The organism is Collinsella sp. AF37-9, assembly GCF_003475115.1.
GTDB lineage: Bacteria > Actinomycetota > Coriobacteriia > Coriobacteriales > Coriobacteriaceae > Collinsella.
Map to the genome: position 1 here is coordinate 57,672 of NZ_QROQ01000004.1, position 47,998 is coordinate 105,669.

A 47,998-nucleotide genomic window follows, 5' to 3' on the forward strand; every position below is an offset into this window, starting at 1 on the left:
ACAACCGCGGCCAGATCGTGGGCACGGTGCTGGGCAGCCGCCCGGCCAACCGCGATGTGCGCGGCCTCAAGCCCGACGACCGCCGTCGCCGCGCCGCCATCGCCCGTATTGAGCTGTTTGAGCCCGTGGGCAAGGGCGACCTGCTGGAGCTTCGCCACGATAACGAGTTTGACCAGTTCCTGACCACCATTGCCGCCGATGATGCCGCAGCCGGTGAAGTCATCGAATGTCGCGTACCCCGCAGCATGCCCGAGGGCTGCCGCGTCCGCGTGATTCGCAGTCAGCGTGCCATCGACGCCGCCGGCGCCGCGCTCAAGCGCGATGTGCTGCGCCGCCGAGCTGTTGATGTGTCCGTCGTGGCGCGCCTGGGCGAGCCGTTTACCGTCACACTCACCTGCTGTGACAACCCCACGCTCACCGCCGCCGCCACGGGCTTCACCGTCGAGGCCGCCAAGACCCGCGCCGTCGAGGCGGCAGACCTGGTTGAGCATGTGGGCCGCATGGGCTCCTCGCCCTTTGAGGCAGCGAGCTTTGACGTTTCGCTCGACGCCGGCTGCGGCATGGGCTTCTCCGCCGTGCACAAGGTGCGCGCCGCCGCCTGTAAAGCATTGGAGGAGGCCATTCTGGCGCCGTACGAGGAGCGCGCGAAAACACTCGAGTTGCCAGTGCTCGACAAATGTACGCGCGCCATGCCCGAGCATTACCGCGATGAGCCGCAGATTTGCGCCGCCGCCACCACGCTCGAAGCCGCCGAGGCAGCTCGCGCCGAGGGCGCCACGCGCATCTATATGACCACCGACGCGCTCGAGGCTGTCGGACTCTCCCCTGCCGATGCATTTGAGCAGGGCGTCGTGCCCGTACTCGACGAGGTCTGCCGCGCCGTCGACCACGAGCGCGTCGATCCCTGGATCAATGCCGGGGCCACCGTCGCCGTCGGCAATATCTCCGAGCTTGCCCTGGCCGCCCAGGTTGGTGCCACGGCCGAGATTCGCTCTTGCCTGCCGGTGCACAACGCGCCCTGCATGGAGGCACTCGCCGAGCGCGGAGCCGGCGCGTTTTGGCTCTCGCCCGAGATCACGCTCGACGAGATTGTCTCGCTCGGCACCGCCGCGCCCGCGGCTCTGGGCATCACCGTCTTTGGCCGCCCGCGCGTCATGACAAGCGAGCATTGCATTCTGCAGGTTGCCAACGGCTGCATCCACGATTGTGCCAACTGCCGCCTGCGTGCCCGCAAGCTCTCGCTCAAGAATATCGACGGCAAGGTCATGCCGGTGCGTACCGACATCCACGGCCGCTCACGCCTGTACGACGCCTACCCCATCGACCTTACGCCGCAGGTACCACAGCTGCTCGACGCCGGCGTCCGTCGTCTCATGGTGGACGGAACGCTGCTCGAGGCCGATGAGATTGGCCGTGCCGTCGCTCGCGTCCGTCGCGCTGTCGAGGCGGCTCGAGCCGGCCGCAAGCCGGCCGCCCGCCTGCGCGGGGCGACCTCGGGCTGCATGTTTGTGGGAATTAGCTAACCGAAAGGCTTACACGTGAACGAAGAACCTCAAGTCCTCTACTGCGACGCCTGGCTCATGGCCATCGACAAGCCTGCCGGCATGATCGTCCACGGCGATGGCACCGGCGAGCGTACGCTCACCGACTACGCCAGCGACCTGCTGCTGGCGATGGGCGACGGCTTTGCCGCGACCGACATGCAGCCGCTCAACCGCTTGGACCGTGACACCACCGGCGTGGTGCTGTTCTCACTCGACAAGCAGACGCAGCCCGCCTTTGACCAGATGATCATCGACCACGCGTTCGAAAAGCACTACCTGGCGCTCGCCGAGGGCAAGATCGACTGGAACGAAAAGCTCATCGACAAGCCCATCGCCCGCGACCGTCACGACAGCCGCAAGATGCGCGTCGGCGCCAGCGGCAAGCCGTCTCAAACGCGCGTGAAGGTGCTCAAACGTCTTAAGAGCCGTCGTGGCCTGCCCACGCGCTCGTATATCGATGTCGAGTTGCTCACCGGCCGCAAGCACCAGATCCGCGTGCACCTGGCAAGCGAGCATCATCCCCTGGTTGGCGACGACCTGTACGGAACGCCGCGCCCCTGCGGCCTCATGCTCCACGCCCACAGCGTGTCCTTCACGCATCCCGTAACCGGCGAGCACATCCACATCGAAGCCCCCTGCCCCTGGGAGCCCTAAAACCTGCCGAAAAGGGACAGGTTTATTTTGGCAGGTTTTATCTGGGCAAACGTCAAAACCACCACAAAGGTTCCTGCCCCTTCGCGGTGGTTTTGTCCCTTAGCCGGTCCCCTGTTGCTAGACCGTGACGACGTTGTCCATTGCCCGGTACTTGGCGGGGACCTCGCCTGCGGTAATAATCGTTGCATCGCGGAAGTCCGCGAACTTGACGGGCGCCACCATGCCAAATTTGCTGGCGTCCGAGATTACGAAGCGCTTGGCCGTATGGCGCATCGAGATACGCTTTACTTGCGCCTCCTCGATATCGGGCGCCGTGAAGCCCTGCTCGGCGGCAATGCCGTTAGAGCCCCAAAAGCCGCAGTTGAAGTTGTAACGGTCTAAGGTTGCCAAGGCATCGGGGCCAACGAGCGCCTCGGTCTCGGGTTTGAGCTCGCCGCCCAGCACCACGGTACGCATGCCGCGCAAAGCGAGATGCTGAGCATGGAGCACGGAATCAGTCACATAGGTGACACCTTCAAGGTGTGGAAGATGCTCGATGAGCCTGAGCGTCGTCGAGCCCGAGTCGATGTATACAAAGCTCTCAGGCTCCACCAGCGCCGCCGCACGGGCGCAGATACGTTCCTTGTCGTCGTTATGGAGATCGCTGCGCTCATTAAGCGTTAGGTCGCGCGTCACGTGCGCGCGCTCAAGGCTCGTCGCCCCACCGTGCACCTTGGCGATACGGTGTGCGCGATTGAGCGTCTGCAGGTCGCGCCGAATGGTAGACGCCGTCACGCCCAGGGCCTCAGCAAGCTCCGGTACGGTAACCGAGCCCGTCTGCTGCACCATCGACACGATTGCGTTGAGCCTATCTTCCGCAAGCATCGCTTACTCCTCCTCGGGGTACACGACTCCCCAATCGGCGCGAAGCTTGGTCATAAGCTCCATAACATCAGAAGCATAATCCAGAAGCTCGCGCTTGGAGTCGTCGCCGGCAACGGCCTTCTCAAGATCGGCCATCTCATAACACAGGGCGTAAGCCTCGGTGCCTGCGTGGACCTCCTCGCGGTGGCCGTCCGCAGTCCACACGATGGTCGCGTGATCGGCACGCGGATATTCGTTGACCTCGATGTAGCACTTGTCAAAGCTGATGACCGAGCGCTTGGGCTGCTTGGAGTGAAGCGTAAGGCTCACGACGCCCAGCTGCTGCTCGGCATTGCGGCAGACGATGCCGCCCGCAACATCGACTCCAGTCTCGCAGGTGTTGCCTAGAGACACGACCTCGGCGGGCTGGCTCGCCATAAACAGGCACATGACGGACAGGGCATACACACCAATATCGAGCATGGCACCGCCGGCAAGGTTGCGATTGTAGAAACGGTTGGTCAGGTCGCCGTACTCCTTGTAGCTACCAAAGTTGAGCTGAGCGAGGTTCATGCGGCCGAACTCGCCGGCATCCATGCGGCGACGCAGCTCTTGATACAAGGGCATGTGGAGCACCGTGGTAGCGTCCATAAGGACCACGTTGTGCTCGGCGGCAATGGCACGGGCCTCATCGAGTTCAGCGGAATTGAGGGTAATGGCCTTCTCGCAGAGCACGTGCTTGCCGGCTGCCAGGGCAGCGCGCAGATAGGTGATATGAGTGTTGTGCGGGGTAGTGATGTAGACGGCGTCGATGCCAGGATCGGCGTAGAGGTCCTCAACCGTGTCGTAGACCTTCTCGATGCCATACTGCTCGGCAAAAGCCTGAGCCTTGGACGGCGTACGGTTGGCGACGCCCGCAAGCTTGCGACCGGCAAGAGCAAGGGACTGAGCCATCTGGTTGGCGATAACGCCGCAACCGATGACGGCCCAATGGAGCTCGGGAGCCGTAAAAATATCGTCGGGGAACGGCTTGTCCTGGACCGAAGCGAACGCTGCTTTGGCGGCTGCCGCGGCGTCGAGCGGAGCCTGCTTGGAATCTGCCATTATGTGCCTCCTGTGTCATAGAACGCCTTGCTTTCTGACAGCTCTATATTCGCACAAACACGCGCTTCTGTGCGCGTTTTTGCGTATCTCACCGCTAAACGGTCATTTTTATCCCGTAAACGGCGCATCTATACGCATATTCACGCAATCCCACGCACGTAAATGCGCACAAATGCGAACCGGTCATTGCTCAGAGACAGGGGCTTATGCTTAGAACTCAAAAGACAGGATGATCCGCTTCGCCTCGTCGCTCATGGCGCGCTGCAGCTCTAAGGACCGTCCCAAACTGCCGACAGAAAAGGAACGTTCCAAACTGCAGACAGAAAAAGAACGTCCCCAGGCGCCGGCATTTCAAGAGCACTCATTTAAGTCTGTCCCCAATGAGTGGGAGTAATCAGAGACCCTTTGTGAGGGAGGCCGGACGTGGCCTTCCTCGTTTTTATTCATGGACTTTAGTCCGTGCCGCGCGGCACGCGCGGCATAGAAAGCCACCCGCTCAGCGGGTGGAGGCCAATTTCCGCTACGCGACAAAAACCTTCCCCCTAGCATGAGGATTGTTCAGGTCATCATACTAGGGGGAAGGTGATTGCTGTGGCCCAGAAAGCCAACAGCTTCGCGCACACGAAATGGCTGTGCAAGTACCGCATCGCACCGAGGCCAAGCTCATCGCCGCCATCGTCGAGAAGCACCCCGAGGTGCGCTTTGCCGCGAGCCGCACCTCGGCCCACGCCGACCTCTACGACCGCATGGAGCAGGCCCTGTGCGAGCGCGTGGCCAACGCGGTGGATGTCGTCCGCTCCGACATCAGCCCCGCGCTTCTTGTCCACACCGGTCCAAACCTCGTGGGTGTGGCGGTCCAGGGACTCTAGTGGAGGCGGGGCGTCCTGCCCCAAAAACAAATGCAAAAGACGAGCACTTCTTGCCGCTCAATTGGCAAGAAGCGCTCGTCTTTTCTTAACGCGTTGTATGGCGGAGAGAGCGCAAGTTACGCGAGCGCCCTTCTTGCCAGCTCGGCCGCGCCGAGGATTCCTTGGTCGCCGCCGCAGCCCGGGGCGCAGATGTAGCTCTCCATGTCCTTAAGCTCGGCGGTCTGGATGTAGCCACCCAGATATTCGAGGGTCTTCTTGCGGACGATGCCGTAGAGCTGCTCCTGGTGCATCACGCCGCCGCCGAGGACGATGCGGCAAGGCGAGTACATGAGCACGAGGTTCGCGCACATCTGCCCCAGATAATCCCCCTCGAGCGCCCACACCTCATCGTTGCCCGCGAGCTCGGCCGCGGGCTTTCCCCAGCGCGCGGCGATGGCGGGGCCGGAGGCGAGCCCCTCGAGACAGCTCGCGTGGCTCGGGCAGACGCAGCGTCCCTCCTCGGTGGGACGGGTCCTTACCAGCATGTGACCGGCCTCGGGGTGCAGCATGCCGTGAAGGAGTCTGCCCGCGCACATGACGCCCGCGCCCACGCCGGTGCCGATGGTCACGTAGACGGCGTCCTCGAGCCCCTTGCAGCAGCCGAAGACCACTTCGCCGAGGCAGGCAACGTTCACGTCCGTGTCGTAGGCCACCGGAATCCCGAGGGCGTCGGCGAACGCGGCGCGAAGACCATGGCCTCGCCACGCGAGCTTGGGCGTCTGGAGGATGGAGCCGTAGCGCTCGTCGTTGGGGTTGACGCAGGTCGGGCCGAAGGCGCCGATGCCCAACGCGTCCACATCGCGGGCGGTGAACCACTCGATCATCTGCGGGACGGTCTCGGCGGGCGTAAGCGTCGGGGTCTCCATACGGTCGAGGACCTCGCCGTCGCCGGACACCACGGCACAGACCATCTTGGTCCCGCCGGCTTCGAGGGCGCCGAGCCTCATTTGCTTTTCGCTCATGTGATCCTCCTTACAAAGGGACGCCCGCAGTCATGGTCAACCGCGGGCGCCCATAACGTTGGCTTGTTTCGAGGCGACCCTACCTGGGCACGCGGTCCTGCCTCGCGGCAAACGGGGCGAGCACGGCGTGCGGCTCGCTTTGGTACCAGTAGGCGACGGTGGAGATGTCGTCCTCGCGCTCGTAGAGCTTGATGTCGTCGTTGCCGAGGTCCTGGAACGTCACGCGCAGGTCCTCCTTGAACGAGATCGGGTCGGGAAGGTGCCACCTGTAGAGGCCGTGCCTGGGCAGCGCGTCGTCGTTAGTCGCGAGCATCGGATTCGGGTTCGGCTTGCCCGCGCTGAAGCGGTCGCGCGTGGCGTCGCGCGTCGAGCGGTACGGGTAGCCGGCGAACAGCGTGTTGAAGCACTGCGCCTCGGGCAGCGCGTGGGGCGGCCTGTCGAGGAAGGCCCAGGCACCGCCGAAGTAGTCCTCGGCTCCCGTCGAGGTGACCGTGGGGAACTCCTCGTCGCCGTCGAGGAAGAACTTCATCTCGCCCTCGCCCCACCAATAGCGCTCCAGGGCGCACAGGGCCATGTAGGTACCGACGTAGTAGCCCTTGCCGCGCACGCCGTCGAGCACGGTGTAGTCGACGCCCCTGCGGGTGCTGCGCTCGCGGTTAAAGCGGGCGTGGAAGTACATGGCGTCGTCCGGCACGTCGGTGAGCGCGTAGTTGAACGTGTAGAAGATGTACTTAATGAACCCGGGATGCTCGCTCGTAAGCGTGACCTTGGCGTGCTTCCTGAAGGGCATCTCGAAGTAGCAGTTCATGCCGCCCGTCGGGTTCACGCAGATGGGCATCGAGTTGACGATGGCGCGCTCACCGAAGCCGTTGCAGAAGAAGTCGCCGACAGGGCACTCGACCGAGGGGGTCTCCTCGTCGTCCCAGTAGAAGCGCAGCACGAGGTCACGCATGACGAAGCTGCCGGCGGCGGTCTTGTCGGGGACGGTCATCCAGATGTGGCGGATGATGCCGGGGCCCTCGATGTCCGCGAGCGTGATGGTCTCGCCGGACTCAAGGGGCACGCAGCACGAGCCCTTGCGGCCGACGCCGAGGTGGCTGGCCGACATGGCGGCGCGGCCCTTCTCGCCCGTGATGTTCTCGGGGGTGATGGCGCGGCTTTCCTCACCGCCGTGCATCCACACGTCCTTAAGGAACTCTCTCATCGTCGACCTCCTCTATTCGTCGTCGTCGCACTCGGCGGAACTGGCACCGTTCACGTAGATGATCTGCTGGCGCGCCTCGTTGACGAGGGCGTCGAAGTCGAGTTTCTCGTCGGGGCGCGCGAGCGCGACCGTCATGGCGAGCGGGAGGTTGACACCCGCGATCACGTGGATCCGGTCGGAGGCGAAGCGGGAAAAGCGCTGGTTCACGCTGCCGCCGTACGCGTCGGTGAGGACGACGACCTCGTCAGTGCCCGAAAGAGCCGCCTCGACCGCCGCGTCGAGCCCCTCGCCGTTGTCGTTCACGTAGGCGCACACGGCGTTGACGGCGTCGCCCTTACCCGTAAGGAACTCGAGGGTGTCCTTGAAGCCCTGGGCGAGAAGGGAATGGCTCGCCACAACTATCTTTCTCATTGATTCACCAATCTCTTGGGTCGAAGCTAGGCGAGGATGCCGGCGGCGGAGGCGACCATCGCGAGGACGATCACCACGAGGATGAGGGCCGTCATGCTCGCGTTCTTCTTGGTAAGAAGGTAATACGCGCTTCCCGTGATGGCGGCGGGGATCATGGCAGGCAGGATCTTGTCGAGCAGCGGCTGAATCTCCATCGCGACGTCGCCGAAGCTGAAGCTAATCGGGCAGGTGACGCCAATGACCGAGGCGATGAGGCAGCCGACCACGGTGAGGCCGAGCACGGAGGCGGCGGCAGTGAGGTTGGGAAGCTTCTCGCTGAAGTCGGTGACGAGCTTCACGCCCTGCTTGTAGCCGAACTCGAGGGCGTGCATGCGGACCCAGAAGATGGCCAGGATGAGCGCGAACCAGATGCCGGCTCCCACGGGGTTGCCCTCGATGGCCATGTAGGCGGCGATGGAGCCCATGATGGTCGGGATCATGGTCATGAGCAGGGAGTCGCCGACGCCGGCGAGCGGTCCCATGGTGCCGATCTTCAGGTCTTGGACGGCGTCCGCCGCCGCTAGGCCGTCGCGCTCCTCCATGGCCACGCAGGCGCCAAGGATGATGGCGGCGAGCCAAGGCTGGGTGTTGTAGTAGCGGAAGTGGTTGTTGAGCGCTTGCTTATAGTCCTCGTCGTTCGTGTAGATCTTCCTCAGGACCGGCGAGAGGGCGTAGGCGACTGAGGCGCCCTGCTGGGTCTGGTAGTTGAAGGTGCACACGCTCATGAGCCAGCGCCAGTTCGCGTTGCGCAGGTCCTTCTTGGTGACCTTGTAGCCGGAGGGCTTGCCCTCGGCGACGGCGGTGATGTTCTCGTTTTCCATGGTTACTCATCCTCTCCGATGAAGGCGTCTGCGGAAGCGTGGGCGGCGAGCTCGGTGTCCCTCTCGGCACGCTGGTAGAACGCAATCGCGAGGGCAACGCCGACGATGGCGGCGCCGATGATGGGCACGTTCAGGAAGGCCGAGAGGAAGAAGCCGGCGAGCAGGTACTGGAAGTACTTGGCGGTTGGCATGTAGCGGAGCAGCATGGCGATACCGACGGCCGGGAGCATCTTGCCGGCGAGGGTGAGGCCGGAGAGGAACCACTGGGGCATGACCTCGAGGAGCCAGTTGACGGCGGGCTGGCCGAGCGTCACGGAGACAAAGACGGGCAGGGCGGCGCACAGGCCGAAGAGCGCGGGGCAGACCCACAGGATGGCGTTCATCTGATTGAACTTACCCTCGTTGCAGAACTTCTGGGACTTCTCGACGACAAAGCCGTTGAGGATCTTGGCGACGACGTCGAGCTGGATGCCGAGCATGCCGACCGGCAGGCCGATGGCGAGGCCCGTGTCGGAGCCCAGGGTCACGCCGTAGGCGGTGGCGATGATGGCCATCGTGCCGTAGTCGGGAATGGAGGAGCCGCCGAAGCCCGCGACGCCGAGCTGCATGAGCTGAATGGTGCCGCCGATGACAAGGCCGGTCTTCCAGTCGCCCATGACGACTCCGGTGATGAGGCCCCAGAAAACGGCGTAATTGACGAAGATCATCGGGATGCCGTAGTAGTCCACGTGCTTGATGAAGGCCAGCAGGGTCAAAAGGACGACCTGCAGGATAGTGAAGTTGACCATATTTCCCCCTTAGATGAGGTCTGCGACGGAGACGGGCTTGTCGGCGGGCACGAACTGGGCCGTCACCTTGACGCCACGGGCGATGAGCGCCTTGTAGCTCTGGACGTTCTCGGCGGAGGCGTAGGCGCGCTGGGTGAGCTGGATGCCGTCCTCCTTGACGAGCGAGCCGCCGACGACCAGCGACGGGAGCTCGACGCCCGACTCGACCAGGCGAAGCATCGTCTCGGGCTCCTTGGCGATGACGAAGACCTTCTCGCGGTCGTACTTGCCCGCGGCGAAGTTCTTGAGCGCGGTCTGCTCGGAGATGATCGAAACGGCCATGCCCGCGGGGCGCGCCATCCTCATGGTGGACTTCAGGACCTCGTCGCCGGCGACCTTGTCGTCGATGACCATGACTCGGGTCGCGCCCGACACCGGGGCCCACTGCGTCACGATGATGCCGTGAAGCAGGCGATTGTCGATTCGTGCCATAACAACACTCATGTTTGCTCCTATCAAATGAAGTTTTGCGTTCGGTACTGCCTCGGCGCTATCCGGATTCGCGCCGGGCAAGGGGTTATCGGATTATTGAGGACGCGCGGTCAGCTTGCGGCGGCGTGGGGAAGGTCACTCGTCGAGCAGGAGGTCCGAGGAGCCGAGGCGCTCTTCTCGCGCCGGGGCGGCGCTCACGCTTATGTAGTCGAAGACATATGCGATCTCGCTTACGGGAACCTCTACGCGATAGCGCGTCGAGATGCTCGAGAAGCTCTGCCTGAAGGACTCGATGAAATCGGCGCGTTCCTCCTCGAAGCGGTCCTGGCCAACGTAGGTCTCAATGGGGTTTCTGGTAACAAGGCGCTCGACGAGACAGCAGAGGTGAACGTAGAGCCCAATGATGGCGTTGCTGCCGATCTTCTCGCCTGTCCTGCGCTGAAGCTCGTGCACGGCGCTCTCGATCTCATGGAATAGCCGCTCCGGGTCGAGGATGGTGATGGAGCGGATGACGTTCTGCAGCGTCATGTTCGAGAGCAGCTTCTCGTGGAAAGAAGAGAGCTCGGAAGCGTCAAGCCACCTGCCGAACACGGCATCAACCTTAGAGGCGGACGCCGTCGACATGATGTCCTCGAGGGCGACGAAGGGGACGGAGGCGACCCCGGGGTCTCCCGTGCCGATGACGGCGCAGACGCGGTGCTCGGAGAAAACGGCGTCGTTCGACCCGTTCGCGACGAGCTGCTTGAAGGGCCTCGTGAGCAGGCGCGCGCCTATGGTGCGCGGGAGGCTCTGCGAGACGAGCTGGCGTATCCTCTCCGCGGCGTCGACCCCGGACTCGGAGCAGAAGACGATGGCGTCCTCACGGTTGACGCGCTCGATCACCTTGCAGTGCGTCACGCACGCGGCGGTCGCATCGCCAAGAACCTCGGCGATGGACTTGCCGCCGAGCAGCGCGACCCCGATCTCGAGCGCAAGACCGGTAGAGACGTTGTTCACCACGCCGATAGTGGAGTCGGTAACGTTCTCGAGGGCCTTATAGGCCTCCTCCAAGGAGCCCATGTCGACGAGGAACACGACCCCGGTGCAGTAGGAATGGCGGTCGACGAGGCGCTGGAGCGGACCGACGATGTCCTTCAGCTGCTGGTCGTAGGGCATGTCGACAGCCTCGTACACATGCATGCCGAGCATACGGTTCGCCGCGTCGGCGATGCTCGTCGCCGTTGAGTAGCCGTGGGACAAGATGACGCAGAGCGTCCGAAGGGCCTTCGCATCGCGAGACTCCGATGCGACGCACAGCGTCAGAAGCGTCTTCGTGAAGTGATCGAGCGAGATTCCCAGCGCCCCTTCCACGTCTGCGGCGACCTGATCGGAGACACTCGAGGCAAACGGCAATTCGGAGGTCACGGCACCGAGGAGATGGGAGATTTGCTCCGCACAGGCAGACTTTCGCTTAGCCAGGCCGATACCCGGCCACAACTGCAGGCAAATCTCCTGGGCCAGTAGAAAAGCGACCTTCCTCGAAAGCTCGATGCCATAAGAAGAGCCTGCGTCGGCAAGGACCGCGCCCACGACGCGCTCGAAGGCGCGCGACCTCGAGGAGGCGACGCCGTGGTCGAAGATCAAGTGATCCTCAACGCCGCGCACAGCGGAGACAGCTTGCGAGACAAGCTCGGAGACAGAGAGCTCCCCGGCGCAGAATCGCTCATCGAGGGAGCACAGGGCATCGAGCGCCTGCTCGACCGGCCCTGTGCTCTCGGCGGCATCCAGAGACGCGTCGATCAGAACGCCATCGTCGGGCTGTTGATCGATCTGCGCGGAGGAGAGGAGCCCGCTGGGAAGAAGATACGGGCGAACGACGACGTAGTCGCCCTCGCGATTGAGGAACGCTTTGGCACAGCAGTTCGTCACGCAGGCGCGCAAGCCGGCGATGTTATCGGAAAAGTCCGCGTTCACGAGGCAACGGTATGCGCCGCGGCTGATCTTCACATCAGAACCGATTCGGCACCCCTCGCTGCGCAGGAAGCTCAAGATGAGATCCTCGCGCTCCTCGGGGGTCCGCTCCTTGAGTGAGGGGACGCGGGCACAGATGGGCATTTTGCTGTAGGCCGAGGAAACCTTCAGGTCATCGGCGGAAAGCGTCGTCGAAAGAACGAGGCGAGCGCGCGGCGCATCCTGGGAGGCATCGAGCCCGAGGGCCGTCGCAAGGCAGTGCTCCATCGCAGAGGGAGAGAGTGCCTCGATGCCGTTGACAAAGACCACACCCCCGCGCGCTTTCGCGATCGACTCGTCAAGAAGCCCGTTGAACGAGGCGGCGTCCGGGACCCCGGCGCAGTCGATGCGCACATAGGAGGAGTCGCGGGACAGCAAGCCCTGGTTCTTGCCGTACTCGTACACAAGGCGAGAAAGGAAAGACTTACCGACACCCATGCCGCCGCTCAAGAGGATGGGCAGGCCAAACGGAGGGTACTGAACCGCAGCCTTGCACTGCTCGACAACGGAGCTGAGGCTCATGTCGAAGCCCACGGCACGCGCGAAGTCACGGTGATCGGCGATTCCCGTCGCCTGGATGAGGTCGGCGAGCGAGGCGTACTCGCTTGCAGAGAGCTTTACCTGAAAACGCTTCTGGAACGCGCGGCGATGAAAATAACGGACAGGCCTGCCCGCCACCTTAACCACAAGACCGGCGCGAACAAGGTCGTTGAGGTACTGGCTCGCCAGGCTCCTGGAGATGATGAGCGTCTCGGCGATGTCGGAGGTGGACAGACGGGCAAGGTCGTCGAGCGAGACGGCAGAGGTGAGGGCCTCGAGATGCTCGAGAATCCTGTCCCTCATGTCGACGGGTTTCTTTGCCAAGCTGTCCTGTGTGGTCTTGTCCATGACTTCTTACCTCCTCGTACAAGGAGTATAAGGGGAGAACAGAGAACGGAAGGGGGCGCGTGGGGGAATCAACAGCTCCGAGGAAAAGTCCACCACTTGAGGGGCAGAAAACAACGGCCATTGAACATTCGGGGCCGACGCTCAACACTTCGGCTCGACACTTCGCTTTGGAAAGGGCCCGGCGCGCCGGGGTCCCAACATAAAGAAGGGCCCCGGCGCGCAGGGCCTAAAGCTTAACCATGCGCGCGGCGATGCGGGCGCAGTCGCAGGCGGCCTTCTTCTCGAAGGTGTTGTAGTCACGACCCGGCCCTCGGCGCAGGGCTTGTCGCTGATGGCGCGCACGACGACGAGGGGCACGCCGTTGAGATAAGCGGCCTGCGCGATGGTGCAGCCCTCCATCTCGCAGCACAGGTCGCCGAAGGTCGCGAGGATTCGCTCCTTCTGTTCCGCGGGCGAGACGAACTGGTCGCCGGAGACGACGCGGCCCTTGAGGACCTTAATGTCGGGGGCGACGGCGGCCGCGGCGGCGCACGCCGCCAGCAAGGGCCGGAACGGATCGCGCAAGATCAAGGCGTCGCCCGGGAGGTCGGGCGTTACCGTCAGCCGGCGCCGCGTCTGCCGCATCATGAGGGAGAACGGCCTGGCCGGCGCATACGGCAGGAAGAGGTTCAAGGTGCACCCCGGGGCGGTCAACGAGGCCGACGTGTCGAACGTCGTCGCGCGCGGCTTCGGCGGCAGGGCGCCGTGCACCCATATATGCAGCGACTTGGTCTGCGTGCGCGTCGGGGCGTCGTGGAACTACGTCTGCCTGCTCGTCGACCTCTGCAACGGGGAGATCGTCGGCCACTCCGAAGGACCGAGGAGGGACGCGCGAGCTCCGAGCCAAGCTCTTGGATTACGTGCACTGGTACAACAACTTCAGGATCCACTCGACGCTGGGCTACATGTCGCCGGTCGAGTTCAGGGAGGCGGGGCCGTCCCTCCCGGAATCGTCCAAATATGTGTTGCCAATCCATAGCCAATCCAGCCATCATCTTCGCGAAGGCGGACGTCAGGAAAAGCTCGGCTTGAGCTCGGTCGGACGCGGTCTGTGGGGCATCATTCAGGCTCAGGGGGTCTCCTTGTCTTCTTCGGTCGCAACCTGAATGATAGGGACGGCCCCTTCTCTCTTTCCCCTTCGTTTTCGACGCGTCACCCTCTCGGCGGGCTTAAGGCCCGCGCTCGCGGGTGCAGGGGCTACGCCCAAACCCCAAAAACGTAACGCCGTGCTCGAAGCGTTTCCGGACGTCAGCGTAATCTCAAATCCCGTTCGTCAACTCATGGGCAAGCCACCTGAGACTACTCATTTCTCCTACTGGCAATGAAGACCTGCGACCTGCAGTTTTGCAAACTGCTTGAAAGCCACCTGCGTTGATTCACTTCCTATTGCAGCTGGCGGCTTGCACGCGAAAAGGCATTTAAGTTTCAAAACGGGCGTTTTCGGCGCTATCGAGCCTCCAAAGGCATCCCGCCGCGCCCTTTGGGACAAAAACAAAAACTCAAAGCCCTGAGTTCGAAAATAGTTTTTGGAGTTGTCCCGACTTTTGTCCCCGAAGCCGACGAAACGCGACAGGGTGTCACCTGGAGGCACTCGATTCGAGACGGCACCGAAAACTGGATGCAACCGGAATGACAGGACGGCAGAACCGAAGCCATCGAGTGGGGATAGAAAAAGGCCCGGGTGCCATGGCATCCGGGCCTTTGCTAGCAACTTGATGTTGCGGGCAGCTTAGAACTTGTGGCCGCACTTCTTGCAGACGCGCAGCTTGTTCTTGCCGTCCTTCTCGTGACCGACGCGGGTAACCTTACCGCACTCGGGGCAAACGAGATTGACGTTGGAGGCGTCGATGGGAGCCTCCTGCGAAACGATGCCGCCCTGCTGGTTGGCAGCGTTGGGCTTGACGGCCTTCTTGACGACCGAAACGCCCTCGACAACGACCTTGTTCTCGGCGGGGAGAGCACGCAGGACAACGCCCTGCTTGCCGCGATCCTTACCAGAGAGAACCTGGACCTTATCGCCCTTCTTGATATACATATATCTCCCCTAACTACAGGGTCTCGGGAGCGAGCGAGACGATCTTCATGTACTTCTTGTCACGAAGCTCGCGAGCGACGGGCCCGAAGATACGGGTGCCGACGGGCGAACCATCGTTGTTGATGACAACGCAGGCGTTCTCATCAAAGCGAATGTAGGAGCCATCCTTGCGGCGGATCTCCTTAACGGTGCGAACGACGACGCAACGGACAACGTCCTTCTTCTTGACGTTGGCGCCAGGGGTAGCCTCCTGGACAGCACCGATGAACACATCGCCGATGCCTGCATAACGACGCTTGGAACCGCCAAGCACCTTGATGCAGCGAATCTTGCGAGCGCCGGAGTTGTCGGCGACGTTCAGCATGGTTTGCATCTGAATCATGGTAGATGTTCCTCCGAACTAAGAACCGAAGAGAGGTGCGCAGCCTTTATACGGCCCGTGGTATGCAAGCCAGGCATACGCACATCTTCGGAAACGTACAAGTCGTAAGAGCGACTGCTTATTTAGCGCGCTCGACGACCTCGATGAGGCGCCAACGCTTCATCTTGGACATAGGACGGGTCTCCATAACGCGGACGGTATCGCCCACGCCAGCCGTGCACTCCTCGTCGTGAGCGTGCAGCTTCTTGGAGCTGGTCATCATCTTGCCGTACTTGGGGTGACGCTTGCGCTCGGTGATGGTGACAACAATGGTCTTGGCACCGGAGACGGAGGTAACGACACCCGTACGGACCTTACGCGAGTTACGCGAATCAGTCATGTTCTCTCCTTAGGTCCTACTCGGCGACAGCGGACTTCTCCGCTGCGATCTCGCGGGCGCGCTGCTCCGTGAGGACGCGAGCGATGTCCTTCTTCACGGTGTTGACGCGAGTGGTGTTGTCCAGCTGGCTGGTGGCCATCTGGAAACGAAGGTTAAAGAGCTCGGCGCGCATTTCCTTCAGCTTCTCAACGAGCTGAGCGTCCGAGAGCTCACGAATCTCTGCGGGCTTCATTAGTTCTCCTCCTTGGCGGCGGCGGCGTCCTCAGCAGCCCACTTGGCCTCGAGAGCGGCCTCCTCAGCCATCTCCTTCTCGATGCGCTGCTCAGCGTTCTTGGCAGCAACAATCTTGGTCTTGATGGGAAGCTTGTGCTGTGCAAGACGCAGAGCCTCGCGAGCGACCTCCTCGGGCACGCCCTTGACCTCGAACATGATGCGGCCGGGCTTGACGACGGCCACCCACTCCTCGGGATTACCCTTACCAGAACCCATGCGAGTCTCGGCAGGCTTCTTGGTGATGGGCTTATCGGGGAAGATCGTGATGTAGACACGACCGCCACGCTTCATGTAGCGGGTCATGGCAATACGAGCGGCCTCGATCTGACGGTTGGTGATCCAATGGGCCTCGAGAGCCTGGATACCAAACTCGCCGAAATGCAGCTCGGTATTACCCTTGGCCTGGCCCTTCATGGAGCCACGCTGCACCTTGCGGTGAAGAATACGCTTAGGGGCAAGCACTACTGACCCCTCCTCTCGGAGTTACGACGACGAGGACGGGAAGAGCCCTCGAGTGCAGGGTTGGGAACAGGCTGGCCCGGGAGCTTCTCGCCCAGGTAGATCCAGACCTTCACGCCGCAAGCGCCCATGGTGGTGCTGGCGACAGCCGTGCCGTAGTCGATCTTGGCACGGAGGGTGTGCAGAGGCACGCGACCCTCGCGGTACCACTCACGACGGCCCATCTCGGCACCGCCGAGACGACCGGAGCACTGGATACGGATGCCCTTAGCGCCGGCCTTGCGGGCAGACTGGACAGCCTTGCGCATAGCGCGACGGAAGGCAACGCGGCCCTCGAGCTGCTCGGCGATAGACTGAGCAACGAGGTTGGCGTCGAGCTCGGGGCGTTTGATCTCGACAACGTCGACGGAGAGCTGGCCCTTGGAGACGCCAGCGACCTTCTCGAGCTCGGTGCGGAGGGTATCGATCTCGGCACCCTTCTTACCGATGACAACGCCGGGGCGAGCGGTGAGGATGATGACCTTCACCTTGTCGCCAGCGCGCTCGATCTCGACGCGGGAGACAGCTGCGCGGGAAAGACGCTTCTCGAGGTACTTGCGGATCTCGAGATCGTTACCGAGGGTCTTAGCGTAATCCTTCTCTGCGAACCAGCGGGAGCGCCAGTTCTCGGTGATGCCAAGACGGAAGCCGGTGGGGTAGACTTTCTGACCCATACAGCTTTACGCCTCCTTTCGAGGAGCAACGACGACGGTGATGTGGGAAGTACGCTTCAGAATGCGAGAAGCGGAACCCTTGGCGCGGGGACGGATGCGCTTAAGCGTCGGACCCTCGTCAACATAGGCAGCGGCGACAACCAGGTTGTCGGCACGCAGACCGTTGTTGTTCTCGGCGTTCGCAACGGCGGAACGGAGAACCTTCTCGACATCCACGGCGACGGCGCGGTCGCAGAAGTGGAGGATGTCGAAGGCCTGAGCGACAGGCTTGCGGCGGATCAGATCGACCACCAGGCGGGCCTTGCTGGGGGAAACACGCACGTACTTAGCGACGGCGCGAACCTCGGTGGCCTCAGTTTCAATAGACTTAGTTGCCATTTACGGTTAACCCCCTATTTGGCCTTGTGGCCACGGAACGTACGAGTCGGCGCGAACTCGCCGAGCTTGTGACCAACCATGGACTCGGTAACATACACGGGCACATGCTTGCGGCCGTCGTGGACGGCGATGGTGTGACCAACCATCTCGGGGAAGATGGTGGACGCGCGGGACCAGGTCTTCACGACGTCCTTCTTGCCAGCCTCGTTCATCGCGGTGATACGCGAGAGAAGGCGAGTCTCCACGAACGGGCCCTTTTTGAGACTTCTGCTCATAAGTGCTTTCTCCTAAAACTCGGTATCCGAAATTACTTCTTACGGCGACGAATGATGTGCTGGTTCGAGACCTTCTTCTTCTTGCGCGTACGAAGGCCCTTCGTCGGCTTACCCCAGGGGGTAACAGAGGGACGACCAGAGGTGTGGTTCTTGCCCTCGCCACCGCCGTGCGGGTGGTCGACAGGGTTCATGACGGTACCGCGGACGGTCGGGCGCACGTTCATGTGACGCTTACGGCCGGCCTTGCCGATGACGATGTTGGCGTGATCGGCGTTGCCGACCTCACCGACGGTGGCGCGGCAGGTAACGAGGATGCGGCGCATCTCGGAGGAAGGCATACGGACGATAGCGTACTTGCCCTCCTTACCCATCAGCTGGCAGGAGTTACCGGCGGAACGGGCGATAGCAGCGCCCTTGCCCGGCTGGAACTCGACGGCGTGGATGAGCGTACCGACGGGGATGTCGGCGAGGGGCAGAGCGTTGCCCGGCTTGATGTCGGCGTCAGAACCGGACATGATGGTCTGACCGACCTCGAGGCCCTTGGGGGCCAGGATGTAGCGCTTCTCACCGTCAGCGTAGTGCAGCAGAGCGATGCGAGCGGAACGGTTCGGATCGTACTCGATCGTGGCAACCTTGGCGGGCACGCCGTCCTTGTTGCGCTTGAAGTCGATCACGCGGTAACGACGCTTCACGCCGCCGCCCTGGTGGCGGGTAGTGATGCGGCCGTTGTTGTTACGACCGGCCTTCTTGGGCAGGGGCTCGAGAAGAGACTTCTCGGGCTTGGTGCAGGTGATCTCGGAGAAGTCGGAGATCGTCTGCCAACGCCTACCAGCGGAGGTCGGCTTAAGGTGCTTTACAGCCATTACAATCCCTTTCAATAGGAATCCGTTAGCCATCGCAGACAGGGATTCGAGGTTCTGCCTCGGGTGCGATGACACCGGACGTATACACGGTTCCGGGCGTGTCCATTTTATACGCCCGAAACCTTGAGCTCTCGCCTCCCCTATTTGGGAGGCATGAGCTCACTCAACAGCAGCGAGTCTTAGGCCTGATTGCCAAAGACCTCGATGGTGTCGCCCTCGGCCAGCGTGACGATGGCCTTCTTCCAAGAACGGGTCTTGCCGGCGACATAGCGCACACGCTTGGTTTTGGGCTTGACCGTCAGGGTGTTCACGCGAACGACCTTGACGCCGAAGATCTCCTCGACAGCGTCCTTGATCTGATACTTGTTAGCATCCTTGGCGACCTCGAACGTGTACTTGTTCAGCTCCATGCCGGAGAAGGAACGCTCGGACACGATCGGACGGATGATGATCTCGTGGGCGGTCATTTATGCAAGCACCTCCCCGAAGTGAGCGGCGATGTCGGCGGGCATCAGCACAGCGTTGTTGTTGACGAGATCGTAGGTGTTGGCCTCGTCAGCGGTGATGATGAACGTCTTGGGAATGTTGCGGAACGACAGGTAGGCGTTGACGTCCTCATCGCGAACGATGATGGTCAGACGCTTGCCCTCAAGGCCGAGAGCCTTGAGCATGGCGACAGCAGCCTTGGTGGAAGGCTTCTCGAAGCCGTAGTCGTCGACGAGCACGAGCTCGCCATCGGCCAGCTTGGCGGACAGCGCGGAGCGCATAGCCAACTTGACCTCCTTGTTGTTCATACGCTTAGCGTAGGAACGGGGCTTGGGGGCGAAGACAACGCCACCGTGACGCCACTGGGCAGCACGGATGGAACCCTGGCGGGCACGGCCGGTGCCCTTCTGACGCCAAGGCTTCTTGCCGCCACCGGAAACCTCAGAGCGACCCTTAGCAGACTGGGTGCCCTGACGCCAAGAGGCCATCTGGCACTTGACGATGTGGTGCATAACGTGGATGTTCGGCTCGATGCCGTACACCTCAGCGGCGAGCTCGGCCTCGGCGACCTTCTTGCCCTCGCTGTTCTTTACTTCAAACTTTGCCATTTAAGTGTTCTCCTTGGTATGACGCTGGGCTAAATGGGCTGGGCCCTTAGGCCATACGGATGGCGACGAGACCATTCTTGGCACCCGGGACAGCGCCCTTGACCAAGATGAGGTTCTGCTCGGCATCGATGCGGACAACGGAAAGGTTCTTGACGGTAACGCGCTCGTTACCCATGTGACCGGCCATCTTGACGCCCTTGAGGACGCGCGCAGGATAGGCGCACTGACCGATAGAACCGGGGTGACGCTGGAAGTGAGAACCATGCGTCATAGGACCGCGGCGCTGACCCCAGCGCTTGATGCGACCCTGGAAGCCCTTACCCTTGGAGGTACCGATGACGTCGACCTTCTCGACATCAGCGAAATCAGCGACGGTGACGACCTCGCCGACCTTGTGCTCCTCGCCGTTCTCGACGCGGACCTCACGAAGGAAGCGGACAGGCTCGACGCCAGCCTTGGCGAAGTGACCAGCCATGGGCTTGTTCACGTTCTTGGCCTTGATGTCGCCGAAACCGATCTGGACGGCGTCATAGCCGTCGGTTGCCTGAGTTTTAACCTGCGAGACAGCGCAGGGGCCAGCCTGGATGACCGTGACGGGAACGACGTTATCGTCCTCGTCCCAAACCTGGGTCATGCCAATCTTGCGGCCGAGAATCATGCTGATCAAGATATGATCCCAACTCTCGCGTGGTCTTGGGACAATGCGTACACCACCGAGCGTACGCCCCTAGAGGACCACTACTTACACGACGTGCTCCCCAGCCTTGTATTTCGCCCGGACTACCTGACAACCCTATTAAGCAGGCATTTTGTCCAGCCAGAATACTCCCCTGGTTTCACACAGCTGTTTAGTATACACGGCTGCGGGCGTATCCATCGAGATTCATATTTCACTCACATTGTTTACGCAGGTAAAGTGCGTGGATGGCTCCCGAGCACGGCGGAGGGCCGGAGAAATATATTAAGGTCATCGCGAGTTCCGCACGCAAAGGAGAGCACTTAATGTGCTCTCCGTCTTGCGCAGGACTGTAGAGCAGGGACCTTAATATATTTCTCCGGCCCTCCGCCGTGCTCGGGAGACGACACGTTGATGTCTGCTTAACTCTGCTCGCTCAGCTAATTACTTTGTTGGGGGTCCACTATTTGCTGGAGGGTGAACTTGCATTGCATTGGCTCGCCTTCTGCTTGTGGCTTTTCCTCGTCAAAAACGAAGATCATGATGGCGCAGTTGGGGAGTTTTGCTGGGAGCTCGAAGCCCTCTGGGGCTGCGGCCTTGATAAATTGGCGGCTGGCGCTGCCGTGGCTTACTGCTAGGAGGGTTTCGATACCATCGGCGCCCATGAGATTGGTGAGGGTGCCTACCATGCGTTCTTGCAACGCGTGGCTTCCTTCTCCTCCGAAGGGGACCAGATCCTCGCCGGGGTCCCAGACGTCGGTAGGCAGCGCGTCGTGGGGGCCTTCCTCAAAGGTGCCGTAGCTGCGCTCGATGATGCCTTCGCAGGACTCGACTGCTGCATCCGGGCCGAGGAGTTCGGTTGCGACGAGACTTGCTGTGTTCATGGCTCGGCCTAAGGGCGATGAGACCACTTTGTCGGGGACGACGCCGTGGGCTTTGAGCCACGCGGCTGCCATTCCCGCTTGTTTACGGCCCAGGTCGGTTAACGGTGAATCGCAGCGGCCCTGGACCAGCTTTTTGACGTTGAATTCTGTCTGGCCGTGGCGGAGTAGATATAGCTTCTTCATGCTCTCCCCTTCTGCATCATTTGCTTTATCGGCTCGGCCCTACTCGTGGGTATGCCCTACGTAGTCTTCGTCGATCGTGATCTTGGCAATCGACTTGGGATATTCAGATTCGACACGTTTCGCCAACGCGTGCTTTAGGTCCTCGGCGCTCATCGCCAAATCCGAGGGACGTACGCAGTCAAAGATCACGTTGGTATGCGTGGGACCCGGAACACAGCGTAGGTCGTGGATCGAGAGGCGGCTATCAATCTCCTGGGCCATGGCGTTAATGCGTAAACGCATGCTCGCCACCTTGGGATCGTCGGTCACGATGGGGTCGTAATGGAGCGTGACAATCATGCCGTCTTCGTTCCTAAACGCCTGCTCAATATTGTCGAGCGTGTCATGGCTTTTCAGCGGGCTGACCTCGGCTGCCATCTCGGCGTGAGCGCTTGCGAACTTCCTGCCCGGGCCGTAGTCGTGAACCATCAAATCGTGAACGCCCAAAACGCCGGGGTAGCTCATGATCTTGTCTCGAATGTGCTTGACCAGCTTAGGATCGGGCGTCTGGCCCAAAAGCGGGCTCACCGTATCCTGGATGAGTTCAAAACCGCTCCAGCCAATATAGGCGCCAACGGCAAGGCCGACCCATGCATCAAGATTGATATGCGTCACCTGGGAAACAATCGCGCACGCCAGCACGGCGCCCGTAGCAAGAACATCGTTCTTGGAATCCTGCGCGGTCGCACGCAGCGTCTCGGACTCAATGCGGTCACCGAGCTTTTGGTTGAGGGCCGCCATCCACAGCTTTACGACCATCGAAAGCACTAGAACTGCCACCAGGGCAAGCGAGAACTCGACAGGTTCCGGGTTGACGATACGCTCAACCGAGGACTTCACCAGTTCGATGCCAATAAGCAGCACGAGCGCCGCCACAACCAGACCCGAGAGATACTCGTAGCGGCCATGTCCGTAAGGATGCTCGGGGTCGGCCGGCTTGCTCGCCAGCCTAAAGCCCAGCACGCTCACGATATTCGAGCTGGCATCGGACAGGTTGTTCATGGCATCCGCCACGATCGAAACCGATCCCGACAGCACGCCAATTACGCCCTTCGCAGCACAAAGCGCAACATTGGCGAGAATACACACCACGCCCGTCAACGTGCCCACGCGCGCACGGTCGCCCTGCGCACGACGAACAATCCACTCAACCATCTATATCCGCCCCCACGGTACTACCTATATATCTATTGCTCAAACGGATTGTAGTGTAGCCACTTTGCCCCACAGATACAAAAAGGCCGCAACCCACACGGGCCACGACCTTGGAACATGACAAAGAAATCGCCCTTTGTCGCACGGGTTTATGCGCTTGCTTCGGCCACGCTCTTCGAGGTTTCGGGTGAATCAGCTCCGTCCCCCGTCGTCTGCCCCTTCGCCGGCACCACGCCAAAGCAGTAGCTCAGCGCCGCAGACACCGCAAATGCCACACCGCCGGCAGCACAGCACCACAGCAGGTTCGAGATGCCGCCCGTGGCAAAGCCAATGACCATGAGGACATTCGTCATGCCGATGGTATAGGCCGTAACGTGGCCCACGGCCGCAACAAGGCCTCCGACGGCACCGCCAATGGCCATGCACGTCAGACACCTGCCATATTTAAAGCCGCAACCGTACAGCGCCGGCTCGCTTACGCCGCCAAGAACACCCGAGATTGAATAGCCCAGCATGAGCGCCTTCTCGTCCTTATCCGCAACGCGAAGCGACGCGCCAAAAGGCATGCCCCAAACGGCGAACGTCGCCATCGTCGCGGCAATCAGGATGCACGAATCCGTTCCCACACTCATAAACTGCGCGTACGCAAGCGATAGGACAACGTTGCTGATACCCGCGATCTTAAGAAACTCCCAACCCGCGGCAAGCCCCATGAGCGTGAGCAGCGACACGATGCCACCGGAATTGCCAAGCATAAACATAAGCTGGCCCAACAGCATGCCCAGATAGCTGCCCGCCGGCGCTGTAATACACAGCGAAACCGGAACCATGACGAGCATGGTTGCAAACGGAACGAACGAAAATGCCACGGCCTTAGGGATAACTCGATGAAAGAAACACTCCACTCGCCATAGCACGGGCACCGAGATGAGGACCGGAATAACAGTCGTCGTGTAATCGTTGACCGGCGCGGGAAGCAGACCATACACGGAAGTCATCGATGCCCCCGCCGTCGATGCGGCATCGACGAGCTTAAGCAGATCGGGCGCAATCAATACGCCGCCCAGCATCATGCCCAGTTGTTCCGAGCAACCGAGCTGGCGGGCAGCCGCCCAACCAAGATAGATGGGCAAAAAGTAGTAACCGGCGTTATAGAGCCAACTGTAGAACAGGCGATAGATTTCGGAATCGGCAGGCCACAGGCCCAGCATGCCTTCGCCCATAATGACGGCGACGGTGCGGAACAACGCCGCGCAGACAATAAAGGGCAGCGCCGACATCATGCTTTTGGACAGATAGTCCACCACGGCCATGGCGTTTGATGAAACCGTCGTTGTAAACGAGGTGTTAGAAACTTGTGACATGGAACGCCTTTCCCAATGTGACATGCGGACTGCCCCTTTGTCACATCGTGCGGTACTGACCGATTGCGCGGTACTTTTCGTAGCGGAGGTTTGTGAGGGTCGCGTCGTCGAGCTGCCCAAGCGTATCGAAGGCATCAAATGCCGAGGACATGACGGCACCGGCGATCTCCTCATGCGACAGGCCCCTATCGTCAACAATGCCGTCGATGATGCCGAGCGCCAACAGATCGGGGGCCGTGAGCTTAAGCGCTTCGGCGGCCTCATTCGCGCGGTCGGTATCCTTCCACAGGATCGACGCACAGGCCTCGGGGCTCACGACCGAATAGGCCGAGCTCGAGAGCATCAGGATGCGGTCGGCCACGGATAGCGCCAGCGCGCCACCAGAGCCGCCCTCGCCTGTCACCACCGAGACAATCGGCGTCTTAAGGCCGCTCATCTCCATGAGATTCTGGGCAATCGCCTCGCCCTGGCCGCGTTCCTCGGCACCGATGACGCAAAACGCGCCCGAAGTATCGACCAGGCACAGAACCGGTCGACCAAACTTTTCGGCCTGGCGCATAAGGCGACGCGCTTTGCGGTAGCCCTCGGGATGTGCCATACCAAAGTTGCGACGCATGCGCTCTTTGGTCGTGGTGCCGCGTTCGATGGCGATGACCGTTACGGGGCATCCGTCTTTCCAGCCAATGCCAGCCACTACAGCAGCGTCGTCGCCAAAGTAGCGGTCGCCGTGCAGCTCCACAAATCCATCCAGGCCCAGCGAGATCACCTCGCCTGCCGTGGCGCGATCTGCCGAGCGGGTCTGCTTAACAATCTCGAGCGCGGTTTTTGGTGCGGCCGAGCGCTTGAACAAGTGTCCCAACTTTTTGCCGCGGCGACCCGTATGCACGATCTCATGCGGTGCCCCCAGGCCGGGCGCGTGCCCTTCGTGCAGCGCCAACAGCTCGCCTACCGTGAGCGCAATCTCGCCACGCGGAACAACGGCATCGCAAAAGCCGTGCTCCAGCAAAAACTCGGAGCGCTGGAATCCCTTGGGCAGGCGCTTGTGCATGTTCTGCTCGATCACGCGCGGGCCGGCAAATGCCGTCAGGGCATCCGGCTCTGCCAGGATAATGTCGCCCTCCATGGCAAAGCTCGCGGTTACGCCTCCGGTCGTGGGGTCGGTGAGCACCGTGATATACAGGCCGCCCACCTCGCTGTGGCGCCTAACTGCCGCAGAAATCTTGGCCATCTGCATAAGCGATGTCACGCCCTCTTGCATGCGCGCACCGCCCGAAACGGTAAAGCCGACAACTGGCAATCCCAGCTCGGTCGCATGCTCAAATGTGCGACAGATCTTCTCGCCCACCACGGAACCCATCGAGCCCATCATAAAGTTGGCATCCATAAAGAAGAGAGCTGTATCGCAACCGCAGATTTTGCCCCTGCCGCACACAACGGCATCGCGCTCGCCCGAACGCTCGCTCACGCTCTTGAGTTTGTCGGCATAACCGGGAAACGAGAGGAAGTCCTCCGACGCCAGATTAGCATCCCATTCCTCAAACGTGCCCTCGTCGACCGTCATGCGCATACGGTCGCGCCCGCTCACGCGAAAGTGCTTGCCGCAACGAGGGCAGACCTCGAGGTTGTCGTGCAGGCGCGCCTCATCGATCACACGGCGGCACTCCGGGCACTTGATAAACACGTGGCGCGCGGGAAACTCGGCGCACGACTCGGTCATCGGCCCCTCGAGGACGTTGACCGTCTTCGCTTTTCTATTCATCAGCATAGAGATGCCCCATCAGATCGGTGTGATACATGCCCGACAAGAACTCGTCGTTTGCCAGCACGTCGAGCTGAAGCTCGCTGTTTTCGCTCACGCCCTCGATCACGAGCTCGCCCAGGGCCGAGCGCATCTTGCGAATGGCGCCGTCACGCGTGGGCGCACACACGATGAGCTTGCCGAGCATGGAGTCGTAGTACGGCGGAACGTTCGCACCGGTAAACATGGCGGAATCCCAGCGCACGCGCGGACCACCCGGCACACGCAATGCGGTGACCGTTCCGCATGACGGCAGAAAGTCCGGCGTTTCGGCATTGATGCGGCACTCCATGGCGTGGTTGCGGACCGGTACGTCCTCCTGCTCAAAGGGCAGGGACTGGCCGGCGGCCACGCGCAGCTGCCACTTGACCAAGTCGGTATCGGTCACAAACTCCGTGACCGGATGCTCAACCTGCAGACGCGTGTTCATTTCCATGAAGTAGAAATTGCCGTCGTCCGAATACAGGAACTCGATGGTGCCGGCGCCCTCATAGCCAACGGCACGAGCCAGGTCGCGCGCGGCCTTGTGCATGCGCGCGCGAATGTCGTCGTGTCCGTCGAGGCACGGCGCGGGGCTCTCCTCGATCAGCTTTTGGTTGCGACGCTGTACCGAGCACTCGCGCTCGCCGAGCGAAAACACATGGCCCTGCTTATCGGCCATAATCTGCACCTCGACATGGTGCGCCGGCGCGACGAACTTCTCCATGTAGCACTCACCGTCGCCAAAAACGGCCTCGCCCTCGGCACGCGCTTCGATAAACGCTTTTGCCGCATCTTCCACGCGCTCGACCTTGCGAATGCCGCGACCGCCGCCACCCGCACGCGCCTTGATGAGCACGGGGCAGCCGATGCGCTCGGCCTCGGCCGTCGCCTCCTCGGGGCTTTTGAGCAAATCGCAGCCCGGTACGATGGGCACGCCCGCCGCGGCAGCCGTTCGACGCGCGGCGTCCTTGTCGCCCATGCTGTCGATCACCTCGGCCGAAGGACCGACAAACGTCAGGCCATACTTGTCGCAGTCGCGCACGAAGCTCGCCTTCTCGGAGAAAAAGCCATACCCGGGATGAATTGCCTTGGCGCCCGACTTTACGGCACAGGTGAGCACGGCATCGTCGTTGAGGTAGCTCTCGGCAAGACGCGGGCCGCCGATGCAATACGCCTCGTCGGCAAGCTGCACGTGTAGCGCGTCCGCATCGGCCGTGGAATAAACGGCGACGGTCTTGATGCCCATATCGCGGCACGCGCGGATAACACGGACCGCGACTTCGCCTCGATTGGCGATGAGCACTTTGTCGAACATGAAGCCTTCCTTAACTTTCGTGCATGAGTGCAAAAGACATATCGGCACGGCAGCAAACCTCACCGTTGACGCTCGCAGTACCCGTCGCAAAGCGGAACGGTCCGCGCGCACGCGTGATGGTGCACACCAGATCAACCGTGTCGCCCGGGCGCACCGGACGCTTAAAGCGCACCTTATCGAGACTCGTATAGAACGGCGTCGCGCCGCGTGCCTCCTCATCGCCCATCAGCAGCACGCAGCAGTTCTGGGCGAGCATCTCGCACTGAATCACGCCGGGGACGACCGGGTTTCCCGGAAAATGCCCCTGCAAAAAGTACTCGTCGCCCGTGATCGTGATCTTGCCGTGGGCCTCGTCGCCCACCAGCTCGGCCTCGTCGAGCAAAAGCATCGGTTCGCGATGCGGCAACAGTTCTTTAAGCTCTTCTTTGTTCATGGATATCACCTATCCGATCCTCATAAGGCAACTGCCGAACTCCACGAGGTCGCCGTCGGCCACGCAGATCTCGAGCACCTCGCCGTCTGCCTCGGCCGTCACCTCGTTGAGAACCTTCATGGCCTCGATGATGCAGAGGGTCTCACCGGCCTTGACCTTGGAGCCCACGTGCACAAACGGCTCGTCGCCCGGCGCCGGGGCAGCATAGAAAACGCCGACCATGGGAGCGGTCACCTCGGTGCCCTTGGGCTCCGGTGCGGCGGCAGGCGCCTGCGCGGCGGGCTCCGGTGCGGCGGCAGGCATGGCGACAGGAGCCACCGCCGGAGCAGTCACGGCACCCGGCATAGGCATGGGCACGGCAACCGGCTGCGCGGCGCTCGCGCGCTCGAGTTCGACCGCGGTGCCATCGGGCTCCTCAACGCGTACGCGCGTGAGGCCGCGGTCCTCCATAACATCGGCTATCTCGGCAAGTCTTTTGGAATCCATGCTCTAGCTCCTCGTATATCTACGCAGCGCGATGGCGGCGTTGTGCCCGCCAAAGCCCAGGTTGGTCGAAAGCGCCCAGGTAAGGTCGGCGCGAACCGCGCGATTGGGCGTGTAGTCAAGATCGCAGGCGGGATCGGGTGTGTGGTAGTTAATGGTCGGCGGCACCACGCCCTGCTCGAGCGCCATGGCGCAGGCCATGACCTCGATGGCGCCCGTAGCACCGATCATGTGACCGGTCATCGACTTGGTCGACGAGACATGTGCGGCGCGCGCCGCGTCCTCGCCGAGTGCTCGCTTGATGCCCGCCGTCTCGGACGAATCGTTGAGCTTGGTCGAGGTGCCGTGGGCATTGATGTAGAGACCCTCGGAAGGCTTGACATCGCCCTCGGCCACCGCCAGCGATATCGCGCGGGCAATGCCGGCAGCCTCGGGATCGGGGCTCGTGATGTGATAGGCATCATCGGTGTTGCCGTAGCCCACGACCTCGGCGTAAATGTGCGCACCGCGCGCCTGCGCATGTTCCATGCTCTCGAGCACGAGCACGCAGGCGCCCTCGCCCATCACAAAGCCGTCGCGGTCTGCATCGAACGGGCGGCAGGCAGTCGCGGGATCGGGGTTGGTGGTCAACGCACGGCAGGACGTAAAGCCCGCAACGGCATCGGGGATAATTGCGGCCTCGGCTCCGCCGGCGAGAATCGCATCGGCATAGCCATGCTTGATGGCGCGGAACGCCTCGCCCACGGCATGGGCCGAGGTCGCGCACGCGGTCACCACGGGCAGGGTCGGGCCTTTTGCCTTGTGGCGGATCGCGATATTGCCCGAAGCCATGTTGGGGATCATCATCGCGATCATATAGGGCGATGCACGGCTAGGCCCTCGATCGGCGATCGTGTGGACGTTGTCGACAAGTGTCTGCATGCCGCCCACGCCCGAGCCCACGTAGACGCCCAGGCGTTCGTGATCGATGGCGCCTTCGACATCAAAGCCCGCATCGTGCATGGCCTCGTCCGACGCCGCCATCGCAAACTGAACGCAGGGGTCGAGATGCTTGGCGTCACGCTTGCCAAAGTACTCGTTGCCGTCAAAGCCCTTGACCTCGGCCGCCACCTTAACGGCAAACGCATCCGTATCGAAGTGCGTGATCGGGCCGATACCGCACGTGCCGGCGCACATAGCCGCCCAGGTGGCAAGCGCCGTGTTGCCGAGCGGCGATACGGCACCGATGCCGGTGATTGCAACTCTCTGTTCCATCATGGTCTCCTCATCCAAGCCGTTCTTCGGCCCTGGTTTCTACATCGCCATTCCGCCGTCGACGCGCACGACCTCGCCCGTAATGTAGGCAGCCGCATCACTCGCTAAAAAGCGCACCACGCCGGCCACTTCCTCGGGGCGTGCCATGCGCTTAAGGGGAATCTGTTCCTCGGTTGCCGTACGCACCTTCTCCGAGAGCTTTGCCGTCATATCTGTCTCGACAAACCCGGGGGCGACCGCGTTCGCTCGTACGCCACGAGGCGCAAGCTCGCGCGCCACCGCCTTGGTAAGCCCTATCACGCCCGCCTTGGAAGCAGCGTAGTTGGCTTGCCCGGCATTGCCCATCAGGCCCACGACCGAGCTCATGTTGACGACGCAACCGCCGCGCTGGCGCATAAAGGTCTTGGTGAGCGCGCGCGTCATATTGAATGTTCCCTTGAGATTGACATCGAGCACGCGATCGAATGCGTCATCGCCCATGCGCATGAGCAGGCCATCGCGGGTGATGCCGGCATTGTTGACGAGCGCCCAAATGGAACCAAAGTCGTTGAGGACCGCTTCCACACACGCGTTGACGGCAGCGGGATCGGCCACGTCGCATTGATATGCGCGTGCCGTGGCGCCAACCGCCTCACAGGCTTCGCACGTCTCGCGCGCCGCATCGACGCTGCCGGCATAGACGACGGCGATATCAAAGCCGTCCTCCGCCAGACCGACAGCGCAGGCGCGGCCGATACCCCGCGAGCCGCCCGTGACCAGTGCCACGCGACGTGAGTCGTTGCGCTCGAGCGCGCCGTTGTTCAAGTTGCCCATGTCATTCCTTTCGGGTTACAGCCCTGTGGACTATGCGAGCTCGTCGGCAATAGCTGCGACCTGCTCGGCCGTTTCGCACGAATACACGCGAACGTCGCTCAGCGTACGCTTGGCCAGGCCCGACAGCGTTTTGCCAGGGCCGACCTCAATAAACGTGTCGATGCCCTGATTCTGCAGAGCATGCAGCGTGTCGACCCAACGAACGGCATGACTCACCTGATTGGCCAAGACATCCGATGCCGCTCGCGGGTCCGCCGGATAGGGCGCCGCCGTCATGTTTGCCATGACCGGAATCAGCAGCGGTGACGGCGCGTGGCCGGCTTGGATATACGTCGCCAGCCCCTCAGTCGCCTCGGCCATATAGGGGCTATGAAATGCGCCCGACACCGCGACTTTCATAGCGCGGCCGCCAGCCTCTTTTACCAGGGCGTCGAGCTCCTGCAGCGCCTCGGGCGGTCCGGCAACAACCGTCTGCTGCGGACTGTTGTAGTTGACCGGCCAGCAGTCCTCGCCGGCCTGTTTTGCCAGGTTCTCGACTTGCGCCGCATCGAGCTTGATGACGGCGCGCATGCCGCCCGGATGGCGCTCGGCAGCCGCGGCCATCAGCGCCGCGCGCTCGCACACGAGCTCAAAGCCCGCTCGCGTATCGAACGCCCCCGCAAAGGTGAGCGCGGCGACCTCGCCAAGCGAAAAACCCGCACAGGCGGCAGGTACCACGCCGCGCTCACGCAGGGCGGCAGCCGCTGCCAGATCGTGAACGAACACGCACGGCTGCGTGTTCTCGGTCTGCGAGAGCTCCTCCTTGGAGGCGCTTCGGCACTGCTCACTGGTCCCCGGGCGCACCTCGTCGGCAATGGCGAACACCTCGGCGGCCGCCGGCGATGCCTCGATCAGGTCGACGCCCATCGCGGGGTGCTGGGCGCCCTGGCCGGCAAACAGAAACGCTACGCCACCCATGCGCACGCACCCTTCAGGACGTGCTCGGCGCCATCGACCAGGTCGTCGACGATTTCACGTGCGCTTTGGCGCTCGTTGACCATGCCGGCAATCTGTCCACACAAAAACGAGCCCTCTTCGTAATTGCCGTCCTTGGCGGCCTTGCGAAGGGCGCCCGTGCCCATGGCCCCGAGCTCCTCGACGCTTACGCCCGCCGCCTCGCTCTTGGCGTAGGCGTTGGTGAAGGGGCTCTTGAGGGCACGCACCGGGTGTCCCGTCGAGCGGCCGGTCGCACGCGTCGAGGTGTCGTTGGCCTTCAGGACCATCTCCTTGTACTGCTCCGATACGGTGCACTCATCTGCAATCAGAAAGCGCGTACCCACCTGCACGCCGGCGGCGCCCAGCATAAAGGCGGCCGCCACGCCGCGGCCATCAGCGATACCGCCAGCCGCAACCACGGGAATATCGACCGCATCGACAACCTGCGGCACCAGTGCCATCGTCGAGGTCTCGCCAATATGGCCGCCTGATTCGGTACCCTCGGCAACCACGGCAGTGGCTCCACGACGCGCCACGAGGCGCGCCAGCGCCACCGAGGCAACGACCGGGATGACCTTGATGCCCGCCTCGTTCCACGCCTTCATGTACTTGGTGGGATTGCCGGCACCCGTCACGACGACCGGCACCCGCTCGTCAATCACGACCCGCGCGACCTCGTCGGCAAACGGGCTCATGAGCATGACGTTGACGCCAAAGGGCTTATCCGTCCTGGCGCGCAGCTCGTGAATCTGGTCGCGCAGCCAGTTGGCGTCGGCGTTCATGGCCGCGATAATCCCTAAGCCGCCCGCCTCGGACACTGCGGACGCCAGCGAGGCGTCGGCGATCCAGGCCATACCGCCCTGGAACACGGGCTTTTCGATGCCGAGCAGATCGCAGAGAGGAGTCTTGAGCATCTCTACTTCTCCAATGCCGCCTCGACCGTATCGGCGAACTCGCCGACCGTCTTGGGGTTCTCCTCGGTATCGAGCTGGATGCCAAACTCGTCCTCGACGGCGACGAGGATCTCGACGGTGCCCAGGCTGTCGAGACCAATCTCCTCGAGCGTGGACTCGGGCTTCATCTCGACGTCGTCAAGACCGGCGGTCTCGCGGATAACATCGCAAACGCGCTCGAAGGTCTTCTGATCTGCCATGGTAGTTCTCCTTTGTTTGTGCCCTAGGGGCGTTTTTATTTCCTATGTGCGACTACTTCCAACGAAGTAGATAGCCACCTATATCCAGACCGGCGCCAAATCCAACGAGGGTGATGGTGTCGCCCGTGTGAAGTGCACCGGCGTTTGCCAGCCGGTCGAGGGCAAGCGGAATGCATGCGCTCGAAATGTTGCCGGTCTCGCGCAGCGTTCGAACCACGCGCTTGTCTGGCACACCGAGGCGCTTGACCGCCTGACTCAGGATTCGTTCGTTAGCCTGATGGAATACAAAATGGTTGATGTCCTCGACCGAAATGCCCGCATCGCTCGCAAGCTTATGGACCGTGTCGCAAATCGCGTTGACGCCGAACTTGAACACGCGGCGGCCATTCATGGACAGCACGCTCTCGCTATCTGCGGAGGCCTTAAACGGCGAGGTGCCGACCAGACCGGGAACGCACAACGTCTCGACGTCGGGCGCCGTCGAAAGCTCAACGGCAAGGGGGCTGTCTCCCCCAGCCTCAATCACCGCGGCGCCTGCCCCATCGCCAAAGAGCACACAGGTGGTGCGGTCGGTCCAGTCGAGCGCGCGCGTCATCTGCTCGGCGGCAACGACAAGCACATGCTTGGCTCGTCCTCGGGCGATATAGCCCTCGGCAACATCGAGCGCAAATACGAAGCCGGCGCAGGCAGCCGAGACATCGAAGGCAGGGCACGTCGCGCCCAGTCGCTCAGCAACGGCACACGCCTCAGCGGGAACAAGGTGGTCACCCGTCGTCGTCGAGCAGACGATCAGATCCAACTGGCTCGCGTCGATTCCGGACACCTGAAGTGCCCGCTCGCTCGCCGCTACGGCAAGGTCGTCAAGTGACTCGGTGGTGCAGACGTGGCGGCTCTTGATACCTGTGCGGGTAAAAATCCACTCATCCGAGGTATCGAGGAACTCGGACAGCTCGTCATTGGAAACACTGCGCTTAGGAAGCGCCGAGCCTGTTCCAAGAATCGTGAAACCCATCACTAACCTCCTTTGAGTTGTTGACGTGTTTACATCGACCATGAGAGGATAGCGCATTTCAGTCGTTGTTAACGTGTTAACATTAAATTGTCCAAATGCGACAAAGGCTTCACATTGTGTCTCTCTCGACACCATTGCGTTATTCACTTATTCATTAAGGAGGTAGCAGCCGTTATGGATGCCAAATTAACGATAGTCGACGTAACCGGATCGACCAACGATGACCTGCTCGAAGCAGGAAAACAGGGAGCGCCGCACGGCACAGGACTTGCCGCCCGGGCTCAGACAGCAGGACGCGGCCGGCGCGGCCACAAGTGGGATTCAACCGCCGGCAACCTATTGCTTTCGATTGTCCTGCGTCCATGCGTTAATCCTGCGAAGTACTCTGGTCTTGCTGCCGTCAGCGGCCTAGCGGTGCTCGAGGCGCTCGAAAAACAGGGTCTTGCAAACGAGATTGGCCTCAAATGGCCCAACGACCTGGTCGCGCGTGGACGCAAACTCGGCGGCATTCTGGTCGAGGCCGCACGCGATAACGAAGGCAAACCTTTCGCCGTCTGTGGCATTGGTGTCAATGTGAACTATGCGCCCCAAGAGGTGCCCGATGGCGGCCTGCCGGCAATCGGTCTCTCGGACCTTAACGAGAACGTTCCAGCTGTCGACATGCTCCTCGATGAGGTCTATCACGCAGTTATAGACGCTATAGATGCCTGGGCAGAACGCCTCAACGCCATGGAAGAAAACACCGGACCGCTCGCGCCCGTCCACGGCGAATATGTCGCTCACCTCAATTGGATTGGAAAGCACGTTATCGCCCGCTCCCCTGCCGGTGACGAGCTGGCGCGAGGCATCTTTAAAACGGTCGATGGCTTTGGTCGTGCGTGCATCGAAACAGAAGACGGCTTGCGATCCTTCCATTTTGAGGAAGCGTCATTGCGCCCCTTGAGTGAGTAGGTCGCCACAGCCAGCCGCTCGGCAGCCTTACCCGGCGATCCAAACCCATCATGCAAAACAAAAGGGCCCCGCTACCGTAGCGGCAGCGGGGCCCTTTAAGCTATGAGCGATATCGCTTAGAGCTTGATGTCGATGTCGACGCCAGCGGGGAGGTCGAGACGCATAAGCGAATCAACGGTGCCCGAGGTGGGGTCGAGGATGTCGATGAGGCGCTTGTGGGTGCGCATCTCGAACTGCTCACGGGAGTCCTTGTTCACGTGCGGCGAGCGGATAACCGTGTACAGGTTGCGCTCGGTGGGCAGGGGGACAGGACCGGAAACGCGAGCGCCGGTCTTCTGAGCGGTCTCGACGATGAGCTTCGCGGACTGATCGACGACCTCGTGATCATAGCCCTTGAGGCGAATGCGGATCTTCTGGGTAGCCAACTTAAACCTCCAAAGAGTGCGAGAGATGCTCTCGCGGATTACGTAACAGGGAGCTCGAACTTAGGCGTTCTTGCTCATGACCTCGTCCACGATGGACTTGGGCGCGGGCTCATAAGAGTCGAACTGCATCGTGTAGGATGCACGGCCCTGGGTCTGGGAGCGAAGGTCGGTAGCGTAACCGAACATCTCGCCCAGCGGCACCTTGGCACGGATGAGCTTGCTGTTCTTGCGATCCTCCATGCCCTCGATCTTGCCGCGGCGACCGGAGAGGTTGCCCATAACGTCGCCCATGTACTGCTCGGGGGTCTCGACCTCGACAGCCATGATCGGCTCGAGCAGCTGCGGGTCGGACTTCTTGAGGGCGTCCTTGATAGCCATGGAACCGGCGATCTTAAAGGCGGCCTCGGAGGAGTCGACCTCGTGGTAAGAACCGTCGAACAGGGTGACCTTAACGTCGAGGACCGGGAAGCCGGCGATAACACCGGTGTTCAGGGCCTCCTGGATGCCCTTGTCGATGGACGGGATGTACTCCTTGGGCACGACGCCGCCGACGATAGCGTTGACGAACTCGTAGCCGAAGCCCTCCTCCATCTTCTCGAGCTTGATGACGGCGTGGCCGTACTGACCGCGACCACCGGACTGACGGACGAACTTGCCCTCAGCCTTCTCGACGTCGTGACCAGCGGTCTCGCGGTAGGCAACCTGGGGCTTACCAACGTTAGCGTCAACCTTGAACTCGCGGAGCAGACGGTCGACGATGATCTCGAGGTGCAGCTCGCCCATGCCGGCGATGATGGTCTGGCCGGTCTCGTGGTTGGTGGACACCTGGAAGGTCGGGTCCTCCTCGGCGAGCTTGGTCAGAGCCAGGGACATCTTGTCCTGCTCGGCCTTGGTCTTGGGCTCGATGGCAACGTCGATAACGGGCTTAGCGAACTCGATCTTCTCGAGGACGATCTCCTTGCCCTCGGCGCACAGGGTGTCACCGGTGGTGGAGTTCTTGAATCCGACGCAAGCGACGATGTCGCCGGCGGCAGCGTCGTCACGGTCGATACGCTCGGCGGCGTTCATCTCGAGGATGCGGCCGAGGCGCTCGCGCTGACCGTTGGAAGCGTTGACAACGTAGGAGCCGGACTCGGCGCGGCCGGAGTAAACGCGGACGTAGGTGAGCTTACCGACGAACGGGTCGGTCATGATCTTGAAGACCAGGCCGGAGAAGGGCTCGTCGAAGGAAGGATGACGCTGGATCTCCTCGCCGGTGTCCGGATCGGTACCGGTGACGGCCTCAACGTCGAGCGGGCTGGGCAGGTAGTCGACGACAGCGTCGAGCAGCTCCTGGACGCCCTTGTTCTTGTAGGCGGAGCCCACGAAGACGAGGTTGAGCTCGTTGGCCAGAACGCCCTTACGCAGAGCAGCCTTGAGCTCCTCGACGGTGAAGTCCTCCTCCATGAGGATCTTCTCCATGAGCTCGTCGTCAAAGCTGGCAGCAGCGTCGAGGAGCTCCTCGCGCTTGGTGGCAGCGATGTCGGCGAACTCAGCCGGGATCTCGTCCATCGGCTCGGGGTAGGTCATGCCCTTCTCGTCGGCCTTGAAGTCCCATGCAGTCATGGTGACCAGGTCGATGACGCCCCAGAAGTTGTCCTCGGCGCCCATCGGGACCTGAGCGGCCACGGCGTTAGCGTCGAGACGATCCTTCATGGTCTCGATAGCGTTGAAGAAGTCAGCGCCCACGCGGTCATACTTGTTGATGAAGGCGATGCGGGGAACGTTGAAGGTAGAAGCCTGACGCCAAACGGTCTCAGACTGGGGCTGAACGCCGGCAACGGCGTCGAAGACGGCGACAGCGCCATCGAGGACGCGCAGGCAGCGCTCGACCTCGGCGGTGAAGTCAACGTGGCCCGGGGTGTCGATGATCTGGATGCGGTAGTCCTTGCCGTCCTTGTTCCAGAAGCAGGTGGTAGCAGCGGAGGTAATGGTTACGCCGCGCTCCTGCTCCTGAACCATCCAGTCCATGGTGGCAGCGCCCTCATGGACCTCACCGATCTTGTGGGTCTTACCGGTGTAGTAAAGAATACGCTCGGTCGTGGTGGTCTTACCGGCATCGATGTGGGCCATGATGCCGATGTTACGGGTATCGGAAAGCTTGTACTTAGGCTTAGCCATGTTAGTTCCTTACCTTAACTTACCAACGATAGTGAGAGAACGCGCGGTTGGCCTCGGCCATCTTGAAGACGTCCTCACGCTTCTTGACGGAAGCGCCCAGGCCGTTGGAAGCGTCGAGGATCTCGTTGGCGAGACGCTCGGCCATGGTCTTCTCCTTGCGAGCGCGGGAGAAGTTGACGATCCAGCGGATACCCAGAGCGGTGGAACGACGGGAGTTGACCTCCATCGGGACCTGATAGGTAGCGCCGCCGACACGCTTGGGCTTAACCTCGAGCGTGGGCTTGACGTTGTCCATAGCCTTCTTGAAGGTAGCGAGAGCGTCGCCACCCTCAGACTTCTCGGCAACGATCTCGAAAGCGGTGTAAACGATGCGCTCAGCGGTGGCCTTCTTGCCGTCAAGAAGGACCTTGTTGATGAGCTGAGTCACCAGGCGGTTGTTGTAAACGGCGTCAGGCTGAACCTCACGACGATTAGCTGCTGCACGACGCGGCATGTGAAATCTCCTTAAGTGTCTACCGTGCGGCGCTTAGGCGGCACACGGCGAAAGTATCAAAACGTTATCTGGCTTATTTAGCCTTGGGGCGCTTAGCACCGTACTTGGAACGGGCCTGCATACGGTTCTGGACCGGAGCAGCGTCGTAGGCGCCACGGATGACGTGATAACGGACACCAGGGAGGTCACGGACACGACCGCCGCGGACGAGCACGATGGAGTGCTCCTGCAGGTTGTGGCCCTCACCCGGGATGTAAGCAGTAACTTCGATGCCGTTGACAAGGCGAACACGGGCAACCTTACGAAGAGCCGAGTTCGGCTTCTTGGGGCTCGTGGTGAAGACGCGGGTGCACACGCCGCGCTTCTGGGAGTTGTGCTGCAGAGCAGCGTTCTTGGACTTCTTGGGCACGGAACGACGGCCCTGGCGAACCAGCTGGTTAATAGTAGGCAAAGCGTACTCCTTCTCGAATGATTCCAGCTTTCTGTAAAGTGCAACGGCTTGAATCGAGGGGTCAGCATCCCCCTACGAAACACGCAGTTCGATAGGATACGTGCCGTTAGCTGTGTCGTCAACAGACCACGCCGCCGGGCGTATCCCAAAATAGCTATATTTCCGCAAAGCCTCCATAAAAGGAATCCCCGCCTGTGCGCAAGTGCCCATTCCAGCCGTCCATGTAACGCAAAAATGGCCGCTTCCCCTAGTGGGAAGCGGCCTCAAGTCTTACGAATAGACGATGGTAAAGGGTACTTCTGTTTCGGTCTCTCCTGTTGATGTGTACCTCATGCCCTCAAGGGTTACCGAGACCACTTGATTGACATTGATCAGCTTTGTCGGAACCGAGATGTTCTCCCCGCTATTGCGCGTCAGCGAAAAATAGGAATTGTACGCGCCTGCAGCATCGTCTTCGATAATCTGCTCCGATCCATCCTTGTAGGTAACGGTCAACTTTTTCGTGACTGCGTCAATGCCCAGATCATCGATGTGCGTCTGGATGGAAAACGGGCTAATCTCAAGAGGCGAGTCGTCGGAGCGGAGCTCCTTTGTATCGACGTACGCTCCGACGCTAAACTCGGGTGTCGATGCCTCGACATGCTTCGCATCCTCACCTTCGCCCTCCGTCCAGCTGATATTCCAGGTGACAGCATGTCCTAAATCTCGATCGCGATTCCATGAGGCAAAGTACATTGTGCCGTTAATGACCGTGTCGCTTGATGTGTCTTTATCAATGGTGCAGCGTGTGTCAGCCCATTCCTCGCCGAAGTTCATGCTGGGCGTGCCGATGCCTTGTTCTTCTTCACCATAGAGAACAAGTTCGCCAGTCTCTGCTGCCGGCTTGTAGTAGTTAACACCATTTGGATTGGACAACGTAAACGTCACGGCACCGCAACCGTTTTTATCGATAGCCATATCATGAATGTCGAGTGTATAGCCGTTGCCCTCGACGGACAGATTGACCTTCTGTACTGAACCCTCCAAGCTTTGGGGCGCAATGCCGTCACCAAACTCTCTAGTGTAGGTATATTTAGTCCCCGACGAGCCACCTTGAGTCCAGGTAATGGACTCTCCGTTGCCGTGGTTTCCCCAGGCAGAGGCAAAATAACTGGAATTGACGACGGCATAGGCGACCCCTCCGGTCGCCAGCACTCCGGCAAGGCATCCGATTACGGCAACATAGAGAGGCTTCGCGTGGCCCTTTCGATGAAGCGGCTCACCCGCAGCAGCATCAATAACACAGTCGGCAAGATCGCTATCGGCTTGGATGGACTCGAAGGCCTGCTTGATTTGATTGGATTTCACGGCCGCCCTCCTCTAGGATGAATTTGAGCTTCGATCTACCGCGAGCTAAACGCGTTCTAACGGTCGCGGCTGGCACATGCAATAACTCGGCAATCTCTGAAGTCGAGAAGCCCAGATAGTAATAGAGCACGATGGGGATACGGAATCGTTCCGGAAGCCGCATGACGTCCGACAGGACGGCCTTAGTCTCGTCCTGCGCCGCCAAGAGCGAATCGGTCAGATTCTCGATATCCTCCACGCGCCTCCACGGTTTTCGAAAGAGAGACTTGCATTCATTGATCGTGACCCGGATAAGCCAGCGGCGAAGATGTTCCCAACTTTCAAAGTGTCCATCGCTTTTAAGCAACTTAAGAAAGACATCTTGGGCAATATCGTCGGCATCGGCGCGATCGCGCAGGTACGTCAAGGCGATCCGAAACACGACATCACGGTGGTCTTCAACCGCCTGTCTAAAAGCTTGTTCTTCCATAATCACCTCCCGGTGACGCTGATGGTTCTTGATGAGGTCCTCACCATAGATACGCTTTGGCCGAACGAAATGTTTCAAATCCAAGCAGGAAAAACCTACCAAAATAAACCTGTCCCTTATTGGCAAAAGGAATCCCCTTCTGTGCGCGGGGGCGGATTCCCGGAACGGGCGGCCCGCTGTTTAAGTTTGCTGCTCTACAGTCCTGCACAAGACGGAAAGCACATTAAGTGCTTTCCTTTGCGTGCGGAACTCGCGACAAACTTTAACAGCGGGCCGCCCGTTCCGGGAATCCGACGTGCTCGTCGGGGCAACGTTCCTCACCAAAAAAGACCCGCTCCCCTGTTGGGAAGCGGGTCTTTGGAAGGGCGGTTAACGTACTAGGAAATTATTCCTCGTCGTTGTCCTTGGCCTCTTCGGCGTCGTCGGTGTCCACGAGCTGGTTGAGCAGCTCGTCGAGGGACGCCATGTCCTCGTTGATCGCGCCGTTGGCGGGAGCCTTCTTGTCGTCGATCGGGGCGCCCAGGAGCTCCTCGTCGGCGTCGGCGTGATGCGTCGGAGCGGAGGTACCCAGCAGGATATCGTCCGGACCGTCGGGGCTAAAGACCATCTGCAGCAGCTGCGAGAGGTCTTCCTCGTCGGCAACGTCGTCGTTGTTCTCGAGGATGTAGAGCAGGTCGTGGGCCTCCAGGCCGTCACGGAGCTCCTCGATCGCCTTAGCACCGATACCATCGATGCGCAGCAGATCCTCCTCGGACTTGCCGACCAGGTCGCCGACCGTCTCGATGCCGACCTCGCTGAACTTGTTGGTCCAACGCTGCGACACGCCCAGGTCGTCGAACAGGTACAGGCGAGCCTTCTCGGCGGAGATGGTATGGCCGTTGCGGGTGAACGAACCGTCAGCACCACCGAACTCGTCGTAGCCGGCCCAGTCGAGCTGCTGCGGGAGCTGCTCGTCCAGGTCCTTGAGCTCCACAGGAGCCCACTCGGGCAGCGACTTGGCGTTGGGCGAAGCCGGGCCGTCGATGTCCACGTAGCCGTCGGCCGTGCGATACGTCAGCTTGGCGTTGGCGTACGGCTTGAGGCCGGTACCAGCCGGGATCTTCTTACCGACGATGACGTTGGACTTAAGGTCGAGCAGGTGGTCGACCTTGCCCTCGATGGCAGCCTCGGTAAGGACGCCAGCGGTACGGATGAACGAAGCGCTCGACAGCCAGGAGTCGATGTTGGACGCGACCTTGAGCGTACCCAGGATGACGGGCTCGGCCACGGGAGCCTGACCGCCCAGACGGGCAACGCGCTCGACCTCGTCGGCGAACTCGTAGCGGTCGACGTACTGACCAAGCAGGTACTTGGAGTCGCCGGGGTTGGTGATCTGAACGCGACGCAGCATCTGACGCGCGAGCACCTCGATGTGCTTGTCGTTCAGGTCGACGCCCTGGCTGGTGTAGACGTCCTTAACGCTCTCGACGAAGGTGTGCATCGTCGACTCGATGTCGGTCAGCTTGCGCAGGTTGCGGAAGTTGACGAAGCCCTTGGTGATCTGGTCGCCGGCGCGAACCTCGCAGCCGTCCTCGATCTCGGGCATGAAGCGCACCGATGCGGGGACGCGACGCTCGTCGAGGACACGGGTGTGATCCTCGGAATCGGTGAGCGTCAGCACGTACTCGGACTTCTCGGGCTTAATCGAGAGGTGGCCGGAGTACGGAGCCAGCTCGGCCTCGCGACCCAGAATCTTCTCGTTGACGTTACCGACGATATCGAACATACGGCTGACCGTAGGCAGACCCTGCGTAATATCGTCGACGCCTGCGACGCCGCCGGAGTGAATGGTACGCATCGTAAGCTGCGTACCGGGCTCGCCGATGGACTGGGCGGCAATAATGCCGACCGCGGTACCGATGGCGACCGGACGACGGGTGGAAAGATCCCAGCCGTAGCACTTCTGGCACACGCCGTACTTGGAGCGGCAGGTGAGCAGCGCGCGAAGCTTGACCTTCTTAAGGCCGGCATCGACCATCTTCTGGATGTCAGCGACCTTCTCGATGTAGCCGTCCTGCTCAAAGAGCACGGTGCCATCGGGAGCCACGACGTCCTCAATGAAGCAACGGCCGACGAGGTCGGTGTTGAGGTCGGTGGTGCCGGGGATGATGAGGTTGTAGGTGACGCCCTCGTGCGTACCGCAGTCCTCCTCGCGGACGATGACGTCCTGGGCCACGTCGACCAGACGACGGGTCAGGTAACCAGAGTCCGAGGTGTGGGATGCGGTATCGACCAGGCCCTTACGGGCGCCGTAGGTCGAAATGAAGTACTCGAGCGGCAGCAGGCCCTCGCGGAAGTTCGCCTTAATGGGAAGGTCGATCGTCTCGCCGGACATGTCTGCCATCAGGCCACGCATGCCGCCGAGCTGACGCAGCTGGGTCTTAGAACCACGGGCGCCGGAGTCGGCCATCATGTAGAGCGGGTTCTCCTCGTCGAACAAGTCGAGCATGAGCGCTGCAACCTTATCGGTACAAGCGGTCCACTCATTAACGACTTCGATGTGGCGCTCCGTCTCGTTGATGAAGCCCTCCTCGAAGTACTCGTTGATCTGGTCGACGTTGGCCTGGGCGCGATCGAGCAGCTCCTGCTTCTCGGCAGGGATGAGAGCGTCCCACACCGAGATGGTGAGGCCAGCGCGGGTAGCGTAGTGGAAGCCGGAGTACTTGATGGCGTCGAGGATCGGGCCGACCTTGGCCTCGGGATAGCGATCGCAGCAGTCCGCAACCAGCTTGGCCACGTCGCCCTTGACCATCTTGTAGTTCATGAACTCGTAGTCTTCGGGCAGGCACTGGCGGTTGAAGATGATGCGGCCGATGGAGGTCTCGAAGCGCGCGGTCTTGTTGCCGGTGACGTCGTAGTCGACGAACTCGTTCTTGCCGTTCTTGACGCGGAAGATACGGGTGCCGTCCTCGTTGATGACATTGGCGTCGGCAGCGGACACGCGGACCTGAATCTTGGCCTGCATGTCGACCTCGGAGCGGCAGTCATAGGCGTGCAGCGCGTCGTCGAAGCTGGCGAACACGTGGTTCTCGCCCGGCAGACCGTCGCGGACCTGGGTGAGGTAGTACACACCGATGATCATGTCCTGCGAGGGGATGTTGACCGGCTTGCCGGATGCCGGAGAGCGCAGGTTGTTCGCAGAGAGCATGAGCACGCGGGCCTCGGCCTGAGCCTGGCTGGACAGCGGCACGTGGACAGACATCTGGTCGCCGTCGAAGTCGGCGTTGAAGGGCGAGCAGACCAGCGGGTGCAGGTGGATAGCCTTGCCCTCGACCAGAACCGGCTCAAAGGCCTGGATGGACAGACGGTGCAGGGTCGGTGCACGGTTGAGCAGCACGACGCGGCCGTCGATGACCTCTTCGAGGATATCCCACACAAAGGTGGCACCGCGGTCGATAGCGCGCTTGGCGCCCTTGATGTTCTCGACCTTGCCGAGCTCGACCAGGCGCTTCATGACGAAGGGCTTGAAGAGCTCCAGCGCCATGGTCTTGGGCAGACCGCACTGGTGCAGCAGCAACTTGGGGTCGGTAACGATTACCGAACGGCCGGAGTAGTCGACACGCTTGCCCAGCAGGTTCTGACGGAAACGACCCTGCTTGCCCTTGAGGGCCTCGGCGAGCGACTTGAGCGGGCGACCGCCACGGCCAGAGACCGGGCGACCACGACGGCCGTTGTCGAACAGGGCGTCCACGGACTCCTGGAGCATGCGCTTCTCGTTGTTCACGATGATCGCAGGGGCGTCCAGGTCGAGCAGGCGCTTGAGTCGGTTGTTACGGTTGATCACGCGACGATACAGGTCGTTGAGGTCGGACGCGGCAAAGCGACCGCCGTCGAGCTGGACCATCGGGCGCAGATCGGGCGGAATGACCGGGATGACATCCAGGATCATGTTCGCGGGGCTGTTGCCACCCTTCAGGAAGGCGTCAACGACCTCGAGGCGCTTGACGGCCTTCTCGCGCTTCTGCTTCTGGGAATCCTCGTCGGCAATGATGGCCTTGAGCTTCTCGGCCTCGGAAGGAAGGTCGATGGCAGCGAGCAGGTCGCGGACGGCCTCGGCACCCATGCCACCCTTGAAGTACATGGAGTAGTAGCGGGTCATCTCGCGGAACAGCGGCTCATCGGAGATGAGGTCGCGCTCGGTGAGCTTCATGAAGGCGTTGAAGGCGTCCGTGCGGAGCTGCTTCTCGTCCTTGCACTCCTCCTCGATGTCGACGATGCCAGAGGCGATCTCCTCGGGGGTCAGCGGCTCCTCGTCGGAGAACTCGTCAAAGTTCTCGGGGTCGCCCTGCTCCTTGAGGGACTCGATCTGGCGGGCGCACTCGGCATCGATCTCTTCCAGATCGGCGGCGAGCTCCTCGCGCAGGTCGTCAGCGTCGGCCTCGCGAGCCTCGTAGTCAACCTCGGTGATGATGTAGCTGGCAAAGTACAGAACCTTCTCGAGGTCCTTGGACTTGATGTCGAGCATACGGCTCATCGGGAAGCTCGTGGGGCTCTTGAAGTACCAGATGTGGGACACGGGAGCGGCGAGCTCGATGTGGCCCATGCGGTCGCGACGCACCTTGGCCGAGGTGACCTCGACGCCGCAGCGCTCGCAGACGATGCCCTTAAAGCGGATGCCCTTGTACTTGCCGCAGGAGCACTCCCAGTCCTTGGCGGGACCGAAGATCTTCTCGCAGAACAGGCCGTCCTTCTCGGGCTTGAGGGTACGGTAATTGATGGTCTCCGGCTTCTTGACCTCACCGTGCGACCAGGAACGGATCTGGTCGGCGGAGGCAAGGGAGATCTTTACCGAGTCAAAATCAGTAGCTTCGAAATCTGCCACAGTCAACTACTCCTTATCAGTGGTCGTGGCGGCGACAGCCTCGGGTGCCTCGGCGGTCTCGGCATCCTCGGCCTCGACGTCGGTGTCAACGCCGGCGAGCGCAGCCAGGTCGTCGAGAGCAGAGGTCTCCTCGGCGGTCACAGGGGCGGAGGCGTCCTCGTCGGCATCGTGCATGGGCTCGATGTCCAGCGCGAGGGAGCGGATCTCCTTGACGAGAACCTTGAAGGACTCGGGGATACCCGGAACCGGGACGTTCTCGCCCTTGACGATGGACTCGTAGGTCTTGACGCGGCCCACGGTATCGTCGGACTTGACGGTCAGGATCTCCTGCAGGACGTTGGAAGCGCCGTAAGCGTACAGTGCCCAAACTTCCATCTCGCCGAAGCGCTGGCCGCCGAACTGGGCCTTGCCGCCCAGAGGCTGCTGGGTAACCAGGCTGTAAGGGCCAGTCGAACGGGCGTGGATCTTGTCGTCGACCATGTGGCCGAGCTTGAGGATGTAGGACGTACCCACGGTAATGGGCTCGCGGAACTCCTCGCCGGTACGGCCGTCGAACAGACGGGTCTTGCCGCGCTCGTCAAGCTGGGTGACGAACTCGGGGCGCATGTGATCGCCAAAGGCAGCGGTGGCCTTGTTGAGCATGTTCTTGTTGGCACGACGGATGACCTCGGCGATCTCGTCCTCCTTGGCGCCGTCGAAGACGGGCGTGGCGGTGAAGAACGGACCGGGGACGTACTTGTCGGAGTCGGCCTGCTCGGTATCCCAACCGCAGGCAGCAGCCCAGCCAAGGTGGCACTCGAGCAGCTGGCCGACGTTCATACGCGAAGGAACGCCCAGCGGGTTGAGGATAACGTCGATCGGGGTACCGTCAGCCATGTAGGGCATGTCCTCGACCGGCAGAACGTTACAGATAACACCCTTGTTGCCGTGGCGGCCGGCGATCTTATCGCCCTGCTGGATCTTACGACGCTGGGCGACGTAGACGCGCACCTGCTCGTTGACGCCGGGGGCCAGGTCGTCGCCGTTCTCGCGGCTAAAGCGGACGACGTCGATGACGCGGCCGTAAGCGCCGTGAGGCATCTTAAGGGAGGTGTCACGGACATCGTGGGCCTTGGCACCGAAGATGGCGCGCAGCAGGCGCTCCTCGGCGGTCAGAGCGCTCTCGCCCTTAGGCGTGACCTTACCGACCAGGATGTCGCCAGGGCCGACCTCGGCGCCGATGCGGATGATGCCGTCCTCGTCGAGGTTGGCAAGCATGTCCTCGGAGAGGTTCGGGATCTCGCGGGTAATCTCCTCGGGGCCGAGCTTGGTGTCGCGGGCGTCGATCTCGTGACGGGTGATGTTGATGGTTGTCAGCAGGTCCTCGGCCACCAGGCGCTCGGACACGACGATACCGTCCTCGTAGTTAAAGCCTTCCCACGGCATGTAGGCCACGGTAAGGTTCTGGCCCAGCGCGAGCTCGCCGTGATCGGTCGAAGGACCGTCAGCCAGGGGCTCGCCCTGCTCAACGGTGTCACCGACGCGCACGAGCGGACGGTGGTTGATGCAGGTGGACTGGTTGGAACGCTGGTACTTGGCCAGGTGATACTCGTCCATGCCGCCGGCATGCTTGACAATGATCTTGGCGGCGTCGGCAAAGATGACCTCGCCGGCGTTCTTGGCCAGGGTGACCTCGCCGGAGTCCAGGGCGGCGCGACGCTCCATGCCTGTACCGACATAGGGAGCGGCAGGGTGAACCAGCGGCACGGCCTGACGCTGCATGTTGGCGCCCATGAGCGTACGCTTGGCGTCGTCGTGCTCAAGGAACGGGATCAACGTGGCTGCGACGGAGAGCATCTGGCGCGGCGAGACGTCCATGTAGTCGACGTCCTCGACAGGCACGTCGGCGGGAGCGCCGAAGGAGCCGTCGAAGTCGCGGGTACGGGCGATCACGGTGTGCGGACGGACGATCTTGCCCTCGGCATCGGTCGTGATGAACTCGTTGGTCTTGGGATCGAGCGGCGTGTTGGCCGGCGCGATGACGTGCTTCTCTTCCTCGTCAGCGGTCATCCAGTCGATCTGGTCGGTGGCAACGCCGTTTTCGACACGACGGAACGGGGCCTCGATGAAGCCATACTCGTTGACGCGGGCATAGAGGGCGAGCGAGCCGATCAGGCCGATGTTGGGGCCTTCGGGGGTCTCGATCGGGCACATGCGGCTGTAGTGCGAATTGTGAACGTCGCGGACGGCCGTCGGCACGTTGGTGCGGCGGCTGGAGCCGGACTTGTGGCCGGCAAGACCGCCAGGGCCGAGTGCGGACAGACGGCGCTTGTGGGTCAGACCGGTCAGGGGGTTCGCCTGGTCCATGAACTGCGAGAGCTGCGAGGAACCGAAGAACTCCTTGATGGAGGCCACGATCGGGCGGATGTTGATGAGCGACTGCGGGGTGATCTCGTCGATGTCCTGGGAGCTCATGCGCTCACGGACGACGCGCTCCATACGGCTCATGCCGATACGGAACTGGTTGGCGACGAGCTCGCCGACGGTGCGGATGCGGCGGTTGCCGAAGTGGTCGATGTCGTCGACCTTGAAGCCCTGCTCGCCGGCAGCGAGGGACAGCAGGTAGCGCAGCGTCGCGACGATATCCTCGTCGGTGAGCACCGTGACCTCTTCCTCGGTGGTGAGGTTGAGCTTCTTGTTGACCTTGTAACGACCGACGCGGGCCAGATCGTAGCGCTGCGGGTTAAAGAGCAGGCCCTCGAGCAGGCTGCGGGAAGCGTCCACGGTGGGAGGCTCGCCCGGGCGCAGGCGACGGTAGATCTCGATAAGGGCATCCTCGCGGGTGAGGGCGGTATCGCGCTCCAGGGTGCGCTTAATCACATCGGAGTTGCCGAGCAGCTCGATGATGTCGTCGTTGGTGACGGCAATGCCAAGGGCGCGCAGGAACATCGTGGCGCTCTGCTTGCGCTTACGGTCGATGGAGACCATGAGCTGGTCGCGCTTGTCGACCTCAAACTCAAGCCAGGCACCGCGGGACGGGATGATCTGGGCCTTGTAGATCTGCTTGCCCGAATCCATCTCGGAGCTGTAGTACACGCCCGGGGAGCGGACGAGCTGCGAGACGACGACACGCTCGGTACCGTTGATGATGAAGGTGCCCTGATCGGTCATCATGGGGAAGTCGCCCATAAAGACGAGCTGCTCCTTGATCTCGCCGGTCTCCTTGTTGGTAAGACGGACGTCGGTCAGAAGCGGAGCCTGATAGGTCATGTCCTTCTCGCGGCACTCCTCGACGGTGTGCGCGGGATCGCCAAACTGATGCTCGCCGAAGGTAACCTCGAGAACATGGTTCTGGCTCTGGATGGGGCTGGATTCCTTGAACGCCTCACGAAGGCCCTCGCTCTTAAAACGCTCAAAGGATTCCCTCTGAACAGAGATAAGGTTGGGGAGCTCCATGGCCTCCGGGATTTTCCCGAAGCTGACACGCGTGCGCTCAGTGGCAGTGATTGCGTTGGTCACCAGGTTTTTCCTCCTTCACGGAAATGCTCGGTGGATTGGCGAGGCATGGCTTCGCCAGTTATCGCAACCTAATAGTTTATCAGGTACCGACCGTTGAGCAAGAAAAGCCTTGACGCGATTGAGTTTTTGGAGTAGCAAAGTTTTTCGACAGAAAAGGTGCAGGTAGATAGGTGTGTATAGAACATATGTTCATATATTTTCTGTGAACAGAGCTGCTGGCGCACGCCGCTGAGTAGCGAAATGGAAGCGCGGGCACAGCCCAAATCAGAACCACCCTTAAAAAGGGTGGTTTGCTCTTAGGGTATAAC

Annotated in this window: 48 protein-coding genes and 1 pseudogene (1 of these 49 running past the window's edge); 6 read left to right on the plus strand and 43 right to left on the minus strand. The window is 61.5% G+C overall.

The window, feature by feature from the left end; genetic code table 11:
* A protein-coding gene (locus tag DW024_RS02320) for a U32 family peptidase (protein WP_118376888.1) crosses the window boundary here: on the plus strand, positions 1-1,523 show its 3' portion. Its footprint begins 970 nt before the window's first position; 1,523 of the gene's 2,493 nt are visible here — the last part of the coding sequence; the start codon falls outside the window, past its left edge; it ends in the stop codon at positions 1,521-1,523.
* A 15-nt stretch (positions 1,524-1,538) separates the two neighbouring features.
* Positions 1,539-2,198 (plus strand): RluA family pseudouridine synthase, encoded by a 660-nt coding sequence (locus DW024_RS02325; RefSeq protein WP_233503005.1) that lies wholly within the window; start codon positions 1,539-1,541, stop codon positions 2,196-2,198.
* Between the two features lie 117 nt (positions 2,199-2,315).
* On the opposite strand, the gene DW024_RS02330 is transcribed toward DW024_RS02325, so the two are convergent.
* Both DW024_RS02330 and DW024_RS02335 read right to left on the minus strand, forming a co-directional pair.
* Positions 2,316-3,062, minus strand: coding sequence for a DeoR/GlpR family DNA-binding transcription regulator (locus tag DW024_RS02330; protein ID WP_117778548.1), 747 nt, complete (start codon positions 3,060-3,062; stop codon positions 2,316-2,318).
* Between the two features lie 3 nt (positions 3,063-3,065).
* On the minus strand, positions 3,066-4,145 hold the full coding sequence (locus DW024_RS02335) for a Gfo/Idh/MocA family protein (protein ID WP_117629218.1): 1,080 nt from the start codon (positions 4,143-4,145) through the stop codon (positions 3,066-3,068).
* 632 nt (positions 4,146-4,777) lie between these two features.
* Here DW024_RS02335 and DW024_RS02340 point away from each other — a divergent pair.
* The gene (locus DW024_RS02340) at positions 4,778-5,014 is read left to right on the plus strand and encodes a DegV family protein (RefSeq protein WP_117817123.1); all 237 of its coding nucleotides are present in this window, start codon (positions 4,778-4,780) and stop codon (positions 5,012-5,014) included.
* 116 nt (positions 5,015-5,130) lie between these two features.
* Here DW024_RS02340 and DW024_RS02345 read toward each other — a convergent pair whose 3' ends face one another.
* From DW024_RS02345 to DW024_RS02380, 8 genes are all read right to left on the minus strand, one after another.
* Positions 5,131-6,015: an ROK family protein gene (locus tag DW024_RS02345; protein WP_199576910.1), complete on the minus strand. Its 885-nt coding sequence runs from the start codon at positions 6,013-6,015 to the stop codon at positions 5,131-5,133.
* Positions 6,016-6,094: 79 nt separating this feature from the next.
* Positions 6,095-7,219, minus strand: a complete 1,125-nt coding sequence (locus DW024_RS02350; protein ID WP_172676343.1) for a glycoside hydrolase family 172 protein — start codon at positions 7,217-7,219, stop codon at positions 6,095-6,097.
* Between the two features lie 12 nt (positions 7,220-7,231).
* The gene (locus tag DW024_RS02355) at positions 7,232-7,630 is read right to left on the minus strand and encodes a PTS sugar transporter subunit IIA (protein ID WP_089572475.1); all 399 of its coding nucleotides are present in this window, start codon (positions 7,628-7,630) and stop codon (positions 7,232-7,234) included.
* 26 nt (positions 7,631-7,656) lie between these two features.
* Positions 7,657-8,490, minus strand: coding sequence for a PTS system mannose/fructose/sorbose family transporter subunit IID (locus DW024_RS02360; RefSeq protein ID WP_089572476.1), 834 nt, complete (start codon positions 8,488-8,490; stop codon positions 7,657-7,659).
* A 2-nt stretch (positions 8,491-8,492) separates the two neighbouring features.
* A complete protein-coding gene (locus DW024_RS02365) occupies positions 8,493-9,278 on the minus strand; it encodes a PTS sugar transporter subunit IIC (RefSeq protein WP_089572477.1) in 786 nt (261 codons plus the stop codon).
* Positions 9,279-9,287: 9 nt separating this feature from the next.
* Positions 9,288-9,761 (minus strand): PTS sugar transporter subunit IIB, encoded by a 474-nt coding sequence (locus DW024_RS02370; RefSeq protein WP_089572478.1) that lies wholly within the window; start codon positions 9,759-9,761, stop codon positions 9,288-9,290.
* 123 nt (positions 9,762-9,884) lie between these two features.
* Positions 9,885-12,626 carry a PRD domain-containing protein gene (locus tag DW024_RS02375; RefSeq protein WP_118376889.1) on the minus strand — a complete coding sequence of 914 codons (2,742 nt, stop codon included), beginning with the start codon at positions 12,624-12,626 and terminating at the stop codon, positions 9,885-9,887.
* Positions 12,627-12,767: 141 nt separating this feature from the next.
* Positions 12,768-13,298 (minus strand): hypothetical protein, encoded by a 531-nt coding sequence (locus DW024_RS02380; protein WP_233541308.1) that lies wholly within the window; start codon positions 13,296-13,298, stop codon positions 12,768-12,770.
* On the opposite strand from DW024_RS02380, the gene DW024_RS02385 reads away from it, so the two are divergent.
* Positions 13,192-13,644, plus strand: a complete 453-nt coding sequence (locus DW024_RS02385) for a hypothetical protein (protein ID WP_233541310.1) — start codon at positions 13,192-13,194, stop codon at positions 13,642-13,644. The two genes, DW024_RS02380 and DW024_RS02385, sit on opposite strands and share 107 nt — an antisense overlap.
* Positions 13,526-13,771: an IS3 family transposase gene (locus DW024_RS10240; RefSeq protein ID WP_233541311.1), complete on the plus strand. Its 246-nt coding sequence runs from the start codon at positions 13,526-13,528 to the stop codon at positions 13,769-13,771. The genes DW024_RS02385 and DW024_RS10240 overlap by 119 nt, the downstream gene beginning before the upstream one ends.
* 623 nt (positions 13,772-14,394) lie before the next feature.
* Here the strand turns inward: DW024_RS10240 and rplX are convergent.
* From rplX to DW024_RS02510, 25 genes and pseudogenes are all read right to left on the minus strand, one after another.
* Positions 14,395-14,700, minus strand: coding sequence for a 50S ribosomal protein L24 (gene rplX / locus DW024_RS02390; RefSeq protein WP_006235043.1), 306 nt, complete (start codon positions 14,698-14,700; stop codon positions 14,395-14,397).
* A gap of 13 nt (positions 14,701-14,713) precedes the next feature.
* A complete protein-coding gene (gene rplN / locus DW024_RS02395; RefSeq protein WP_006235041.1) occupies positions 14,714-15,082 on the minus strand; it encodes a 50S ribosomal protein L14 in 369 nt (122 codons plus the stop codon).
* Between the two features lie 118 nt (positions 15,083-15,200).
* Positions 15,201-15,461 carry a 30S ribosomal protein S17 gene (gene rpsQ / locus DW024_RS02400; protein ID WP_006235040.1) on the minus strand — a complete coding sequence of 87 codons (261 nt, stop codon included), beginning with the start codon at positions 15,459-15,461 and terminating at the stop codon, positions 15,201-15,203.
* Between the two features lie 16 nt (positions 15,462-15,477).
* The gene (gene rpmC / locus DW024_RS02405; RefSeq protein ID WP_118376891.1) at positions 15,478-15,693 is read right to left on the minus strand and encodes a 50S ribosomal protein L29; all 216 of its coding nucleotides are present in this window, start codon (positions 15,691-15,693) and stop codon (positions 15,478-15,480) included.
* A gap of 107 nt (positions 15,694-15,800) precedes the next feature.
* Positions 15,801-16,196, minus strand: a pseudogene (gene rplP, locus DW024_RS02410) (50S ribosomal protein L16); the annotation flags it as partial.
* Positions 16,196-16,906, minus strand: a complete 711-nt coding sequence (gene rpsC, locus DW024_RS02415; RefSeq protein WP_006235037.1) for a 30S ribosomal protein S3 — start codon at positions 16,904-16,906, stop codon at positions 16,196-16,198. The gene rpsC and the pseudogene rplP, both read right to left, overlap by 1 nt.
* A gap of 6 nt (positions 16,907-16,912) precedes the next feature.
* The gene (rplV, locus tag DW024_RS02420; RefSeq protein ID WP_006235036.1) at positions 16,913-17,284 is read right to left on the minus strand and encodes a 50S ribosomal protein L22; all 372 of its coding nucleotides are present in this window, start codon (positions 17,282-17,284) and stop codon (positions 16,913-16,915) included.
* Between the two features lie 14 nt (positions 17,285-17,298).
* Positions 17,299-17,559, minus strand: a complete 261-nt coding sequence (rpsS, locus tag DW024_RS02425) for a 30S ribosomal protein S19 (RefSeq protein ID WP_006235035.1) — start codon at positions 17,557-17,559, stop codon at positions 17,299-17,301.
* A gap of 32 nt (positions 17,560-17,591) precedes the next feature.
* Positions 17,592-18,422: a 50S ribosomal protein L2 gene (rplB, locus tag DW024_RS02430; protein ID WP_055250219.1), complete on the minus strand. Its 831-nt coding sequence runs from the start codon at positions 18,420-18,422 to the stop codon at positions 17,592-17,594.
* Between the two features lie 179 nt (positions 18,423-18,601).
* On the minus strand, positions 18,602-18,889 hold the full coding sequence (gene rplW / locus DW024_RS02435; protein WP_022094197.1) for a 50S ribosomal protein L23: 288 nt from the start codon (positions 18,887-18,889) through the stop codon (positions 18,602-18,604).
* A complete protein-coding gene (gene rplD / locus DW024_RS02440) occupies positions 18,890-19,516 on the minus strand; it encodes a 50S ribosomal protein L4 (protein WP_006235032.1) in 627 nt (208 codons plus the stop codon). It abuts the gene before it with no gap.
* A 46-nt stretch (positions 19,517-19,562) separates the two neighbouring features.
* A complete protein-coding gene (gene rplC, locus DW024_RS02445) occupies positions 19,563-20,183 on the minus strand; it encodes a 50S ribosomal protein L3 (RefSeq protein ID WP_035137484.1) in 621 nt (206 codons plus the stop codon).
* Positions 20,184-20,632: 449 nt separating this feature from the next.
* Entirely contained in the window at positions 20,633-21,259 is a 627-nt protein-coding gene (locus DW024_RS02450; protein ID WP_117786160.1) for a histidine phosphatase family protein, read from the minus strand.
* 39 nt (positions 21,260-21,298) lie between these two features.
* Complete coding sequence (locus DW024_RS02455; RefSeq protein ID WP_117786159.1) at positions 21,299-22,453, minus strand: cation diffusion facilitator family transporter; 1,155 nt, start codon at positions 22,451-22,453, stop codon at positions 21,299-21,301.
* Positions 22,454-22,602: 149 nt separating this feature from the next.
* Positions 22,603-23,817 (minus strand): PTS transporter subunit EIIC, encoded by a 1,215-nt coding sequence (locus DW024_RS02460; protein WP_117786158.1) that lies wholly within the window; start codon positions 23,815-23,817, stop codon positions 22,603-22,605.
* A 40-nt stretch (positions 23,818-23,857) separates the two neighbouring features.
* Positions 23,858-25,576 carry an acetyl-CoA carboxylase, carboxyltransferase subunit beta gene (accD, locus tag DW024_RS02465; protein ID WP_233541309.1) on the minus strand — a complete coding sequence of 573 codons (1,719 nt, stop codon included), beginning with the start codon at positions 25,574-25,576 and terminating at the stop codon, positions 23,858-23,860.
* Entirely contained in the window at positions 25,569-26,912 is a 1,344-nt protein-coding gene (locus DW024_RS02470; RefSeq protein WP_117563762.1) for an acetyl/propionyl/methylcrotonyl-CoA carboxylase subunit alpha, read from the minus strand. Before DW024_RS02470 ends, accD begins: the two co-directional genes overlap by 8 nt.
* 10 nt (positions 26,913-26,922) lie before the next feature.
* Entirely contained in the window at positions 26,923-27,345 is a 423-nt protein-coding gene (gene fabZ, locus DW024_RS02475; protein WP_117563763.1) for a 3-hydroxyacyl-ACP dehydratase FabZ, read from the minus strand.
* Positions 27,346-27,354: 9 nt separating this feature from the next.
* On the minus strand, positions 27,355-27,831 hold the full coding sequence (gene accB, locus DW024_RS02480; protein ID WP_117765060.1) for an acetyl-CoA carboxylase biotin carboxyl carrier protein: 477 nt from the start codon (positions 27,829-27,831) through the stop codon (positions 27,355-27,357).
* Between the two features lie 3 nt (positions 27,832-27,834).
* On the minus strand, positions 27,835-29,082 hold the full coding sequence (gene fabF / locus DW024_RS02485) for a beta-ketoacyl-ACP synthase II (protein ID WP_117806120.1): 1,248 nt from the start codon (positions 29,080-29,082) through the stop codon (positions 27,835-27,837).
* A 39-nt stretch (positions 29,083-29,121) separates the two neighbouring features.
* Positions 29,122-29,895, minus strand: a complete 774-nt coding sequence (gene fabG / locus DW024_RS02490; RefSeq protein WP_117563766.1) for a 3-oxoacyl-[acyl-carrier-protein] reductase — start codon at positions 29,893-29,895, stop codon at positions 29,122-29,124.
* Positions 29,896-29,925: 30 nt separating this feature from the next.
* Positions 29,926-30,852: an ACP S-malonyltransferase gene (locus DW024_RS02495; RefSeq protein ID WP_118376893.1), complete on the minus strand. Its 927-nt coding sequence runs from the start codon at positions 30,850-30,852 to the stop codon at positions 29,926-29,928.
* Positions 30,840-31,784, minus strand: a complete 945-nt coding sequence (gene fabK, locus DW024_RS02500; RefSeq protein WP_117563768.1) for an enoyl-[acyl-carrier-protein] reductase FabK — start codon at positions 31,782-31,784, stop codon at positions 30,840-30,842. Before fabK ends, DW024_RS02495 begins: the two co-directional genes overlap by 13 nt.
* A gap of 2 nt (positions 31,785-31,786) precedes the next feature.
* On the minus strand, positions 31,787-32,023 hold the full coding sequence (locus DW024_RS02505) for an acyl carrier protein (protein ID WP_006235019.1): 237 nt from the start codon (positions 32,021-32,023) through the stop codon (positions 31,787-31,789).
* A 52-nt stretch (positions 32,024-32,075) separates the two neighbouring features.
* On the minus strand, positions 32,076-33,035 hold the full coding sequence (locus DW024_RS02510) for a beta-ketoacyl-ACP synthase III (RefSeq protein ID WP_118376894.1): 960 nt from the start codon (positions 33,033-33,035) through the stop codon (positions 32,076-32,078).
* Between the two features lie 174 nt (positions 33,036-33,209).
* On the opposite strand from DW024_RS02510, the gene DW024_RS02515 reads away from it, so the two are divergent.
* The gene (locus tag DW024_RS02515) at positions 33,210-33,986 is read left to right on the plus strand and encodes a biotin--[acetyl-CoA-carboxylase] ligase (protein ID WP_117635351.1); all 777 of its coding nucleotides are present in this window, start codon (positions 33,210-33,212) and stop codon (positions 33,984-33,986) included.
* 116 nt (positions 33,987-34,102) lie between these two features.
* Here DW024_RS02515 and rpsJ read toward each other — a convergent pair whose 3' ends face one another.
* The 8 genes from rpsJ to DW024_RS02555 all read right to left on the minus strand — a co-directional run bounded on the left by rpsJ (position 34,103) and on the right by DW024_RS02555 (position 47,627).
* Positions 34,103-34,411, minus strand: a complete 309-nt coding sequence (gene rpsJ, locus DW024_RS02520) for a 30S ribosomal protein S10 (RefSeq protein WP_022094184.1) — start codon at positions 34,409-34,411, stop codon at positions 34,103-34,105.
* Positions 34,412-34,471: 60 nt separating this feature from the next.
* Complete coding sequence (fusA, locus tag DW024_RS02525) at positions 34,472-36,571, minus strand: elongation factor G (protein WP_022094183.1); 2,100 nt, start codon at positions 36,569-36,571, stop codon at positions 34,472-34,474.
* Positions 36,572-36,590: 19 nt separating this feature from the next.
* A complete protein-coding gene (gene rpsG / locus DW024_RS02530; RefSeq protein ID WP_006235013.1) occupies positions 36,591-37,064 on the minus strand; it encodes a 30S ribosomal protein S7 in 474 nt (157 codons plus the stop codon).
* Between the two features lie 73 nt (positions 37,065-37,137).
* The gene (rpsL, locus tag DW024_RS02535) at positions 37,138-37,515 is read right to left on the minus strand and encodes a 30S ribosomal protein S12 (protein WP_006235012.1); all 378 of its coding nucleotides are present in this window, start codon (positions 37,513-37,515) and stop codon (positions 37,138-37,140) included.
* 270 nt (positions 37,516-37,785) lie between these two features.
* Complete coding sequence (locus DW024_RS02540) at positions 37,786-38,862, minus strand: DUF4179 domain-containing protein (RefSeq protein ID WP_118376895.1); 1,077 nt, start codon at positions 38,860-38,862, stop codon at positions 37,786-37,788.
* On the minus strand, positions 38,813-39,331 hold the full coding sequence (locus DW024_RS02545; protein WP_233539765.1) for an RNA polymerase sigma factor: 519 nt from the start codon (positions 39,329-39,331) through the stop codon (positions 38,813-38,815). Before DW024_RS02545 ends, DW024_RS02540 begins: the two co-directional genes overlap by 50 nt.
* A gap of 385 nt (positions 39,332-39,716) precedes the next feature.
* Positions 39,717-44,192: a DNA-directed RNA polymerase subunit beta' gene (locus tag DW024_RS02550; protein WP_187361807.1), complete on the minus strand. Its 4,476-nt coding sequence runs from the start codon at positions 44,190-44,192 to the stop codon at positions 39,717-39,719.
* A 6-nt stretch (positions 44,193-44,198) separates the two neighbouring features.
* Positions 44,199-47,627: a DNA-directed RNA polymerase subunit beta gene (locus tag DW024_RS02555; protein ID WP_233541312.1), complete on the minus strand. Its 3,429-nt coding sequence runs from the start codon at positions 47,625-47,627 to the stop codon at positions 44,199-44,201.
* Between the last annotated feature and the right edge of the window lie 371 nt (positions 47,628-47,998).

Excerpts from the sequence above, each read along its gene's own strand:
- DW024_RS02360 (WP_089572476.1), bottom strand. The coding sequence starts at position 8,490 with ATGGAAAACGAGAACATCACCGCCGTCGCCGAGGGCAAGCCCTCCGGC.
- fusA (WP_022094183.1), bottom strand. The coding sequence starts at position 36,571 with ATGGCTAAGCCTAAGTACAAGCTTTCCGATACCCGTAACATCGGCATC.
- DW024_RS02470 (WP_117563762.1), bottom strand. The coding sequence starts at position 26,912 with ATGTTCGACAAAGTGCTCATCGCCAATCGAGGCGAAGTCGCGGTCCGT.
- DW024_RS02515 (WP_117635351.1), top strand. The coding sequence starts at position 33,210 with ATGGATGCCAAATTAACGATAGTCGACGTAACCGGATCGACCAACGAT.
- rpsG (WP_006235013.1), bottom strand. The coding sequence starts at position 37,064 with ATGCCGCGTCGTGCAGCAGCTAATCGTCGTGAGGTTCAGCCTGACGCC.
- DW024_RS02460 (WP_117786158.1), bottom strand. The coding sequence starts at position 23,817 with ATGTCACAAGTTTCTAACACCTCGTTTACAACGACGGTTTCATCAAAC.
- DW024_RS02345 (WP_199576910.1), bottom strand. The coding sequence starts at position 6,015 with ATGAGCGAAAAGCAAATGAGGCTCGGCGCCCTCGAAGCCGGCGGGACC.
- DW024_RS02505 (WP_006235019.1), bottom strand. The coding sequence starts at position 32,023 with ATGGCAGATCAGAAGACCTTCGAGCGCGTTTGCGATGTTATCCGCGAG.
- DW024_RS02555 (WP_233541312.1), bottom strand. The coding sequence starts at position 47,627 with ATGGAGCTCCCCAACCTTATCTCTGTTCAGAGGGAATCCTTTGAGCGT.
- fabZ (WP_117563763.1), bottom strand. The coding sequence starts at position 27,345 with ATGAACAAAGAAGAGCTTAAAGAACTGTTGCCGCATCGCGAACCGATG.
- DW024_RS02510 (WP_118376894.1), bottom strand. The coding sequence starts at position 33,035 with ATGGGTTTCACGATTCTTGGAACAGGCTCGGCGCTTCCTAAGCGCAGT.
- rpsS (WP_006235035.1), bottom strand. The coding sequence starts at position 17,559 with ATGAGCAGAAGTCTCAAAAAGGGCCCGTTCGTGGAGACTCGCCTTCTC.
- DW024_RS02365 (WP_089572477.1), bottom strand. The coding sequence starts at position 9,278 with ATGGTCAACTTCACTATCCTGCAGGTCGTCCTTTTGACCCTGCTGGCC.
- DW024_RS02455 (WP_117786159.1), bottom strand. The coding sequence starts at position 22,453 with ATGGTTGAGTGGATTGTTCGTCGTGCGCAGGGCGACCGTGCGCGCGTG.
- rpmC (WP_118376891.1), bottom strand. The coding sequence starts at position 15,693 with ATGAAGCCCGCAGAGATTCGTGAGCTCTCGGACGCTCAGCTCGTTGAG.
- DW024_RS02370 (WP_089572478.1), bottom strand. The coding sequence starts at position 9,761 with ATGAGTGTTGTTATGGCACGAATCGACAATCGCCTGCTTCACGGCATC.
- rplX (WP_006235043.1), bottom strand. The coding sequence starts at position 14,700 with ATGTATATCAAGAAGGGCGATAAGGTCCAGGTTCTCTCTGGTAAGGAT.
- rpsQ (WP_006235040.1), bottom strand. The coding sequence starts at position 15,461 with ATGACTGATTCGCGTAACTCGCGTAAGGTCCGTACGGGTGTCGTTACC.
- DW024_RS02355 (WP_089572475.1), bottom strand. The coding sequence starts at position 7,630 with ATGAGAAAGATAGTTGTGGCGAGCCATTCCCTTCTCGCCCAGGGCTTC.
- fabF (WP_117806120.1), bottom strand. The coding sequence starts at position 29,082 with ATGGAACAGAGAGTTGCAATCACCGGCATCGGTGCCGTATCGCCGCTC.
- DW024_RS02375 (WP_118376889.1), bottom strand. The coding sequence starts at position 12,626 with ATGGACAAGACCACACAGGACAGCTTGGCAAAGAAACCCGTCGACATG.
- fabK (WP_117563768.1), bottom strand. The coding sequence starts at position 31,784 with ATGCTCAAGACTCCTCTCTGCGATCTGCTCGGCATCGAAAAGCCCGTG.
- accD (WP_233541309.1), bottom strand. The coding sequence starts at position 25,576 with ATGAATAGAAAAGCGAAGACGGTCAACGTCCTCGAGGGGCCGATGACC.
- DW024_RS02335 (WP_117629218.1), bottom strand. The coding sequence starts at position 4,145 with ATGGCAGATTCCAAGCAGGCTCCGCTCGACGCCGCGGCAGCCGCCAAA.
- rplD (WP_006235032.1), bottom strand. The coding sequence starts at position 19,516 with ATGGCAAAGTTTGAAGTAAAGAACAGCGAGGGCAAGAAGGTCGCCGAG.
- rpsC (WP_006235037.1), bottom strand. The coding sequence starts at position 16,906 with ATGGGTCAGAAAGTCTACCCCACCGGCTTCCGTCTTGGCATCACCGAG.
- rplB (WP_055250219.1), bottom strand. The coding sequence starts at position 18,422 with ATGGCTGTAAAGCACCTTAAGCCGACCTCCGCTGGTAGGCGTTGGCAG.
- DW024_RS02545 (WP_233539765.1), bottom strand. The coding sequence starts at position 39,331 with ATGGAAGAACAAGCTTTTAGACAGGCGGTTGAAGACCACCGTGATGTC.
- accB (WP_117765060.1), bottom strand. The coding sequence starts at position 27,831 with ATGGATTCCAAAAGACTTGCCGAGATAGCCGATGTTATGGAGGACCGC.
- rplV (WP_006235036.1), bottom strand. The coding sequence starts at position 17,284 with ATGGCAACTAAGTCTATTGAAACTGAGGCCACCGAGGTTCGCGCCGTC.
- DW024_RS02450 (WP_117786160.1), bottom strand. The coding sequence starts at position 21,259 with ATGAAGAAGCTATATCTACTCCGCCACGGCCAGACAGAATTCAACGTC.
- fabG (WP_117563766.1), bottom strand. The coding sequence starts at position 29,895 with ATGGGCAACTTGAACAACGGCGCGCTCGAGCGCAACGACTCACGTCGC.
- rplN (WP_006235041.1), bottom strand. The coding sequence starts at position 15,082 with ATGATTCAGATGCAAACCATGCTGAACGTCGCCGACAACTCCGGCGCT.
- DW024_RS02330 (WP_117778548.1), bottom strand. The coding sequence starts at position 3,062 with ATGCTTGCGGAAGATAGGCTCAACGCAATCGTGTCGATGGTGCAGCAG.
- DW024_RS02495 (WP_118376893.1), bottom strand. The coding sequence starts at position 30,852 with ATGGGTGGCGTAGCGTTTCTGTTTGCCGGCCAGGGCGCCCAGCACCCC.
- DW024_RS02350 (WP_172676343.1), bottom strand. The coding sequence starts at position 7,219 with ATGAGAGAGTTCCTTAAGGACGTGTGGATGCACGGCGGTGAGGAAAGC.
- rplW (WP_022094197.1), bottom strand. The coding sequence starts at position 18,889 with ATGACCGCCCACGAGATCATCATCCGTCCGATCGTGTCCGAGCGTTCC.